Raw genomic sequence first — 57,671 nt, 5'->3', positions numbered from 1 at the left:
GTATTGTTTTCCTTCACATAACGCTCAAGCGCCTGAATGCAAAGGACTGTTGTTGGATGCGTACCTGTTCCAAATGCCATGCCAGGGTCCATTTCAATGATCAGTTCATCAGAATGAACAGGTGTATATTCTTCCCATGTTGGAACGATGGTGAATTTTTCAGAAATTTTCACAGGATGATAGTATTTCTTCCATGCAGTTGCCCATTCTTCTTCATTTACTTCACAAATAGACAGCGTATTTCGTCCAAGGTCAATATCATATAGAAGAAGATTGTTGATGGCTTCTTTGATCTCATCTACCGTTTCCATCAAAAAGCTGTTCATCGGAAGATAAGCTTTGACAATAACGCCTTCATCCGGATAATCATTCGGATCGAGCTGGTAGATCTCACCGTATACATTTTCACGTTCCTTGAATAAATCAAGCGGGTCCTCAATCACGACACCACTAGCACCTGCTTCATGCAAAATATTGGTGATCGGTTCCACCGCTTCATTTGTTGTGTGGACGCTAATCTCTGACCACTTCAATACTACCAACTCCTTATCCATCTTACTCCCCTTTAAATGCGCGTTTTACCTTATCAAAGAAGCTCATTTCTTGTTCGTCCGGTTTATTTCCGCTCACTTCAGCAAATGTTCTAATGATATCTTTTTGATTTTCAGTTAAATTCGTTGGTGTGACTACCCGTACCACGATATGCTGATCGCCTTGGCCATAGCCTCGTACATTTTTTATACCTTTTCCTTTTAGTCTAAACTTCGTACCAGTTTGAGTGCCTGCAGGAACTTTTAATTTTACTTTTCCGTGTAATGTAGGTACTTCAATTTCATCACCTAATGCGGCCTGCGCAAAGGTAAGAGGCATTTCACAGTAAATGTCATCTCCGTCACGTTCAAAGAATTCATGCGCACGCACATGGAAAACAACGAAAAGATCGCCTGAAGGTCCTCCATTGACACCTGGTTCACCTTGACCAGATACTCTGAGCTGCTGACCATCATCCACACCTGCTGGGATCGTCACGTTGATTTTCTTACGCTTACGCACTTTACCAGATCCACCACATGTTGAACATTTGTGATCAATTTGTTTTCCAGTTCCGCTACAGTAGTTACACACTCTGCGGTTGACTACTTTACCAAATGGTGTTGATTGCTCAACATTTAATTGGCCAGAACCGCCGCAATGTGAACATGTCTTTGCTTGCGTTCCAGGCTTTGCACCTGATCCATAACATGTTTCACAGGTTTCTTCACGAGGGATTTCAACGGTTGCTTCCTTCCCAAATGCCGCTTCTTCAAACGAAAGCGTCATTGTATACTGAAGATCCGCTCCTTGACGCGGTGCATTCGGATCTCTTCTTCTGGTTCCGCCACCAAAAATACTAGAGAAGATGTCATCAAAGCCGCCGAAGCCGCCAAAATCTCCTCCGTCGCCAAAGCCGCCGCCGCCGAAGCCTTGGTTTGGATCGGTATGACCGAACTGGTCGTAATGCGAGCGTTTTTGATCGTCAGAAAGGGTTTCATAGGCTGCTTTTACTTCTTTGAATTTTTCATCTGAGCCAGCTTCTTTATTAATATCAGGGTGATACTTTTTTGAAAGCTTGCGGTATGCCTTTTTGATTTCGTCTTTTGAGGCGCTCTTACCAACGCCAAGCACTTCATAGTAATCACGCTTACTCATCTCTTCACACTCCCGATTTTCTCACATAAATACGATTGTATCATTTTGATTCGACATTTTTCAATTCCTTTTCATCGTTGAAAAGGAAAAAGTCAAAGCCAAGAGATCCTGACTTTGACTTTCCGACGAGTACGTTTCAGCAGTCTTTTTCAAAAGTAAAGGAGGTAATTATTTTTTCTCTTGATCGTCGCTTACTTCTTCGTATTCTGCATCCACTACATTTTCATCTGCTTTTTGAGCACCTTCAGCGCCTTCTTGCTGAGCTTGTGCTTGTTTTGCAGCTTCTTCATAGAGCTTAGTCGTTAATTCTTGAACGATTGTTTGCAGCTCATCTTTTTTCGCTTTGATGTCTTCAAGCTCGCCTTTTTCAATCGCAGATTTTAATGCATCTTTTGCTTCATTTGCTTTTTTGACTTGCTCTTCATCGATTTTGCCTTCTAGATCTTTTAATGTTTTTTCTGTTGTAAACACTAATTGATCTGCTTCATTGCGTATTTCGATTTCTTCTTTTTTCTTTGCATCTGCTTCAGCATTTTCTTCTGCTTCTTTCACCATTTTTTCGATCTCATCTTCAGAAAGACCTGAAGAAGATTTGATTGTAATGTTTTGTTCTTTTCCAGTGCCCATATCTTTTGCACGTACGTTGACAATGCCGTTTTTATCGATATCAAAAGATACTTCGATTTGCGGTACGCCGCGTGGTGCTGGCGGGATATCAGTCAATTGGAAACGACCTAATGTTTTGTTATCTGCTGCCATTGGGCGTTCACCTTGCAGCACGTGGATATCTACAGCTGTTTGGTTGTCAGCAGCCGTTGAGAATACTTGAGACTTACTTGTTGGAATTGTTGTATTACGTTCAATCAGCTTTGTGAATACGCCGCCCATTGTTTCAATTCCTAAAGAAAGTGGTGTCACGTCAAGAAGTACAACGTCTTTCACATCTCCTGTGATCACTCCACCTTGGATTGCAGCACCAAGTGCAACCACTTCATCAGGGTTTACGCCTTTATGAGACTCTTTCCCTGTTTCTTTTTTGATGGCTTCTTGAACTGCAGGAATACGAGTTGATCCACCAACAAGGATGACTTTATCAATCTCGCTAGCAGATAAACCAGCATCTTTTAGTGCTTGACGTACAGGGGTCATTGTACGCTCAACAAGGCCAGCAGAAAGCTCTTCGAATTTAGCACGAGTTAACGTTAACTCAAGGTGAAGAGGACCTGCTTCTCCAGCTGTGATAAATGGCAGTGAAATTTGTGTAGATGATACACCTGAAAGATCTTTTTTCGCTTTTTCAGCAGCATCTTTTAAACGCTGAAGCGCCATTTTATCTTTAGAAAGATCAATCCCATTTTCTTTTTTGAATTCAGCCACTAGATGATCAATAATGACTTGGTCAAAATCGTCTCCACCTAGTCGGTTGTCCCCAGCAGTTGAACGCACTTCAAATACGCCGTCTCCAAGCTCAAGGATTGAAACGTCAAATGTACCGCCACCAAGGTCGTATACCAGAATCGTTTGATCTTCTTCTGTTTTATCTAAACCATAAGCAAGAGCAGCTGCTGTTGGTTCGTTGATGATACGTTCTACTTCAAGACCAGCAATTTTACCTGCATCTTTTGTTGCTTGGCGTTCTGCATCGTTGAAGTAAGCAGGAACTGTAATCACTGCTTTTGTTACTTCTTCGCCAAGATAACCTTCAGCATAAGATTTAAGATGTTGAAGAATGATTGCCGAGATTTCCTGCGGTGTGTAGTTCTTGCCTTCAACTTCTACTTTATAATCTGTACCCATATGTCTTTTGACAGACATGATTGTGTTCGGGTTTGTAATTGACTGACGTTTAGCCACTTCACCTACTTGACGCTCTCCGTTTTTAAAAGCGACAACAGATGGTGTTGTACGTGCTCCTTCAGCGTTTGCAATGACTTTTGGCTCGCCGCCTTCAAGTACTGCAACACATGAGTTTGTTGTTCCTAAGTCAATCCCAATGATTTTACTCATATTTGATGACCTCCCATTATGTAGTTATTGATTTACTTTTACCATTGATGGACGAATAACTCGGTCTTTGAGTTTATAGCCCTTTTGCAATTCTTCTACAACAATATTTGAATCGTAGTTTTCATCTTCAACTTTCATGACGGCTTGATGAAGGTTTGGATCGAACTCTTTTCCGGCAGCGTCAATTGGTTCAACGCCTTCATTTTTCAACGCATCTACAAGCTGCCGGTAAACCATTTGCATTCCTTCTAACAAACTTTTCGTCTGCTCATTGTCTGGATCGATTCCAAGCGCTCTTTCAAAGTTGTCAAGAGCTGGGAGAAGATCGCTGACAACATGTTGAGAACGATATTTTTGCACGGTCTCCACTTCAGTTCGAGCACGGCGTTTATAGTTTTCAAAATCTGCTTGAACACGCAGAATTTTGTTTTCTTTTTCATCTAGAAGCTGCTGCAATTCTTCAATCTTCTCTTGAAAGACAGTCTGTTCATCACGCTTTGCTTCCTCATTATCTGCTTGAACTGCTTCTTCTTGTGCTTCAACCTCTGCTTCTTGCTCAGGTGTCTGTTTTTCTTCTGACATTGTGTTCACCTCCCTCAAAAGATTCAAGAATACGAAAGGGCTGTGCCCTCATTGATGATCACCCTACTCATCATACAAATTGGAAAGTGCGTTTGACAAGTCTTTTGATACATGATGTAAGAGACTAACGACTCTCCCGTAATCCATGCGGGTTGGGCCGATGACGGCAATGGAGCCGAGAGATTTTTGATCAATCGAATAGGTCGCAGTGATGAAGCTACAGTTCTCCATTGCTTCCAAAATGTTTTCTGAGCCGATTTTAATGGTGATTCCTTGCTGATTTGGATGAAACAGCTGCATGACATCATTCTTTTTCTCAATGAGCATCATGAGTGATCGAATGCGGTCAATGTCATGAAACTCTGGCTGATTCAACATATTAATCTTCCCGCCAAAGAAAAGTTTTGATTCATTTTGTGTCGATGTAAATGTGTTGCCAAGCGCATCTAAAATATGATCATAATCTTTTAAGTGCGTACGAAGCAGCATGACGACTTCTTTATACATCCTGTCCTTCAACTGATCCATCGGAATCCCAACTAGGCGACTGTTTAGAATATTCATCAGCTTCTCAATATCGGAGACATCAAGATGCTCAGAGAAGGTTATGGTCTTGCTTTCAACATGTCCGCTGTCTGTAATCATGATCGCGACTGCTTTGTTTGGCTGGACGGGGACAAGCTGAATTTGCTTTAATCGATTTTCACATAGCTTTGGACCAAGTACAATCGATGTATAGTTTGTGAGATCTGATAAAATTTCCGCCGATTTTTGAACTGTTTTTTCCAGCTCAAAAATTTTCTCCTGAAAAGCTGATTGGATGAGCACAAGCTCTTTAAACGACAGTTTTCGCGGAGAGAGCAAATGATCTACATAATAACGATATCCTTTTTCGGATGGAATTCTTCCTGATGAAGAGTGGGTTTTTTCAATAAAACCAAGTTCCTCCAAATCAGCCATTTCGTTTCTAATCGTCGCAGAGCTGAATGTCATGTCTTCTTTTTTAGAAAGAGTTCTTGACCCAACTGGCTGCGCAGAACGAATAAAGTCATTAATGATGACTTGCAGAATCAAAAGCTGACGATTTGTTAACATCATCATCATCACCCCTGTTAGCACTCTCTTTCAACGAGTGCTAATTGTATAAACAAAATTACCAAACTCAAATAAAAATGTCAATTATAACTCACCAAGAAACGCTTGAAATACTTCATTTCCTAACAATTTTCCTTTTCTTGTTAAACGAATCCCGATGTCATCTTGTACAATGAGACCTTTTTCTTCTAATTCTTCAAGAACGGTGGAAAAGAGCATTTCTGGTGCAGCTCCATATTTTGCTTGGAAGTGGGTGGTTTTAATGCCTTCGATTTTTCGTAGACCTAAAAACATTTCTTCTTCTATCTGCTCCCGCTTTGTGACCTGATGTGTTTCCTTATAGGGGAAGCCTGTTTGTTCAATCAGCTCCAAATAGTGTTTCACTGGCCCAGCGTTCACATTTCGGATGCCATCTACATAGCCATGCGCCCCTGCACCAAAGCCGAAATAATCTTCATTGCTCCAATATGTGAGGTTATGCTGGCTTTCAAAACCACGTTTAGCGTAATTGCTAATTTCATATTGTTTGAGTCCATGACGCTCCATTTCATCCATGACAAGCTCGTACATTTCAGCCTCACCTTCTTGGGATGGTAAATGCAGCTTCCCTTTTTGCATCAAGTTGTAAAAAAACGTCTTAGGCTCCACAATGAGTGAATAGACAGAGTAATGCTCTGCACCTAAGGAAAAAGCGGTCTCAAGTGAATTCAGCACATGATGCTTTTCTTGATGAGGCAAACCAAACATGAGATCAAGACTAATGTTGTCAAACCCAACCGCTCTTGCTCGTTCAAAAGAGGTTAGGACATCTTTCTTTTGGTGAACCCGGCCGATTTTTTTGAGCAAGTCATCTTCAAATGTTTGTACGCCGAAGCTTAGCCGATTCACGCCAGCTGATTTGAGGACATGCAGTTTATCAAACGATAGTTCGTCTGGGTTGGCTTCTACTGCAAATTCGATCAGGTCTTTTGACGGCTTCAATACGCGATAAATGCTGTCCATGAGCTGATCTAGCTGACTGACTGTCAGGGATGTCGGGGTTCCCCCACCAATAAAAATCGTTTTTAGTTCTTCCTCTCCCTTTTTCTCGATCGTGTGCTGCATCTCTTTTTCAAGTGCGGCTAAGTATTCATCTACTGGCTGCGTTTTGATGAAAAATTTATTGAAATCACAATAGTGACATATGTGCTCACAAAATGGAATGTGAATGTATGCTGCTTTCATTTGATGACACCTTCTTTACAGGTAAAGAGCCGCAGTTTATTGCTGCGGCACCTTTGTTTGTTTGCGACTATAAACATCAAGGCGAACATTGTAAAGCAGGTTGCCTTGAGGACCTTATTTTTTCGGCGTGCTGTCATCCATTTTCAGCACAGCCATGAATGCTTCTTGCGGGACTTCAACTGAGCCCACTTGCTTCATGCGCTTTTTCCCTTCTTTTTGCTTCTCAAGAAGCTTTCTTTTCCGGGAAATGTCTCCACCATAACATTTGGCAAGTACGTTTTTACGCATCGCCTTAATGGTAGAACGAGCCACGATTTTTTGACCGATTGCCGCCTGAACTGGTACTTCAAAATGCTGGCGTGGAATAAGTTCTTTGAGTTTTTCTACAATGATCTTCCCTCGTTCATATGCATAATCGCGGTGAACAATAAAGGAAAGGGCATCGATTTTTTCGCCATTAAGCATAATATCCATTTTGACAAGAGTGGATGGACGATAGCCTATCAGCTCGTAATCAAAGGATGCATAGCCTTTTGTATTGGACTTTAGCTGATCAAAGAACTCGTAAACGATCTCTGCCAAAGGAATTTCATAAACAATACTGACGCGGTTGGCATCAAGATATTGCATATCAATGAAATTGCCGCGTTTTCCTTGGCAAAGCTCCATGACAGAGCCTACGTAATCATTTGGCACCATCATTGTAGCCTTGACGTATGGTTCTTCAATTCGCTCAATCTTTTGTGGATCAGGCAAATTGGACGGGTTATCTACGACGATTTTTTCTCCATCTGTCATATAGACATCGTAAATAACACTTGGTGCTGTCGTAATGAGGTCAATTTTAAATTCACGTTCAATTCGTTCTTGGATGATTTCCATATGAAGCATTCCAAGAAAGCCGCAACGGAAACCGAAGCCAAGTGCTTGGGATGTCTCTGCCTCATATTGAAGTGAAGAGTCATTTAATTCAAGCTTTTCTAACGCTTCACGTAAGTCGTTATATTTCGCTGTGTCAATTGGATAAAGTCCGCAGTACACCATCGGGTTCAGCTTTCTATATCCTGGCAGTGCTTCTTTGGCAGGGTTCTCCGCACTAGTGATCGTATCCCCTACACGTGTATCCCCAACATTTTTGATGGCAGCTGTTAAATATCCAACATCTCCAACGGCGAGTTCGTCTGTTGGCATTGCTTTCGGTGTGAAAACGCCGACTTCAAGCACTTCAAATTCTTTTCCTGTTGCCATCATTTTGATTTTCTGACCGGGTCTTACGGTTCCTTGGACAATCCGTATGTATGCAATGACGCCTCGATACGCATCGTACAGGGAATCAAAAATAAGGGCTTGAAGAGGTGCTTCTGGATCTCCAGCTGGTGCCGGCACTTTTTCTACGATTTGTTCTAAAATATCCTCGATCCCAATGCCCGCCTTCGCAGATGTCAAAACAGCTTCAGATGCATCCAAACCGATGACATCTTCAATTTCTTTTCTTACACGCTCAGGCTCTGCACTTGGCAAATCGATTTTATTGATTATCGGAAGAATTTCTAGGTTGTTATCAAGAGCTAAATAAACGTTTGCAAGTGTCTGTGCTTCAATTCCTTGCGCTGCATCTACAACGAGAATTGCGCCTTCACAGGCAGCCAGGCTTCGGGATACCTCATAGGTGAAGTCGACATGCCCTGGTGTATCAATCAGGTGCATAATATATTCTTCTCCATCCTTCGCCTGATATTTCAGTTGAACAGAGTTTAATTTAATTGTAATGCCGCGTTCACGCTCTAAGTCCATGGAATCAAGTAATTGTTCTTTCATTTCTCGTTGAGTAATCGCCGCTGTTTTTTCCAAAATACGGTCCGCCAATGTGGATTTTCCATGGTCAATATGGGCGATAATGGAGAAATTTCGAATTCTTGATTGCCGTTCTAATCGTTTTTCTTTATCAGTCACAATCTATCACTCCTACTATAAAACGCGGGTTGCGCTAGGATAGATTATATCAATAGGGTTGTAAAGATTCAATCGAAATCAAGAAAAGCCGCTCATCGATTAGCGGCTTTCATTAAAATGGGAATATTTCATTAAACATGGCATAATGAAATAATTGGATTGGTTTTGCCAAATTTAATGTTTATTTTCCATTCACCCAATCATAAAGAGAACGGGCTGCATGTGTCATGCCATCAGATAGAGCTTTTCCGGCCTTTGAGAAGGCATTAAAGCTCTCCATTTCTTCAAGCTGTTTTTGTTTTTCTGCTAAATCCTTTTCTGTGACGGATGTCCCTAAGATAGAAGCTTCTCTTTCTTGGTCGTCATTCACTTGAATGGAGAAGGCCCCTTTCAATTTTGGATCATGGTAGCCCTTCATTTGCAGCATCCCATTATTCGCTTGTTGCATTCCTAAAAAGACACCAAACAGCAAGACCAACCCTAATATAATGGTTTTTCCGATAAATGAGCCCATGCCCGTCACCACCTTAAGAACGTTTTTTCTCATCCTTTGTCTTGCCATTTACTTTTTCTGCGTCCCAGAAAATTTCACTGAACACATCAGCGGCCGCATTGGATGCATTTTTTAATTCTTCCATATTATTATCCACACCGCCAAATTCTAAAAGAAGAGCTTTGTCAGATAAATCTTGATTATAGATTCCATTATCGCCAATTTCTCCTTTAGCAAACACTCCGATGCTAAGTCCTTTATATTTTTTTTCCATCAAATGGTGAAATTCTGTCGCTATCTTTAAATTCTTCTCATAGCTTTGATTCTTTTTCCCGATCACAAATGCAATTCTCGCATATTTTTCCCCTTTGATCTCCACAGTGGTATCTTTCTTTCTTCTTGAATCACGGTGAATATCAATTAAATATTCAAGGTCATCATTTTTAGCGAGGGCTTCTTTTACAACCAATCTTGATTCATTATACGATTGTGGATACTTTAATCCTTTTTGCAGAAGCCTTTTTTCAATTTCTGTTTTGTCTACTATATTGCCGACTCCTTGTTGATCAAGCGCCTTCCCAAACATTTCCCCGACAAGGGTTACGTTTACTTTTGAGTGCCGTGCATTGTTTGGGTTGGTTTCCTCTTTTAAAAATGGCAAATATGATTCCGTATTATGTGTGTGATAAATGTACACGGCTTTTCGTTTTCCTGTAGAACGGTTTGGCTCTTTTACAGGCTTTTTCGGCTCATCCTCATCAAGCTTGTCCAGCTCAGCTAAATTTGCTTCTTTCTCATCTTTGATAACTTCACTTGGTGGTGGTGATTCCATTGGCATGTTGGTATAGTCTGTTCCTTCACCCGCTAAGATGATTTTTGTATCAAAATGTTCAAAGCCTGGCAGCTCTCTTCCCAGAAAACTGCGCGGATCTTCTAAATTGATACTTGTCGCAAGCTTGAGTGACAGTCCAGAGAAATTGAACCCTTTTTGATTTTTTGGAACTGCTGAGGCGAAATATTGGTTTTCCATCCCCATCAGTGTGGCAAAGAACGCTCCTGACAGCTCATCAGCCACCCCATACAACGATGCTTGAGGTCTAAGCTCAGGTTTTAAGGACGTCAAAGCTCCTGACATGACAAACACGACCACAAGAGAGGCAATAAACAAGAAAATACTTTTCACTACTTTGGTTCCATTAATCGTAACGACCAACTGTCGACGACGGCGGGGTCTTTTTTTCATGATTTACTCCCTCCAGCACGCTTTCTAGTAATTACACTATGAGCGAGCTAGAGAAAGTAGAACAGATTAATGATTATAAGATCCCATGTTATCTTGAGAGATTTTACCATGAAGTGCTGTGTTTAATCCATTGGCGATTACGTTCGCCATGTCGTCAATGAATGTATCCACTTCCTTAGGCGTTACCATTAAGTTTTGCCCTAGCGGCGCAAGCACTTCATGGATGAGCTGTCTTTTTTCTTCTTCAGGAAGCGTTCCTACTATTCCTAGAAATGATTGACGCGTTTCTTCATCTGGTAAGTCTTCTTCGTTTAACACTTTTTTCTTCCCAAATGTCAGACCAGCTGGCACAAGAGAGCGGGAGGGGCTATCATCTTTCAGTTCTCTACCAAAATGCTTTAAGACATAATCAATCGTGTCACTTGCGATCGTCACTGCATCAACAACTGTCGGAACACCAATTGCAATCACTGGAATACCCAATGTATCTCTGCTTAATTCCTTACGCTTATTCCCTACACCAGATCCTGGATGGATGCCTGTATCAGAAATTTGAATCGTTGTATTCACCCGTTCCACCGCACGAGCGGCAAGTGCATCGATGGCAATCACAAAATCAGGCTTGGATCGTTCTATCACGCCTTGTATAATGTCACTTGTTTCAATACCAGTCAGTCCCATCACACCAGGTGATAAAGAAGACACTGGGCGATAGCCTTCCTGTACATTTTCTGGCTGCAATTCAAATAGATGACGGGTCACAAGTAAGTTTTCAACTGTAAGTGGCCCTAGGGCATCTGGCGTGACATTCCAGTTTCCTAAACCCACAACAAGACAGCTGGCATCTGCCTGAATTCCTCGGTCTTTTAAAAACTGAGCAAAATGAAGGGCGAAGACTTCGACTACTTTTTCTTGCATCTCAGAATCCTTCTCACGAATCCCCTGCGCCTCTAGCGTCAAGTATGTACCTGCCTTTTTTCCGGTCATCTCTTCTCCTTCTTTCGCGATATCCACAGTGCGTATGCGGATGCCGTTCTCTTCCTTTTCCTTCTCGACAATCCCTTGAATGCCGTCTTTTTTAATGACATTAGGATCGTTTTCTTGTTCTAATATCTCTTTTGTTTCAACGGCCAAGTCTGTCCGAATTTGATAAGCGCTTAAATCAAGTTTCTGTTTCTTCATGAAAAGGCTCCTTTCACCAAGTAATTAACAGTAGTCTTTCCATCTCTGAAGAGAAACATTCGAGCGCTTCATCAATGAAAAATACTTTACATTTATATTGCATTCTAATGGTGTGTTTGATAGAATACAATTTGTTCTATTGTGAAGATTTAACCTTAAGACAATTGTGTTTAGGTTGTATCTTAGGAGGTGAAACATATGCCAAATATTAAATCAGCGATCAAACGTACAAAAACGAATAACGAACGCCGTGCACACAATGCAACAATCAAGTCTGCGATGCGTACTGCGATTAAACAAGTTGAAGTTTCTGTAGCTAACAACGATGCTGAGCAAGCAAAAGCTGCTCTTTCTTCTGCTGCAAAACGCATTGACAAAGCCGTTAAAACTGGTCTTGTACACAAAAACGCAGCCGCGCGTTACAAATCAAGACTTGCTAAACACGTAAACGGACTTTCTGCATAATGATTGCATCGCCTCAGTGATGAGGCATCTGTTTAACTGTACGTCCGTCCTGACCGGCTTAGCCATAAGGACAGACTGGCAATTATACATCTAAACAAAAACGACCCTCTTTTTAGAAGGTCGTTTTTTTATGCACCTAATAACCGAACCAAGAAAAGCTCTAACAATAGCTGCTTGTCCTTTTTACCCGTTTTCATTTCATAATCGATGGTGGAGAGCCCTTTCACGATCTGCTTTAGCTCTTGTTCTGAAAACAGTCTTGCCTGGTCCATGGCGAGCTTAACCCGGAATGGATGGACCTTCAAATTTGAAGCAATTTGTTTTTGGCCATATCCCTGCTGGGCGAAGTATTTTGTATGCAAAATCAATCGAAATTGATTTGAGATGAGTGCCAATATTTTAATGGGCTCCTCATTTTGTTTCAACAGGTCATAAAACATTTGCATCGCCTCAGAGCGGCGTCTGTTCACAATTTGGTTAATGAGTTCAAAAATATTCTGCTCTAAGCTTCGTGCCACGAGCTGATTGACATCAGAAAGTTCAATTTCTTCCCGCTTTCCAATATATGTACTAAGCTTCCGAACCTCTTGGAAAAGAGAGGACAGACTCCCGCCACATAACATCACAAGCTGCTCAGCCGCATCGGCTGTTATCGCTTTTCCTTCTGTCTTAGCCAGCGTGATCATAAAATCAGTTGTTTCTTTAGGATTTAACTCTTTCGCCTCGACTACAGCCGCTTTCTTTTTTAGCAATTTGGTGATTTTCTTACGTTCATCCAGTTTTTCATATGGCGCTAATAACACAAGAATCGTATAGGGCGCTGGCTTTTCTAAATAGGATTCTAACACGGAAAGTTGATGCTCTATCTTCTCTTTTTTCTTTTCGGCTGTGAGAAAATAAGGATTCTTGATCACAACGAGACGTCGTTCTCCCATAAACGGAAAGGTTTCTGCGTCTGTCACAGCCTGCTCAAGCGGCACCTCTTCCATATCGAAGACGGAGTAATTAAAATCTTTTGTCTCCTCGTCAACCACAGCTTGTCTCAGTTTAGCAACTGTCTCTTGCAGCAAATATGTTTCTTTTCCATATAAGCAATAAACGGGATGGACATCCCTTTTTTTAAAATTATTCCATATATCAAAGACCATATGTTGAATCCCTCTCTTTCACTTCCTCCTCTATCCTAAAGTGTGTTGGGACATTAGTAAAGAGGAAGCTGAAAGTGCCGCCTCCTCATTTATAGTAAACGTCTGGCGCAAGCTCCCGGGTCAGCTTGCTGTCAGGCGATATTCATAAAATGATTAAGAAAGTGGAAAACGGTTACTTTACCTTCTAGCAATTCCAATTGAGTTCAAGTATACTAAAATTAGCCAGGAGGGATGAAAATGAATGAATTTGAAAAAAATGTTCAAAGCAAGCGGAATGATGTGACCGACTCAGCTGTTGGTTTTGTCGTCACATTCGGATTTTTCGCCTCAATGTTTATTTTGGCAACAATCATACACCTCGTTGGATCTTAAACTTCATGACTGTAAATGACTGCCTTTTTGGCAGTTTTTTATTGATTTTGTAAGATATCATATGGAGAGTGCGAGTAAAACGTTCCATTCTGATCAATAAATTCATAGGTCACACTTCCATCTAGATCTGTACGGTACACCCTCAACTGATGATCATTCAATTTTTTCAATACTTCTTGATGGGGATGATGATAACGATTTCTTTCACCTGCCGAAATCATTGCATATGACGGCATTAGATGCTGAAGCCATTCTTCACTTGTTGATCCCTTGCTCCCGTGATGTCCAACCTTTAGTACATCCGTGTGCAAATAAGGATAAGCTTTTATGATGTCCCGTTCGCCTTCTTGTTCAAGGTCACCCGTCAATATAAAGTGCTTCCCGCCAAGAGTAAACGTTAGAACGAGTGAATCATTATTCTTCGTTGTCACTTTGCCTTGAGCTGGATGAAGAATCTCAAATTCTTGACCTCCAATTTTTAGCTTATCCCCTCTCTCTAATTCATCAACAGGGACTCCTTTACTAGCTGCTTCTTTTAATATTTGTGCATCTTCTGGACTTCGAGCAAAGCCTTTTGGCACAGCCAGCCGCTTTACTTTGTTTCTTTGTATTAAACGGACTGCTTCCCCCATGTGGTCTTGATCCGCATGTGTGAGGATAAGAAAATCGAGTTTCGCTATTCCTTTAGAATGCAGAAAAGGAATGAGCGTTTGATCACTGATCGTAGATACTTTTCGTCTTTTTTTCCACGGTTCTTCTTTAAAAGAAAGTCTACCTCCTGTATCCACTAATAGATTCCCCTTTCGATGAGGAAGCTGAATAAACAAACTATCCCCCTGCCCTACATCCAGCATCGTAACCTCACCTTTATGAAGAAAATTTGGAGTAAGATAGTGTGCGCTCAGCACTACAATGAGAAAAAGAATGGGCAAAATATAAGATTTCACGGAAGTTTTGGTCTCCAGCACAAATAGCAGAAAGATAATAGATCCAACTTCAAGAAGAATATGCCACCAAGTAGATTTCATAAAGATCAGATTGAACCCCTCATAATTAGCTATATATGCTGATAAATGATGGCTAAGCTGGATCACCCAATCAAGTAGCTGAAACATTTTTTGACCAAGCGGAAGGTACACAATAGACAAAAGAAAAAAGAATAAAGACAGCGGCATGACAACCGTTGTATAAAAAGGCACAAAGATCATATTTAAGGGAATGCTCAGCAAAGAAAATTGCTGAAAGTGATATAAAAGAATAGGGAGCGAAGCAAGCTGCGCAACAAAAGAAATGAGAAATAACTGCATCACCGCACTTTTCGCTTTTGATAAGATCCTGGCAGACAACAAAATAAAAAACGTCACCACGTATGAAAGCTGAAAACCAATATCAAATAAGTAAAGTGGATGAATGGCCAATAACAGCAAAAATGTCACACTTAACACCACCGTAGAAGACTGTTTCATTTCTTTTGGCAGGCTTATGATCATTAAATATATCCCTGCCATAAGACAAGCTCTTAAAACGGAGGGCGCAGCACCTGTTAAACATACATAAACCGGAAGAAAACAAAGTAAAACAATACGTGTTGTCTCTCTTGTCACCCCAAAACGAATCAGACACCAAAATAAACAAGCTAAAAGAGTCTGAACATGTAGTCCTGAAATTGCTAGTAAATGAATCAAGCCGAGCATTTGATAATCTCTTAACGTGTCAGGGTCAATCCACTCACGATCTCCAAATATGAGAGCCTGTACAATCCCAACAGAACGCTTTGGAACATGTTTTTCTAAAAATTTCAGCCCTTTTTGCCTCATGGTTTCAAGAAGATATGAATGTCTCTTTTTTTTCGAGCAGCTTTTCATAGACTGCGGGAGGAAAATAGCATTAATGCCTTTTGTTTTAAGAAATTGATCGTATTGAAATCCGTTAGGAATGGTTGCTCGTTTAGGTAATCGGACATCACCAGTCATATGGCAGCTCATACCTGGTTCCACACCTTTCAGCAATTCCTTTTCATACTCCGTTTGAATCGTATAAAAAGCCACTAATCGATCATTACCTGCTGAAACAGTTGCTGAAAAACGATTGCCATCTATATTCGGAATACTTTCAATCACAACTAAATCAGACAGGGATTTTTCTTCAATGACATGGCCTGATTCAAATGACTGATGAACCATAAAGATGAGTGTATAGACAGTTCCGCATAAACTAACCATTAGAAATAGCTGGGGTGTTTTTTTCAGTAGGCTGAGAAGAAAAAAAAAGAAAAGAAAGAGAAGGAAAAACATATGAAGATCAAATGCTGCCAGGGCAATTACGACAGCTGCCGAAATCGCCCCGAAAGGCAAATAGTTAAACATAGGAAGTGAATAATTGGTTCGCCTTTTCATGCATGTCTCGAATTTCTGTTTCGCTAAGTCCTGATTCACTTAGCTTACCGATTAAATCTGCAACAAAGGCTAATTTCTCTTGATTTTTTAGGTCAATGATCATTTCATCTAGTTCAACCTGTTCTATTTGAACTCCGGCCTGCTCAAATAAATCGATAGCGTATGGATGATTTTTATAATCCTTTGCATAATACACTGTTCGAATGCCTGCTTGAATAATGGCTTTACAGCACTGTAAACAAGGAAAATGCGTGACATATATTTCAGCATCAGCTGTTGGTGCGCCAAACTTGGCACATTGTAAAATGGCATTCATCTCCGCATGGATTGTGCGTACACAGTGATGATCAATGACATAGCATCCCACATCTGCACAATGGACATCACCAGCAATTGAACCATTGTATCCTCCTGCGATGATGCGCTTGTCTCTTACGATAGTTGCCCCAACAGCTAACCGCTCACAGGTACTTCGTAAAGCAAGCAAATGGCTTTGAGCCATAAAATATTGATTCCATGAAATTCTTTCCACGAGCTGATCCCTCCAGAATGATGTATGGTATTAAGTGTACATGCCTTTCTTCTATACCGTCAATTTTACTTGACGGTTAATTGACTTTTCAGCCGTTCAACTGTCTTATCCCCAAAACCCGGAATGTTCCGCAAGTCTTCAATTTGTTGAAATTCTCCATGTTCCTCTCTATAAGTAATGATGGCTTCCGCTTTGGCTGGCCCTATTCCGTTAATTGTCTGCAATTCCGTTGCATCGGCTTGATTGATATTGACACCTTGACTCTTTTCATTCCCTGATGAAGTGTCAGTTGCTGCTGTTTGCCTCTGCGTGTCCGCTTCTCCCTGCTTGCGAACATAAATCATCATACTATCCTCTAATTTTGCTGCTTGATTGATTTCAAACGTATCTGCTTTACTAGTAAAGCCTCCTGCTCTTTTAATCGCTTCCTCAACCCGTGCATCAGATTGAAACATATAAACACCTGGCTTCCTTACAGCTCCTTTGACCTCTACAACAATTGATGATGGTTCATTTCCTACGTTATCTTGTTTTTCTTCTAATGTGAGTTTCCTTTCTTTATTTTCCTTTAATACGCTTGGCTCGGTGCTGTTTTGCCCTTTTCCTACTAAAAAGAAGAGGATGATTGTCACCATGATCATTAGCCCTGCAATGATATAAAGACTGTATTTTTTCAATGGACTGAGTCGCTTCACTTGCTCACGCTTCTTTCATTCATAATTTCCCATAGCTCAACATACTGTTTAGAAGATAACAGATCCTATGCGTCTAAGGAGGGAGAACGTTTGAAGATAGGTTTAATCGGTACAGGAAACATGGGTACCATACTTACTGAGGCATTTATTGAATCGAAGGCAGTCAATCCCTCATCCATCACCATCACAAACAGGACCATTGAAAAAGCGTTCAATATAAAAAAGAACCATCCAGAGCTCGAAGTAACCAAACAGCTTTCAAGGGCTGTGACAGATAAGGATTTCATCTTTATTTGTGTCAAACCACTTGATATTTACCCGCTGCTAAAAGAGCTGAGTCCTCTTTTAACAGAGCAGCAAACCATTGTCATTATCACAAGTCCGATTCATCCTGAACAGCTTCAAGATATCGTTCCTTGTCAAACAGCTAGGCTGATCCCAAGCATCACAAACCGCGCTTTATCAGGCGCATCACTATTAACTTTCGGTTCATCCTGCAATGTCGCGACTAAAACAGCGTTAAGACAGTTAGCTTCCGGTATTTCAACACCAATTGAAATCCATCATTCGATTACAAGAGCTGCCTCAGATATCGTCAGCTGCGGACCCGCTTTTATAAGCTTTCTCGTTCAGAAAATGATTGAAGCCGCCGTCGAAGAAACTGATATTTCAAAAGAAGAAGCCACCACCTTATCAGAAGATATGCTTGTAGGACTTGGCCGTTTGATTGAAAAAAGAGTCTATACCCTTCCCACACTGCAAGACAAAGTGTGTGTGAAAGGTGGCGTCACTGGTGAGGGAATTAAAGCTCTTGAAGCAGGTGTTCAAGATATGTTTCACCGACTTTTTCAGAATACCCATGAAAAGTTCGATGAAGATCTTAAAGCGGTAGCGCAACAATACCCTACAAGTGTGTTTACTGATGATCGCAGAAATTAATCATCTTTGCAACAAGAGAAAAAAGGGTTTTAAAAAACCATCGTTCCATTAAACGATGGTTTTTGGTTTCTTGGCGGAGATAAAATATCTTTCGGAGAATTCCTGAGGTGCTTCATTTGTAAAATCAGCGGTCACTTCAATCTTTTCGAAGCCAACAGACTCTAGGAACAATGCATATTTCTCAAATGTGAATGTACGCTGTTCATGTGTCTCATCATAACGTTGATACACGTCTCCGTTCTTTACAAAAAAGCTTAAATCATGAATAACCGAATATAGGGCATCCCCCTGATCACTCTGCCAAATATAGCTGATCTCTTCATCTTGATCTGCATAAGTAGAGCCAGGAAATACCTTTTCCATTTTATAAGGGGTATGAACATCAAAAAGTAAAACTCCATCTTTCTCTAAAAGCTGAAACATGTTTTTAAAGGTTTTTTTGACGTCATTTTCGTTTTTTAAATAATTCAGGGAATCACAGCAAATGACCGATGCTTGAAACGCTTGATCAAAGCCGGTAAGCTCTCTCATATCTTGATGTAAAAATTGAATTGGCAGCTTGTGAGCTTGTGCTTTTTGCTGCGCGAAGGCCAGCATCTCTTCACTTAGATCAATTCCTGTCACCACGTGGCCATTTTGAGCTAATCGAAGAGAAATTTCTCCAGTTCCACAGCCTACATCGATAATTTTTGCCTTCGGTCCAATATACTGCTGTATCCACTGAACCCATTCATCATAAGGTGCATGTGTCATGAGCTCATCATACACACCTGCAAACCCTTGATAAATCATGAGTTAATGCCAAGCGAAAGTGTTTCTCTTGGCGCATCTCCCCATAGTTTTTCTAAGTTGTAGTATCCTCTTTCTTCTTTGTGGAACACATGAGCAATGACATCTCCTAAATCAATCAATACCCATCTTGCCTCGTCAAAGCCTTCCATCTTTTTCACTTCGACTCCACTTTTTTCTGCAAGATGTTTTACTTCTCTTGCAATAGCTTGTACTTGCTTGTCAGAGTTCCCATGACAAATGAGAAAGTAATCTGCTACAAGTGAGATTCCTTGCATATTAAGGGCAATAATCTCCTCAGCCCGCTTATCATCACACGCTCCTGCTGCGATGTTTAAAATCGATGATGCATCCATTCCATCATTCCTCCTTAGTTGTTCTTATGCACTAGCGAGTTGTAAGTCGCAATTGTATCTGGGAAGACTGGCTGATTCTTTTTCATTAAAAAGTTCACTGTATTTTTTAACGATTGAATCAATGAACTGTCCAAATCATTTTCTGCTAACTCCCGCACTTCTTCTACACCAGGAAAATGGCGCCCTGGCTCAATATAGTCTGCGACATAAATGACTTTCTCAAGCAATGTCATGCCTGGTCTGCCAGACGTATGAAACTCAATCGCTGTTAAAATATCTCGATCGTCTATTCCTACTTCTTTATTAACCAAATATGCACCGACCGGAGCATGCCAAAGCTCGGGTGAATAATCAAGCAATAAAGGGTTCATCTGTTCTTGTTGGATGATGCCCTTCATTTCTTCCTTCGGTCTAAATTTGGCATAATCATGAAAAATAGCGGCAATCTCTGCTTTTTTTACATCTGCGCCGAACCGTTCCGCTAAAGAAATGGCTGTATCCATGACCCCAAGTGTATGTGTATATCTATGCTCTGTTAACTGCTCTTTGACACAGTTCAATGCTTCCTCACGATTCATATAAATGATGCTCCTTTATATAACGCTCAACAGCTTTAGGAATCAAATAATCAACAGGTTGCCCCTGCTCTATTCGTTGCCTAATCAATGTCGATGATACATCAAAAGCTGGAACATCTGCAAATAAAAGAGGATACGTCGTGCTCCCTTCATCACCATGCCTTTTCATCCCAATAAAGGTGATCATCTGAAGCAAATCATGAATTCGGTGCCAATTAGGCAAATAATCCACCATATCCGCTCCAATCATAAAAAAGAACTCATCCTCAGGATGACGTTTCTTTAACAGCTCCACCGTATCTACTGTATAAGATGGACCCTCTCGCTCCATTTCAATGAGCTCCAGCCGAAAATGCATATTTGACTGAATCGCTCGTTCCACCATTTTCACCCGGTGATGACTATCTGCTCGTTTTCGGCCCGCTTTATGAGGGGGGTTGTGATTTGGGATAAACCAAATTTCATCAAGCCCCACCTGAAAGCGCACCTCATTTGCCATTAGCAGATGCCCATTATGCGGGGGGTCAAACGTACCGCCGAACAACCCTATTTTTTTCATATCTCATCCACCTTTACGGCAGCTTAATTTGTTTATTTTCCTTAGATTCTTTATAAAGGATAATCATATTTCCAATCGTTTGAACGAGTTCAGCTTTTGCACCCTTTACAAGTGCTTTAGCGACCTCCGTTTTATCCTCGTCGCAGTTTTGCAATACGCTGACTTTTATCAGTTCTCTTGCTTCAAGCGCCTCGGAAATTTGCTTGACCATATTGTCATTTACCCCGCCTTTTCCAACTTGAATAATGGGTGATAAATGATGTGCTTGTGCACGTAAGAAACGTTTTTGCTTACCTTTTAACATGGTGTTCCTCCTAATTTCTCTATGACAATTGACTTCATTTTTAGGGCGTCGGGTGTGATGCCTGTCCACAGTTCAAAGGCTCTTGCCGCTTGACCAACAAACATGCCAACACCATCTACTGTTTTCAAACCTAATCCAGTTGCTTCTCTTAGCAGTTTTGTTTCTATTGGATTATATACAATATCACAAACGACCGCTGTTTTTTTTGCGTTTGCTAAAGAAATTGGGGTTTCTTCAACATTCGGATACATGCCGATTGAGGTTGTATGGATAATGACATCATAATCCCCAAGCTGGTCTTCTGCTTTATTTAATGCGAGTGCACTGGAGTTGATGTTTCCATGAGTACTTTCAATTAATCCCTCTGCTTTTTTAATGGTACGATTGGTAATATCAAAGCTTTTCGGTGCATACTCAGCAATCGTCGTATAAATCGCTCTTGCCGCTCCGCCAGCACCGATCATGAGAAATGATAGCTCTGATAACGGCTGATCCAAGGCTTCAAGCAATGAATGAAGAAAGCCCTCTCCATCTGTATTGTACCCAACAAGTTGGCCTTTTTCGAGCCGCACAGTATTGACTGCACGTAGGCGTTCAGCTGTCACATCAATTTTGTCAAGGTACTGCATGATCTCCACTTTGTGCGGGACAGTGACGTTAAAGCCCCTGATTCCTAAGGCTTTCATGCCGCTAATGGCATCTGCAAGGTCACTTTCCTCTACTTGAAAGCCCTGATAATGCCCGCCAATCCCAGCATCCTTTAATGCTGCGTTATGAATATCCGGAGACATTGAATGGCCAACAGGGTTACCAATTAATCCATATAAAGGTTTCAAGGTCTCTCCCCCTTCGAACTTTTTAAATTAACGAACGTCTCATAAACACATAAACGCCTTTTGGCGCATATACTTTAATTTGCTTTCCTGCATCATTCGCTGTCACCCAGCCTAATCCTGAAAAGACGATGTCCGTTTTCGGCTGATCAATGCTAAAAGTATGCGGAACGAGCAGGGGGAAATTTTTCATTCCCTCTTTCGATGGCGGTGAAAGCAGCTCACCTGCATGCTTTTCATATAAGTCATCTGCGTTTTCTAGCTTTGTCCGGTGAATGTTGAGCTCATTTGGCATATAGTAGACAAATGATGTTCTGCCGCCTTTTACATAATCAAAACGAGCAAGCCCCCCAAAATAAAGCGTTTGGGCTTCATTTAACTGGAACGTTCTGGGTTTCAATTCTTTTTTCGGCGTTAAAATTTTCAGGTCATTTTTGCTCACATAGTGTGCCATTTGATGGCGATTGATGATGCCCGGCGTATCGAATAAAGCAGACCCGTCATCAAGTGGAATCTCAATTGCATCAAGAGTTGTTCCTGGATATTGGGATGTGGTGATCACGTTCTCTTCTCCAGACACCTCTTTGATGATTCGATTGATAAATGTTGATTTTCCAACGTTCGTACAGCCGACAATATAGACATTTCTACCTTCACGATAATAATCGATGGCTTCCATCACCTCAGGCACGCCTTGACCTCTGCTTGCACTAATTAAAAAAACATCGATTGGATTTAGTCCATTTTCTTTTGCTTCCCGCTTCATCCAATGAACAAGGCGATCTTTTTTCACTGATTTCGGTAAAATATCCACTTTGTTACCGACAAGTAAAATCGGGTTACCACCAACAATACGGCTCAGCCCGTTGATCCAGCTTCCGTTAAAGTCAAAAATATCAACGACCTTGACAATGAGAGAATCTGTTTCCCCAATGTTGTGTAAAATATTTAAAAAGTCGTCTTCTGTTAAAGAAACATCCTGAATGTCATTGTAGTTTTTTAACCTAAAACAGCGCTGGCAGATCACATCTTCTTTCAAAAGAGATGCTGCCGGCGCATATCCTAATTGATCTTTATCTTCCGTCTGAATGGCTACACCGCAGCCAATACAAACAACCTTTTCCATTATTACTCTTCCTCCCACTGAATGTGGCCCTTACGTTTTAAGGATCCTAAAATTCTGCGTTCAATCTGCCTGTTAAACTTTGTGAAAAATCCGTCGGAGGCAGCCACAGGAACGACCAAAATTGTATGGAAGCCATGCCTGTTCCCGCCCAAGACATCTGTCATGAGCTGATCCCCAATGACAACCACATCTTCTTTTTTCAATTGCATATCAGCGACAGCCTTATTAAAGGCTCTTCCCATAGGCTTTCTCGCTTTATAAATAAACGGAATGTGAACCGGCTCTGAAAAAAGCTTGACCCTTTTTTCATTATTATTCGAGACAATTGTCACTTGTATCCCGTGATCTTTCATGTCTTGAAACCATTCAATCAAACGCGGTGTCGCACTTGGACGGTCCCATTCTACTAGTGTGTTATCTAAGTCAGTAATAATTCCTTTTACATTTCGTTCTTTTAATTTTTTCGGCGAAATGTGGAAAATACTTTTCACAAATTCATCCGGTAGAAAATACTTCTTTAGCACAATTTGCACCCTTTCTTTCATTGGTTTTTCAGCGATTGTGTCGAAAAAAATCACAATTTGTCTGTCTATCGAATACAATGAAAAAGTTTTCGACATATGATGAGGCCCTTCAACAGGTGTGGATAATTTTACACACATTATCCACCTATATTTCATCACACTTTCATACAATTATAAACACTCTACCCACAAGTTATCCACTTAACCATGTGGATAACAGAACGATTGTTCTTGTTTCCCATTCATGGTAGATTAAAGGTACTTCAAAGACATTCGATCAACCTATGATGATATGTTCTTCCTCAAGTTTTATGCCAACTTTTTCAGGGGAGGTGTTTTTCCCATCATATGGGTTTCTAGTATGAAAAAGCTGTCAGATGATTTACTTATAGAATCATATTATAAAGCACATGAAATGAACTTAAATCGCGACTTCATTGAATTAATTGAGACAGAAATGAAAAGACGTTCGCTCGGGCATATGCTCTCTGTTTCCTCTTAATTCCATATCGCCAGGAACCATGCCTCCCGAGCACTCTCCTTTTTCAACTCAGGTGACTGATATTATATCACTTGCGCTATAGGCTTACTACTATTTTCCGTAAAAAACACCCCTTCTTATAAAAGAAGAGGTGTCTTATTTGCAAGGCTGTTCATTCCAAAACCATAACCCTCCGCCTACTACCAAAATAACCACAAGAAACACAACAAGAAAAGCGTAACCGATTCCTGCTCCTTGGGCTGGATACGCACACTCAGGGTAAGGATAAGGACATCCCCACATATCAGTTACCTCCTTATAGGAAGATATACTATAGACTATGCTAAATGGATGGTCTTGTTTAGGCAGATGGCCAATATTTAAAATGTTTGATGACATCACGCTCTTTATTTCGTTATAAATGATTCTCACCCCTTTAGGTGTCATATGATTGCCCAAAGGGTGGATTAGACCTGATTGAATGAGAGCATTGTCACTATTTTCACCCGCTTCTTGGATGAAAGCTTTCCACTTGTCGACAAGTGGCACTTGCTGATCCTTAGCCTCTCTCTTGTGATGTCAATGACGCTTTCTTGTACTGGTTTTGAGCATCCAGCTACGACACATATCAGGATGACCTCCAAAAGCCTCTTCATATAGTAAACGACAAGACTTTTTGGTTTCAATGAATGACTGTTTTTGACGAATTCCCCTTATTGTAGCTGAACAGGTAGATACGCTCTGTCATAATGCAGCAGTTCGCTTACTTTCACAAACTCATAGCCCCTATTCTTTAATTCAGGGATCACCTGTTTCAGTGCTTCTACTGTTTGCTTACGATTTCCTCCGCCATCATGTAAAAGGATAATATCGCCGCCCTGAATATGATCGATAATACGGCTTGCAATTTTGTGTGCACCAGGTCTTGACCAGTCTTTTGGATCTTGCGTAAAGGACCACATGACCACATCATACCCTTGCTTTGAAAGAATGTGAAATGACTTCATCGTCAGCCTGCCACCAGGAGGACGAAATAATAAGGGCCCGCCTGGCTGGAGGGATGCGATATGAGCCGCTGATTCTTTTAGTTCCTGCTTGATTTGCTTCGATGACAAACGATCAAAATACGTATGGTTCATGGTATGATTGCCGATCTCATTTCCTTCGCCCACAATCCGCTTCGCAACCTCTGGATATGCATGAACCCTGCTCCCTAAGACAAAAAAGCTGGCATTCACTCTGTTCTCTTTTAGTACATCCAATATTTGATTCGTGTACACCGGATGCGGTCCATCATCGAAGGTTAACGCAATCTTTTTTCGTTCCTCTCTCATGTCCCAAAAGACCCGTCCGGTTTTTTCCAGTTCGACTCTTTTTAATGTTCCTGCCTCTATATCATTAGGAACAAAACCGCATAATAACAATACACACACAAAGATGTGCAACCCTTTCATCAGACCGCCTCCACAGAACATCATTATGGATTAAAATGCCCGTTTTCAGATGTATTTATGCAGGGATTATGATCATGTCTGCTCCTCACTGCACTCTTTTTCACATCAAAAAAGCCGGCCATACAGGCCCGCTTTTTGCTTCACGTTTGGTTTCTCTCTTCAACTGTCGAACGTTGCTTAGAATTCATACAGACAATCTCCTTCTTTGATTTGATTTTGAGCCCATAATAGCTTCTGATAATACTGGTTGGCCTTCTGGTATTGTTGAGAGGCTTCTAAGGCTGTCGCAATTTCAAGTGAGATATCCTCTATATAAGAGTATAGGCTAAGTTTTTCCAAATAATCAATGGTTTTTTGCAACTGCTTTTCATTGATCTCCTGAACATATAAAGCATCCAGATACTCAAACATATGACAGAACAGCTGGTCTTCATGGTTCTTTGCGGCTAATTTCCCATCTTCTAATATGTGCAGCCCATGCGCCTGTTCATTTTGTCTAAAAAGTAGCTTCGCAAGCGTAAATAGCGTATGTGGGAGCGTGGGAAGGTCCTCTTTGCGAGCGAGGTCAGCCGATTCAGTTAAATATCGTTCTGCTTCCTCTCTATAGCCAAGCTCTCCATAACATTTCCCTAAATTATAGAGCGCCGAACTGTATATACGCGGATGATCAATTTCGGATGCGAGCTGTTTCGCTTTTTTCAAGTGAGGCACTGCTCGATCCTTTCGTTTTAAATCTTGATAATTGCCTGAGATGACAAAGAGGCACTGAATAATGCGAATAGAATATGCATCATGCTGATCGTATATTTCCAGCGCCTTTAAAATATGGTGCATGGAGACATGTGTTTGTTTCATAATATAGTAGGCTTCTGCTACTTTAAAATGAAACTCAGCTTGCTCAATATCATCAAATACCCTGGACATCTGTTTTTCTGCCACTCGATAATATTTGACGGCCTCTAAATATTCTTTTTGACTAAACTCATGCATGCCACGAAAAAATGCATGGTAATAATGCAGCATATCAGATAACTCATGATTGGAATTTTCGATTTTATCGACAAGGTTAGATACTGAGAAAGGTTGGTATTTTGAAGGGTGTATATAGTCAAGCATGATCTGGTGCCGAAAGCACATGAGCTGATAATAAATCAGTAAATGCTGGTCCTCTTCCATATGTTCAATTTCTGCTTCTACTTCCGCTTTCAAGATTTCCGCATCTGGAACACTGAACTGCCGTATCATCCGATACCATTCATTAATTTTCATACCTACATGTGAAGAAAGAACCTTCCCCATGTTCCGAAAAAACCCCTTCCTTTTCGGTCTAATATTACATATTTTAGCACGCTTCTTGACCGCCAAGCACCGCAAAGAAACCGCAAACATTCAAGAAAGACAACAAAAACATACGAACAGGAGCACGTTTTTTTGAAAAAGATGAATTTTTCATCGTACAGACACAGACAATCCCTCCTTCACATACATTTGAGGATATAGGCAGAGGCCTAAACATGGTGGAGGTGAAAATCGTGGCAGGAGTATTTACAGCGATGGGGTTGATGGTCAAAGAATTGGTGTTTTTAGTGTCCTATGTCAAAAACAATGCCTTTCCACAGCCCCTTTCTGGAGATGATGAAAAAAAATACTTAGCCCTCATGGCACAGGGCGATGAACATGCGAGAAATATGCTGATTGAACATAACCTTCGGCTCGTCGCCCATATTGTAAAGAAATTTGAAAATACCGGGGAAGACGCTGAAGACCTCATCTCCATAGGGACGATCGGACTCATTAAAGCCATCGAAAGCTATTCCTCTGGAAAAGGAACGAAGCTGGCAACGTATGCTGCGCGGTGTATTGAGAATGAAATCCTCATGCATTTACGCGCCCTCAAAAAAACAAAAAAGGATGTTTCCCTGCATGACCCCATCGGTCAGGATAAAGAAGGCAACGAAATTTCATTAATTGATGTCTTAAAATCAGAAAATGAAGACGTCATCGACACCATCCAGCTCAATATGGAGCTTGAAAAAGTAAAGGAGTATATCAACATTCTTGATGGCAGAGAAAAAGAAGTCGTCGTCGGCCGGTTCGGCCTTGATTTAAAGAAAGAGAAAACGCAGCGGGAAATAGCGAAAGAGCTTGGGATATCGCGGAGCTATGTGTCCCGGATTGAAAAGCGGGCGCTGATGAAGATGTTTCATGAGTTTTATCGGGCGGAGAAGCGAAAGAGGGAGAAGGGGAAATAATGACGCAGAAGCCGGTCTCATCATCCGGCTTCTATTTTATTTCGTTGAGCCTAAAATCCAAATCATAGATACCAAAATCCACCTTTTAGAACCCCTGCCCTGCCCATTGAAGCCCCATAGCACTGTAAAAGTTATAGTGCGAACCTCATATTACGAATGACAAAAGTAGTGGTCAACTACGTCTGACTCCCGTCGACAAAGTATTAAAACTTTATCCATTAATAAATAGTTGAAACAAATAGTTATTTTATCAGTGGATAAACAATCCTCTATTACTTTCCTTAAGGCGTTCTCTACACCTACAGAGTGTTTGCAAGTGCTTACCTGAATGATTTAGAACACATTCTAAAAGAAGTGCTGCAACTTTAGTTGGAATAGTAGAACTTTTCTTACTTAATCAATAAAAACAGTTCCAAGTCAACAATGTTTTTTGAACTAACTTCCTGCATGGAGTGGATACAAAAACTTCACCGTCGTAAGAAAAGTAGAAATTGGTTTTCAAATACAACTTATTTAAGAATTCAAATATTAATTTATAGGAAAGAATGTGTTTTCCTCAACAAAAAGGCTTAAACCCATTATATATGTAACCAACATTTATATTAATCCATATTATGTAATCTAACCCAACATAACATTATTATTGAAGGAGCGATTTCAATGGGAATCATAAGTGGTAAAGGGTTTATAGATCGTTTAAATAAACTTAAAAATGAAGTTTGGTTTGACGGTATAAAAGTCGAAGGCGACATTTCTGAACATCCTACATTTAAAGGTCTTCTAAAAACCAAGAGTTCCCTTTACGATTTACAAACAGACAGCAACTTAACAGATGAGATGACTTTTCTTCTCCCAGGAAAAAAAGAGCTGGTTGGATTATCTTATTTACAGCCCAAAACAAAAGAGGATTTAAAAAAAAGAAGAAGAATGATTGAACGTTGGGCAAGACACACACATGGAATGATGGGAAGAAGTCCTGATTACATGAACACTGCATTAATGAGCTTTGCATCTTCTGCATCCCTTTTAAATAATAAAGAAAACTGCTTCCCTGAAAATATTCGTTCACTTTACTATAAAGCTATGGAACAAGACCTTTCGTTTACCCATACATTTATTACTCCTCAGGTCAATCGTTCTCAAATGAATTTAGAGATGTCAGAAAATCCAATCTCCGCTAAAGTCGTTGATCGTAATGACGAAGGAATTATTATAAAAGGCGCCCGCCTCCTCGCTACTCAGGGTGGCTTAACAGATGAAGTCTTAGTGCTTTCAGCCCCGACACCCTTTTGGGATCAGGATGAAGCTTTCGCTTTTTCCATCCCCTCTAACACTCAAGGGGTTAAGTTTATTTGCAGGGAATCTTTCGTATCAGGAGAATCTGCATTTAATCATCCTCTTGCTTCAAGATATGAAGAAATGGACTCTATTGTAATCTTTGATAATGTTTTAGTTCCATGGGATAGGGTATTTTTTTATGATAATGCAGAAGCTTCCAACAGCTTTTTGGTGCAAAGCTCTTTTCAAGCGTTTACGTTTCATCAAGTAGTCATAAGACAAATAGTAAAGACTGAATTTCTATTAGGGATTTCTCAACTTCTCGTGGATACCATTAATATATCTGAGTACCAACATATACAAGGAAAATTGTCAGAAGTAATTATTGGTCTCGAAACCATAAAGGCACTTTTAGAAAAATCAGAAAATGATGCAAAGTTAGATGAGTGGGGATATATGCGACCTAGTCTGATTCCCCTTCAGGTAATCAGCACACTTTTTCCTAAAATCTATCCTCGTTTTACAGAAATTATACAGTTAATTGGTGCTAGTGGAATGGTTACATTGCCGACCGAAGACACCTTTAATTCAGAGATGAAAGAGGATCTTAACCATTATTTGCAAGCTACTGATACGAATGGGGAAGATAGAGTTAAAATTTTTCGCTTAGCTTGGGATCTCACTATGAGCTCTTTTGGCACAAGACAAACACACTATGAAAGATTTTTCTTCGGAGATCCAATTCGCTTAGCAGGCGGATTATATGAAAGCTATCCAAAAAAAGCACAAGTTACGGAGATTAAAGAATTTTTAAATCTAAAATGATCACAGAGTTATTTCTATTGGTGCGCAGGAATAGAGCTCATTCTTAAATAGCAGTACAAATGTGGCTTTTTCTCTTCTCAGAGAAAAAGCCTTTTAAATGATCACAGTTTTACTGTGTTTCTACTCAACCATAATTTACATGTAAAAGAGAAGTGTTTCAAGATGAAATTCAAAATATGAAAAATTAAAGCTAACTGCTAAAATATCGGCGGAAAAATCCCACAAAATACGGAGAATAAATTAGATATAGATTTTCATTTGTTAGATTTTTCAATATTTTAAAATCTTAGATGGTGTTAATTTATTTTTCATTACCTTTAACTTTCTATATCTTTTTCTACACATAAACTCCTCTAACTCTCTAGACATTCTTCATTTTATCTACATATCAACTACAGATTGATTCTATAAAGTATAGATAACAAGGAGGAGTTGAATGATGAATTTTATTAAACGTGCATTTCTTAGTATGAAACAACGAAAGGTAAAGTCTATAATACTTCTATGTATTTTCTTTATTGTAACTAATTTAGTATTAGCCGGCTTCGCCATTCAAAACGCATCCCAAAAGGCATCAGAATTAGCAAGAGAAAAATTAGGGGCTGATGTCACTCTACAACACGATATTGAAAAAAGCATGAATGGGGGTATGATGGAAGTCTCACCCTTTCCCGATAAAAAAACAATAGATAAATTAGCAAAGTCTCCATATGTAAAAGACCATAATGTTACAACACCTAGTATAGGAGAAGCTGATGGATTTACAGCTATTAAAGATGAAGATAGTGAAGATGAAGATAGCGAAGACAACAACTCTCAAATGATGGGAATACCTGGAGATCTATCCATTGACGGGGTAAGGAACTCTAATTTAACAGCGAGTTTTAAAGATGGAAAAAGCAAAATAATAGATGGGAAAGCCATTACACCGGATGTAAAAAACAAAAAGGTTACCCTAATTGAAAAAAGATTAGCTGAAAAAAACAACTTAAAAGTAGGAGATAAGATTAAATGGAAATCACGAGAGGGTAAGAAAATGGAATATGAGATTATTGGTATCTATGAAACGGACGAACAACCTCCAAATATGGAAGGAATGCCTGATCTCGCTATTATGAATCCTGCTAACAAACTGTATGTTCCTTATGATTCTCTAACAGATGCTGAAATTAGTAACGCGGTTTTCTATCTAAAGAACCCAAGATATATCGAAGAATTTAAAAAAGAAGCAAAGAAAACAGATATTGACTTTGATAAATTTAAATTAGATGCACATGATAAATTATACCAGCAGATGAGTGGTCCAATTGAAAACATCGCATCCATTTCTAAAATGGTTATTTATGTGGTTTCCATTGCAGGTGCAGTCATTTTAGGTTTAATTATTACCTTATCTGTTAAAGAACGCAGAAAAGAAATTGGAATCTTATTATCCATTGGCGAGAAAAAATGGAAAATGATTGGACAGCTAATGGTTGAAATACTATGTATTGCATTATTAGCATTCGGTCTTTCTTTCATTACCGGTGAGAAAGTATCACAAAAAATTGGAGATAACTTATTAGCGAATGAAATTGCGACAACTGAAGAAGAGACTACATCATCTCCTGAAATGATTATAGATCCAACTCAACAACAAACAGCGGATCCTATTGATCAAATTGATATTAGGATAACAGAAGGAGATTTGGGCAAAGTTGGGGGAATAGGGATTATTATTGCACTTCTTTCTACAATCATTCCAGCTTTATCAATTCTTCGTTTAAAACCTAAAAATATACTCTTGAAAGATGAATGAGGAGGATTAAAATGAGTACAATTTTACAGTTTAAAAATACCAACTATCACTATGAGAGTAACCATAAAAAAATAAAAATATTAGACAATGTTACTTTTTCCTTTCAACAAGGATGTTTTTATACAATCATAGGTCCATCCGGCTCTGGTAAAACAACCACATTGGGCTTAGGGTGTGGCTTAGACGTACCAAAGAGTGGATACGTACTCTACAAAGGAAAGAATATTCAAAAAATAGGATTAGATCAATATCGTAATCAACATGTAGCATGTATTTTTCAGTCGTATAATTTAATTACTTATATGACAGCTCTGCAGAATGTACTGACAGCAATGGAGATTACAGGGGTTGAGTTGAATAATAAAAAAGAAAGAGCATTAGAATTGTTAGAAAAGGTCGGATTAACAGAAGCTCAGGCGAAACGTAATGTATTACAACTTAGTGGTGGACAACAACAGCGTGTAGCAATTGCCCGTGCATTATCTTGCAATGTAGATTTATTAATAGCAGATGAACCAACAGGAAATCTAGATAAAGAAACAGCCCGGGAAATTATTGAACTATTTAAAGAGTTAGCCCATAAAGAAAATAAATGTATTATTGTAGTGACTCACTCATTAGACGTAGCAGATCAATCAGATAAAACTGTTTATCTAGAAAACAAAAAATTAGTTTTAAAGAATTATAATCGCAAGTAACATAAAGATAAAGGTGAATTGCCTACTGTCAAGAGACAGTGGAAATAACCGAAACACACTAAACAGCTTCAGCCCGTCGGAATACAGGGCAAAAGCTGTTTAGTTTTTTCTTGTAGACGATCGTGGTTGTAAAAATGAATATATGCGTCAATATCATGCGTTTTTCAATCATCCTTCTGTTGATAGATGTGCTTATGATTGAGGCGATTTTTAAAGCGGCGGTTCATGTTTAAGATGGTTCTTCTTATCATGCTGGTTTTCTGATCCTTTTTCGACAGAGGATGTACCCATTTCGTTCATATATGTTAGTACATCCTTTTTAAGTGAGTAGAGTAGCTTGTATAGCTTTTTATAAAGCCGCATTCCCCCTGATGTTCATGATGAACACCTATATAATTCCTCTTATCAATTCTTTCCCTTGATTATATCTCAATACACTTTGTATCTTTTCTTCTCACGTAAATTTGGCCAAAAAATACCCCGTAAAGGTTAATGATTGGTGTCTAATATTTACGGGGCAGTTCAGATGTCGGCTGTCTTTCTTTTTCTAAGTTTAATTAATACGAGGCATAAAATTCCACAGTTGATTTTTATTAAGATAAGCCGTATAGCTAATTATGTTGTTTCCATTCTCTAAACTTGAATCCTGTAGATCTAGTACTTGAGTAGGATCATACGCACTTCTGATTGAAAAAGCCCCATGCTGATTATTATATTCTACAATCCAAAACTTTCGCAATTCGTTCTCATCAGGAGGTGAGTCTATATTATCTACAGCAATATTAAGGTTTTTACCTTGATAATACAAACCTAAATTTTGAGCATAACCATTACGAATTTTGTAGGCTTTTTTATTAGAGTCATATTCAAGTTTCCAATCTTGAGCTGTAGCATTAATGTACTGCCATATGATAGCGTTATTGTTGTTTTTATCGATTACTTTTTTATAATCTAGCTTACTTGATATATTGTACGTACCATCTGGCAGGATTGGAACATCCACTCTTTGCAGCGACCATTTCTGTGCTATCTGTGTGACTGTTCCGTTGTCTTCATAGGCTTGTAATTGTGTACCATTAGTCGTATTTCTTCCAGGGAGATCTAAAACCATCTTAGGATTTTTGTAATTTCTAAGAATAAAGTAACCATCTGATGTTTTTTCGGGACGCCAATATTGATCACTATAATCTCCAGTTGCACCAATTATTTTTCCGGAATAATTACTATCCCAGGCAAATGCTAAGTCTGTGTTATTTACATTTACTACTCTATAAGCTTGTTTATCTTTATTAAAGGTAAATCTCCACTTTTGATTATTCTTAAAATGTTTATCATATATAACTACCTTACTGTCAGATGTTAAATCTGCTACTTTATTTTGGTTTATACTACTTGTTATTAAATATTCACCGTCTTCTATGGTTTGATTCACAACAGAAGTAATACCCCATTTTTGAGCTTTTGTTCCATTGTATTCATAGGCTTGTAATTGTGCACCATTAGTCGTATTTCCTCCAGGGAGATCTAAAACCATCTTAGGATTTTTGTAATTTCTAAGAATAAAGTAACCATCTGATGTTTTTTCGGGACGCCAATATTGATCACTATAATCTCCAGTTGCACCAATTATTTTTCCAGAACGATTACTATCCCAGGCAAATGAAATTACTGGATTACTAGGGCTTGTAATTTTATAAGCTTGTTTGGACGAATCAAAAGTGAAATTCCATTTTTGATTATCCAGACTGTAGTTTTGATAAATATGAATTTTAGCGCCATCTTCTACTTTGCTTAGATCGGCTATTTTATTCGAATCAATACTACTTTTGATTTGATATTGACCATCTTTTAATGGTTGATACTGTGTTCTATCTATTTTCCATTCCTGTGAAGGTGCTCCATTCTCAATCCATGCAAACAATGGGGTTCCATCAGACGTATTACCAGAATGTAAATCCAGTAACATATTAGTATTATACAAACTTCTGAACTTATAATAACCATCGCTCGTTATTTCTATTTTCCAATACTGATCATTATAGTCATTATCATCATATCCAATAATATTATTCCCGTTTTTACTATTCCAAGTCAACAATAAATTTTGATTTTGAGTGCTTTTTATTTTATAAGCATCCTTGCTACTATTATAAACGAAAATCCATTTTTGATTATTTAAACCATAATTTTGATATGCATGAACGAGTGATCCACTTTCATTTCTAGATAAATCTGCTAAGATGTTTTCGTCTTTTTTACTCTTTATTTGATATTCACCATCTGGAATTACTCCTGGGCCAGTGAAAGTAGAAAGATCATCTCCTGATGGAACAGTGCCGTTTTCTCCATACATATCGTTATCAGGGTTAAAGCTTGTATTTTTAATCTTTTTATCTGGAACATTAGCATCTTTATGGTTACCATCTGGATGATTTGGATACCAATTTACTAGTTCTGTTCTAGATGAAGCTGCTATCCCTTCTAACTCCCCAGGATCTGAAAAATATGGGTTAATCCAGACTCTTTGAATTCGCCCGTCTTGCAGTTCTCGAACCGATCGAATAAATTCAGGGCGAATTCCGCCCGGGAAAGCTACTTCTATTTGATTTGGCCAAGGAGATTGATCTCCAAAAGATTCATTCACATCGATTCCTCCTGGTGCAAAAATTTCATATTGATAGACAATTCCCCTAGCTGAGGATCGAGGAGTCCATGGTTGTTGTCTTTTCCCATCTTTATATCTTGTTTTTGTTGTTGAAACAAATATAGAAGGTGTATTTGAATCTACATACCTATATAAATCTGTTTCTTGCACGCTTGGAGCTTCTTGAATAACCTGTGGAATAAATCCATCTCGCAAAATCTGATTGGGGGGACGCCGATCCCACCTTAATAACCTTTGTCTTGTATCTAGCTTGTTCTTCCCATCCAGATCTTGTATTTCTGTAGGTCTCCAAAAAGGAGCTTTGTCAATTAAATCAAGAGCTAATCCTCGCGCGATATATAGCCCAGCGACCAATAAATCTAAGTTTCTTATCCAGTCAACAGTAGCTGCCTGAACACCATTCGTATTCTCTGGAGCTTGTGCATAAGTTGTTTCCTGTGTAGTAGGTATTACACTAATTCCTAGTAAAAGTGTGATCATAAAAATTAATACTGTTTTTTTAAGTATAGAAGACTTGTGCATAATCCCTATCACCTCAAATAAAGTTTTAACAAAAATCTAGGGAGAGACAGGCTACATTAAAGATTTAAAGAATCACTTTCACCTCCCTTTTTCTTGCAACAATATAGTTAAATATACCATGGATTTTTTTAGAATTCAAAATTTTCTGTCAATATTTTAGATTTCACCCAGCTTTATGATATTAATCTACGAGCAGATGATCCAGTTGTGTAAAAGCCAAGTCTTACTAAAGACATAAAGCTATCTAAAGAAAAGGCACCATTATTGCAGATTGAACTTGATGACATTCATTCTGCACAGGGTTAATCGGTGTGTATTCCCATCCTTATACCACCTGACCCATGTCTGCACCTAGTTCTTATTCTTGATATTTAATTCCTGTCATATTGTCCCCATAGAAAAAACACCTCCACATTTAGGATAACAACTATCCGTTTTCAAACTTGAAGAGGTGTTTTTTATTTGTATCATCTTATGGGATCAGTCCCATGGCAAAAAGATTTTTTATTCAATCTGTCTACCTTTAAGGGGAGCATATCAAGAATGGGGGTCTTTATCTATATTTTTTGTTATAGGAATCGTAACAGCAAATTGCACACCTTTTTTTATATTTCTCACATTATATGTGATTGCAAGAGCTTCAAATACTCGTTTCACAAGATAGAGGCCTAATCCACTTCCACCTGTATTACGATTTCTCGATTTTTCAATACGATAAAATGGCTTAAAAATTTGCTGAATGTCGTCATCTTTAATCTGTACACCTGTATTCATAACTTGAAATTGGATGTTAGTATGGTCCTTTGATAGATATAATTTCACATATACCTTTTCACCACGTGGCGAATACATAATGCCATTATGAATAATGTTTTTATAAGCTTTTTCTAAAAGATTACAATCTGTGTATACACAAATATTAGGGGCAATTTGTTTTATCATCTGAATATCCTTTTCAGACGCAAAGAAATCAAGTTTTTCTACAATAGCAAGAATCAAGTTCGAAAGATTTACTTCTTCACATTGAGGTTTAAAGGTATGTTGCTCCAACTTGGATATACTTAAAATTTCACGAATCAAATTTTCCATATCATTAACAATATAGAAGTTTTTATACAAATAGGTGTTACGATCTTTATAGGGACCAATATTATATATCATCCCTTCAAGTTGCCCTTTCAAAGTAGTCAGAGGTGTCTTTAATTCATGTGAAACAATGGCAAAGAACTCCCTTCGTTTCTTTTCTATTTCTCTTTCCTTTTCTATGTCACTCTTTAATTGTTGATTCGCCTGTTGTAAAGCGTGTATATTTTCTTGCAAGTTAATAGCCATATCATTAAGACTATTTGATAATTCTCCCAACTCATCATTAGAACGCACCTCAATTTTTTCTGAAAAATCGAGGTTTGCCATTTTTTGTGCTCCTTGACTAACATATAGGATTGGTTTCGTAATGAACCTTGAGTATAAATAAGCACTTCCAATTCCGATAAATATCACAATAATACTGATATACGGAATGAAAAGAGTCAAAACTTGTGATGCTTCATCTATAGGCTGTAATGTTGCCGCTACATTAATAATTAGCGTGCCATCCTTGAATTGTATAGATTGATTAATACTGTATGAATTTAAAGGCGTATTTGTTGAGACCCTACCAATTGAATTAATCTCTGTACTCTTACTCGGTATGGGTTCCTTTGAATCACCTATAATATGGATAGAAGGAGAATAGATAATTATTCCTTCAGTATTTTGAACGTAAAGAAGGGCGTTATTTTTGTTTCCGTATTCAGTTAGCAGTGGTTTCGCCTCTTGAAACGTAAGATCTTTGGCTTTCTCAATCATTTCTTCAAATCCTATTTGGAGCTGATTTATTTTATACTTTTCATAAAAAGTAGGGAGAAAAAAGTATAAGGAAACATAAATTAAAATAGCAAAAGAACACAAAATGAGTGATGTAATGAGAAACAGTTTATAGGTAATACGTTTCATTCGTATTATTTCTCGTATTTTATTCATCTATTTGATATCCTATACCTTTTATCGTTTTAATATAGGGGAGGTTTAGCTTCTTTCTTATATTCTTAATATGTGTATCAATGTTTCTTGTATCTCCTACATACTCATAACCCCAAACTTCTTCTACTATCGTCTCCCTCGTAAGTACATTTTTACCATTCCTTAATAATAAATACAAAATTTCAAATTCCTTTGTTGTAAGAGGTATTTCTACCTTATTTACGTATGCTTTATATGCATCACCGTCCACCTGTATTTCTTTAAAAATAAATTGATTTCCCTTCCTTTGATCATAACTTCTTTTTAGTACAGCTTCTACTCGCCGAATCAAAACATGAAAGGAAAAAGGCTTCGTAATATAATCATCGGCTCCATGTTCAAATCCTTTGATTTGATCTTGTTCTTCCTCCATTGCGGTTAGCATAATAATAGGTACCTTTGAATGAGTACGAATCATTTTTGCCACATCAAAGCCACTCAGATTCGGCAACATCACATCAAGAATTATAAGGTCAAATGGCTGTTTATTAAAATGCTTCATTCCCTCAAATCCATCAGATGCAGTCTCTACAATATATTTTTGCGTCATTAAAAATTGTTTAATGAGTTCTTGAATCGCCTGATCATCCTCTATCACAAGAATTCGATAATTTATCATTTATATCACCTCGCCTAATATTATAACTTTGTTATCTGAAGTTGGCATGTAGAAATATATAGGTGAAAGAATATTTGTTAGCAACACCGAAAATGATATGGGACATGTAAAAGAAAAGTATTTTAAAATGAGAGGAAGGGAGAAAAAAGCAAAGCGATAAAATGAATAACCGAATTCTTATCGACAGGGAATTGGATCTTCCGGAATTGGAAATGAAAGCTACTACACATAGCAAGACATCGATAATGCACTGAAACACAAAAAAGCTTGTCACAAAATACATACAAATAATGCATTTTGCGACAACCTTCTTAAGCTAAATCAATATTCATACTCTTTCAGCATCCTAACTATCTGATAGATGTCGTCCATTAGAAGCAATCACTTTTTGATACCAGTAAAAGCTATCCTTTTTGATTCGCTCCAATGATTTTACTTCTTGATCATCACGGTCAATATATACAAAACCATAACGCTTTCTAAAACCGCTGGACGTACTTAGTAAATCCATAAAGGACCATGCCATATATCCCCATATGTCCACCCCATCTTTAATTGCCAGTAGAAGCTGTTGAAGATGATCTCGCAAGAAGTCCACCCTCTCTTGATCATGAATCTTTTGATCATCCGTCACTTGATCTAATGTACCAATCCCATTTTCGGTAATCATTATTGGAACATGATAGCGATCATATAGTTCATTCAATAGATATCGAAAACCTACAGGATCAATCTCCCAATCCCATCTAGTTTTTTCTGTGTAAGGGTTGACTCCCCCTTCAAACATACCGGGAATGTTATCGAATTGTGTATAATCATCCTCACCATCATAATTCATCTTCAATTCTTTTTTATCAGTTTCCTCTGGGATATACTTCACAACACGTGATTGATAATAATTCAACCCTATAAAATCAGGTTTGGCAGACTTTATGTATGCCATATCATCTGATTCTATCGTGGGCTCCAGTCCATTATCCACCAGATAATTCCATACAAAAGAACGGTATTCACCTTTCATGTATAAGTCCATAAACAAATAGGTTCTTAAGTCATCTGCGTGTCTGGCAGCTAAAATATCTTCTGGTTTGGATGTTGCCGGATAGTTGGGTATGATTCCTAAAGCTGGTCCAATTTTTGCTTTTGGAAGCATATTACGACATAAATGCACCGCCTTTGCATGTGCTAATGTCATAATATGATTCATTTCATATTTCTGTTTCTCTAATGGCATATCAGGATCAAACTCCATCAAATATGGCAACTGAAACATATTGCTTTGTTCATTAATGGTGAGCCAATAGTTCACATCTGGAAAATGTGTAAAAAGCACCTCGCAATATTCTTCAAAATCCTGAATCACTTTTCTAGATGACCAGCCACCATATTCCTCTTGCAGACATTGTGGTAAATCAAAATGATAAATCGTCACAATAGGTTCAATTTGAAATTCCTTTAGTTTGTTAATGATACGACGATAAAAAGCAATGCCATCTTGATTTATTTCGCCGCGGCCATTAGGCAAAATTCTCGTCCAAGCAATGGAAAAGCGATAAGCTTTCAATCCTAACTCTTTCATTAATTCAATGTCTTTTTCCCAATACTGATAGTGTCCAGAGGCGACGCTAGAGTCCGCATATTTACGATTCATATTCTTTTCAACAACAGACAATGTTTTGCCATGAGACAAGTGTTCACCTTCTATTTGATAAGCTGAAGTTGCCGCTCCCCAAAGAAAGGAAACTGGAAATTGATTATTTGCATGCCGATACATCTCTATCACTTCCCATCTACTTATAGTTACTCTTTTAGTTTTTTTATTCTTTGTTCTAATGATTGAGAGATTCTTAATAAATTTCTCGCCATATTCCATTCACTCATAACCGTCATCAAATGATCTTGTGCATGGGTAAATAAGGTCGAGAAAACTATTTCTTCCCCCCTTGCCTCTTTTTGGATCGTTTCTGTCTGGAAAGAGTGAGCTTGAGACATATGCTTTTTTGCTTGTGTTAATGCTTCTTCTGCGTGTACAAACTCAAATGTTTCCACATGCCTCAGAGCCGTTTGAATATCGGCACGCGCATTGCCTGCCCCTAAAATGATTTGCATCGCAACTTCTTGCAGTGCCTCTGTATTATTTTGACTCAAATGAATCACCCCTAAAGTTGATAGATTAAACTTGTTGTTCTGTTTCTTCTGCTACTTTTTGTTTATCATATACCTTGACGAATGGATACCATATGATCAGCGATACAACAAGGTTAATAACCAAAAGAAATAAACTGCTAAAGTTTGTATTCACCAAAAAGGTGGAAATACCAATTGGTAAATACCATAATTGCATAACCTCTGCTGGCAGTGGAATGACTCCAAACGAAAGCACTAAATAAGTGATGGCTGGAATAATAATACCATTCAACCACATTGGAATCATCAAGATTGGATTAAAGGCAACCGGCGCCCCGAATACTACGGGTTCATTAATATTAAAAATCGAAGGTACAATGGTCACTCTACTAACCGCCTTCAAGTGATTCGACTCAGCAATCACTAACATAATAATCACCAATGGTAATGTGGTACCCATGCCACCAATCCAAATCCAAGCCATTAATGTTTCAAACGTATGGATATTGGAAGGGTTCAGACCTTGCGCTAATTGGCTTGCATTCTGTTCAATTCCTGCCATCCACATCGGAAATACAACTGGGTACAGTGCCCATGGGCTAATACCAAAAGAATATAAAAACACACAAATAAATGTAATAGCGACAAAGCCAGCAAAACTTTGTCCAATACTATTCAACGGCTCAAATAAACTAAGAATCGAGGCATAAAGATCAAAGGTTCCAACAATTGTAACGAGCCATCCAGCTAATAATAAAAGAGAAATCGGTACAATCGTATCAAACCAAACGATAATAAAATCAGGTAAAGAACTAGATTCTTTAAAAAAGGAGATCTTACTAAACAAATAAAAGACAAAACCAACCAATAAGCCAACGATAATGGCAACAAACATCCCATTTGCGCCAAACCTTTCAAAGGAAAATATAATTTGACCTTCCGCATCAAAGGTTGGAGAAAGCAATAACAAAAACATTGCTGCCCCCGTCAATCCAGCAATTAATTTTCGGTCATTCTTTTTTAGCTTTTCCAGTATAAAATATGGGACTAAAAAAGAGATAAACAAACTCATCAGACCAAACGAAAAATCACTGATAGGCTGTAAATTAGGCATATTGGGTATAAAATCGTTTAAAATCATAATCAAGGTGATTAATGATCCGACAAGAATTAAGGGCAACACACCCATGATAGACTCTTGAATAGCCGATACCCAGGCATTTCGAGTAATTTTATTCATTTTAGGTGCAAAAGACCGATTCATGTATTCAATTAATTTATTCATTCTTACCCCTCCTTCATCAGATTATTCTAAGCCTAATCCTTTTACAATGATTTCGAGTCCTTTCTCTCCATTTAAAGTGCCATATGTCATTTGATCGATTAATTGAAATGGAATATTTGTATTTGCAAGTTCGGCCGCAATATCGTCTTGAATATAACTCAAGTGGGGAGCAATCAACACCATATCAATGCTATCCTTATAATCATTTAATTCGGATTCTCCACGAGCCATCACTTCGACCTCTAATCCTTTTTTCTTGGCTGCCTTTCGAATATTCTGAGCTAAAAACCCACTAGAGGCTCCGCCACTGCAAATTAATAAGATCTTTTTTTTCATTGTTGTTTCCTCCTTATTTCACGCTTAACTATATTATGTCCAAATCATTGTAAAACTAACCAATGTAAATATTACCTACCTATTGGCAACATATTTATTTTCGTCATCAAGCTTATAGATAGTATAATGATAATAAAAAAAAGAGGTGGAATTATAAATGAAGGACAAGAATATCAAATCACTAATTCAGATACTGAAAGAACGAAAAGATTGGATGAAAACAAACGAAATTTTGGATTATTTAAATATCTCTTCTCGGACGTTACGGAATTATGTTCAATATATCAATCAACAATATCAGTCATCGCTTGCAATAGAATCATCTAATATGGGGTACCGTTTGAAAACGGCAGAAAACTTGAGGGGGCTGTCCCAGCAAAAGAAAGAAAGCTTAAGCAATAGAGTATACTACATTTTACAGCAAATAATTCTATCAGAAGATGGTATTGATATATTTGATTTGAGTGAGGATATGTTTGTAAGCGTTCCCACTGTTGAAAAGGATATTATCGAATGCCGGAAGTTTATTAGCAACTATGATTTGAATATTTATCGTGTGAAAGGTCATTTGTTCCTCCGAGGAAAAGAAATTGATAAACGGAAAGTAATGAGTATGATTTATTATAAACAATATAATACTACCTTTTATAATATTATAGATCTAGAAAAAATATTTGGATATGAATTGCACAATTTCAAAACAATGTTGTTGCAGATTATCCAGAACCATGGTTACGATATAAATGAATATACGCTAGGTAATATTATCTATCATATTATTATATCTATTGAACGCATGCAGGATAACCAGTACGTCAATCACCTTGTCTATCCGTATAGAGAAACTTTTATTTCGATGACCATCATACATGAAATCCAAGGCCTAATAGAATCGTATTTCCAGGTTCACATGGATCACAATGAATTATATTATTTACAAGCACTCTTTAGCAGTAAGGCTACCTATATGTCAGAGGAAAAGGAGAAGTTTGTCCAATCAAGATATGAGACTTTAATTGATGAAATCTTAGAAAAAGTGAACGAGAACTATCTTATTAGTTTGGAAGATGAAGAGTTCAAAACCAAGTTTGTCTTGCATGTCCAAAATATGGTGGTAAGGTGTTCCAACAATTTTCCATTTAAAAATCCCTTAACACAATCAATTAAAATGTCTTCTCCTCTTATCTATGATTTATCGGTTTATATTAGTAATCTTATTTCAGAAAAGCTAGATATACACCTGCATGAAGATGAGATTACATATATTGCCTTACATGTAGGAAGCTGTTTAGAATTAAAACAAAAAAAACATGACCTGCTTGAAGTCGTACTCGTCTGTCCTGCTTATAATCATTTACAGTTTCAATTAAAAGAGAAGATAGAACACTACTTCGCCAATCAATTACGAGTCATAAAGGTAGTAACAAGGATTGACAAGGAAATATCAGCACTTCAGGCTGATTTTATGATTTCTACGATGGAGATTCCATTAGATCAGACTATTGCCAAAGTTGTTATCAGTACGTTTCTGTCCTCAGATGATATACTAAACATACAAACACTTGTCTACCGAATCAAACAGGAAAAGGAGCAACAGCAACTTAAACAAAACCTGCTTTCCTTATTTGATAAACGGATATTTATGTTCAGTAATCAAACGTTCCAAGATGAATTTGATATTATATCATTTATCACCGGAAAGATGACCGATCTTCGCTTAGTTAAAAAGAATTTTGTGGGAAATGTTATTAAAAGGGAAAAGTTGTCCTCTACCGCCTTTAATAATATCGTAGCCGTTCCTCATTCCATCCATATGGATGCATTACAAACTTCTATCGCTGTACTAATCACGAATAAACCAATTAAGTGGGGAGACGCTACTAACATACGGATTGTGACGTTAATCGCCATGAACAAGAATGAACGAAATATCTACAGGGACATATATGACGAATATATTAAAATCCTTGCAAGTGCAACGAATGTGAGAAAGCTTGCAAATTCACCGTCATATGAAGCGTTTATTGATCAACTAATGGACCTGATTGACCAGCCGAGTGGATAAATACAACCATGTCCGTAATAAAGGACATGGTTGTATTTAACTGTTTAATAACTCTATTTGTGTAGCCTTTAACTTTTATTGGCTAAATGACTACCTAAGTTAATCATTGAATGCTCCCCGTTTAATTTTATAAAGTTTTATCCTCCACTTTAAAGAAGTACAAACTCTTTATTAATTGTAAATTTTTTTTACAAGAATTTCATTAGAAATAGCATCAGGACAGTCCCAGTGAATGGTATAGAATCAGCCGCTCGATTTGTTGCATGTGCATACGTTCTCTGCTCTTGCAAATTCCACTCACTTGATCCACCTTGTATATCCGGACTTCATAATAATTGAGGAAAGTATCATTCATGTAAAAACTCCGCCAATTATTCTTACACATGGTGGTTCTAAAGAAAGTTCAAGACAATCACATCCTCTTTCGTGCTCTTCCACGATCCAACATTTCCACCTGTTGTCTTATTTCTACCTATCAAGACTTTTTTAAAAAGACATATAAACATCGTATGTAAAGCTCAATCCGCCGATATGTTACAATAAAGGGATTTAATTCTGACGAAAATAGACGGAATTTCCCATTTATCCCCTCAAATTATTCATTTCCTCATTTAAAAAGAAAAATCTAACCTATGGATGTATATTTGTGTTGAAGGTGAACAAAAATCAGTGGAATATCACAGCCTTTTCTCATTTGGATTTAACAAAAAACAAGTGCTTTGATTAGCAATCCAATCAACGATATCTGTGTAAATCTTTCAGTCATAAATGCACCTTTTATAGGACATGCTATGAAAAAGGAGGGAAAACAAAGATGGATGAATTATATTTATTTCTCTTTCGTTTTGATGTCATGGCAGGGGCTTTAATTGTGTTTATTGTACCCTATATTTTTTCTGAAATAGGAGAGTCTTTAAAAAAAATCCACAAAGAGACGAAACGCCCCTACATAGAGAAAAAGTCAATGAAATCTTTAACAGGAGATCTGTCTAAAGATATCAGTCATATATCTGAGTGCGTCGGACGCAGCTCCGACCTGTCAGTCAGGAAATTTGTCATCGGATCTTCTGGAATGAAAGCTGCCCTCATTCATATAGACGGGCTTACAGATAATCAGATGATACATGATCATATCTTAACTCCTTTAATGACACTAAATGCTGGCAAAAACTTCTCATCTAATGATGTTGAGTCTTTTCTTTTGAACAAGCATATTCCTATGACAGATGTTAAGGAAGACAGATCTATTGATGATATCCTGCATGGGATTTTGACTGGATCGGCTGCATTAATCATCGATAGGCTTCACGACGCCATCATCATTGATGTAAAGGGATGGAAATCTCGGAACATTGAAGAAGCCCAATCGGAAACTCTTGTTAGAGGTCCCCGTTTAGGCTTTGTTGAAAATCTTAGGGATAATACGGCCCTTTTAAGAAGGCTTAGTCCAAGTCCCAACCTTAGAATGGTTGATTATCAAATCGGAAAACAGACTAAATTATGTTCAATCGTTTATATCAAAGGGATTGCAAAAGAAGATCTCGTAGAAGAAGTCTCGGAGCGAATCAAACAGATTGACATTGATAATGCACTTGAAACCGGATATATCGAACAGCTTATAGAAGACAATTATCTTTCAATCTTTCCTCAAATGCAAAATACCGAACGGCCCGACCGAGTAATGGGCGCACTTCTAGAAGGGAGAGTTGCCATACTGTTGGATGGATCTCCATTTGCTTTAATCGTTCCTGTTACACTCCCTATGTTCATTCAAACACCAGAAGACTATTATGAAAGATGGTTGCCGATGTCATTCTTTCGAATGCTGCGCTTTACGGCATCTTTTATTAGTGTATTCCTACCAAGTCTCTACATTGCGTTTGTCTCCTTTAATCAAGGAATGATACCAACTAAACTGGCTCTGTCCATAGCAAGCTCAAGGATTCACTCACCATTCCCTTCTTTAGTCGAAGCCATCCTAATGGAAGTTTCAGTTGAAATTTTACGTGAAGCTGGACTTCGCTTGCCAAGACCTGTTGGTTCTACAGTCGGTTTGGTCGGAGGAGTTGTTATTGGTGATGCGGCCGTTAAAGCCAATCTTGTGAGCCCAATCATGGTCATTGTGGTTGCCTTGACAGCGATCTCCTCCTTCGTAATTCCTCAATACAATATAGGGATTGGATTGAGAATACTGCGTTTTGGTGGGATGTTTTGCGCAGCTACTTTTGGGTTGTACGGTATTTTATTGTTTTTGCTGATAATATGCATTCATTTATCAAAAATTGAAAGTTTTGGAATCCCATATTTTACTGCAAATATATTTGATTTTAAAGATGTAAAAGACACCATATTTAGACTACCTTTATTTTCCATGATTCTCCGTCCGAAGGAATTTTCATCTGACAGAAACAAGTATCGAAGAAAAAAGAAAAGGCTGTGAACCATTTTGGTTAAAAGAAAAGAAAATTTGATTACCACAATGCAAACAATATACCTCCTATCATCTACCATTATAGGTTTCGGTATTATAACGATTCCCAGAAATCTTGCCGAAGCAGTGGGCACGCCTGATGTGTGGATCTCAATTATTCTTGGTTGGATTATTTCTTTGCTGATTGGCTTGTTTTGCACTAATATTGCATTGCGTTTTCAAGGAAAAACATTTTTTGACTTCAGCAAGCAGTTGGCTGGAAAGGGCATAGGCACCATACTGTGTATCATTTTGATTTTTTATGCTATTCTAATCAGCAGTTTTGAAATCCGCATGATGGGTGAAGTCACTAAATTCTATCTATTGGAAAACACCCCGATTGAAGCGATTTTGATTTCTATGCTATGGGTGGGGAGCTATGCCGTCATGGGAGGGATCAACTCGTTAGCCCGTTTAATTCAGCTATTGGCCCCGATCACATTTATTGTTTTTTTTCTTGTTATTATTATGGGGATCAAGCTGTTTCAGACTGAAAATATACTTCCAGTATTAGGACATGGTGTCATCCCTGTTGTGAAAGGGATTCCCCCTGGATTTTTTGTAAATTCAGGAGTAGAGTTTATTATGATTTGGATAGCCTTTATGAAACATCCGAAAAAAGCGAAAAAGGTCGTTTTTTTTGGGACCGCGATTCCAACTGCTTTAAATTTAACAGCAACTATTTTGATCATCGGTGCGCTGTCCATTAATGGGGTAAAAGCAGACACATATCCCCTCATCTCCTTTGTTAAGCAGTATGAATACGTAGGCATTTTTTTTGAAAGGTTTGAATCCTTTTTACTAATTGTTTGGCTCATCCAAATCTTTTTTACTTATTTGCTCACCCACTATACAGCATCATTGGGACTTTCCCAGCTGTTCGGAAAAAAGCTGAAGCCTTTTGTTTTACTATTTCTTCCTATCATATATTTAATCGCCCTTTTCCCAGGGAATCTACTCGACGTCTTTGCTTTACAAACTTATATCGGCAATTACAGCCTAATCATAAGTGTTATTATCCCAATTTTTCTTATTGGAATTATCATGATAAAATTGAAAAAGAAAAGGTGAACGCAGTGAAACGATTTAACCTATACGTCCTTTTGTTTGCTTGCTTTTTTTTGGGAGGATGCTGGGATAACAAAGATATTGAAAAATTGTCCATAGTGTTAGCAACAGGTTTTGACAAAGGAGAAGACACCGAGAAAGGTCCAATTAAAATAACTACACAGATGGCAATATATCAAAACACTCAAGAGACACAGCCCCCAATAAAGTCAACCTATCAAAATTTCACATTAGAGGGAGACTCCGTTCATGAAATCATAAGAAAAATGTCTTTAATGCTCCCTAAATCTGTTATCCCACAGCATCAAAAGTTGTTAATTATCGGACAGGACCTTGCTCGCGAAGTGAATTTTCAGGATCTATTAGATACCATTATCAGGGATAATCAATCTAGAATGAGCATGGAAGTTTGCATTTCCATGCCTTCTGCACAGAAGATGCTAGATGTACCGGGAAAGACAGAAATGCCGGCGGAGCGTATTATCGAGACGATGCAAAACCGCTACCGTACAACAGGTATACTGCCGATGATGAGCTTAGGAAACCTTACAACAAATCTGGTCAATAACTCCAGCTTTCTCCTACAAAACCTCGATATACAGTATGGACAGATTGTATTTAATGGAGCAGCCGTTGTGAACGGAAGGGAGAAAAAGCTGGTCGGGATATTATCGCAAGAAGAAATACAAGGAGCCGGGTGGATCACTGGAAAAATCAAAGGCGGGCTCGTCAAGGTCAAAAACAAGGACAATAAAGTAATGGTTTATGAAATTCAATCAGTTGACAGTCGTATACGGGTGAGCAAAAAAAACGGGCGGCCTTCTTATGACATTAATGTCACATCGACCGGTCAGATTTCAGAGGATTGGGCAAATTCGAGTGACCAAAATAAAAATCTGACCGAAGTTGAGCGTCTAACGGAGGAAAAAGTGGAAAATATGATTAAAGCTACGCTCGATAAATTACAAACTGAATATCGGACAGATGCTTTGAAGTTCTCAGAAAAGTTTAGAATACAATATCCGAGGGAGTGGGAAAAAATCAAACCAAAATGGGACGAGCATTTTGCTGAAGCTGATATCACATATGATGTTGATATCAGAGTCACCAATATGGGATCATCCATGAAAAAATAATAAACGCTCTGCTAAAGAAAAAACAATACTATATTCACAATTCCTTTTTCAGTTTTCTTTCTCTTTAAAAACATAATTTCTGCGTTTTCCATCAAAGCAGACGTTTCATAATGTACTGTTGCAAAGTGTTAAATGTGTTAGAAATCTACATCACATAAAGCCTTTTCATTAGTTCACACTTGGGCATGTTTAAGCAATCAATGATGCCAGGAACCTATATCAAATTAGGGACGCCCGTACGGAAAAAGAGGTGCGGGATGCACTTTTTCAACATATTCGATTAGCGACTAACAGGGGAAAAATGTTAGCCTTGAGAAAAGAGACTATTCCAAAAGGTCGTTTATCTCTAACCTTTTGGGCTAGTACCATCTTTTTTGGATAATGGTTCACTACAACGGTTAAACAATTTTACAGGATGGAATCAGATGTCACTCATTTCCCATCTGTCAGAATACACATCAATTAGAAGTTTTGGCATTCACATTTAAAAACCTGAGTCCATATCAGGACTCAGGCTCCTCCAATGTGACTTTTACTCTTGTCTACTTGACAGATGTGGTTTAACATTTATGGATTTTCAATTATTTATTTTCTAATATTTCAACAACTTCTTTTAATGTATCTTTTGTTCCAACATTTCCTGGGAAAAGGATGTAAGCTATGCCTGGGAATTTACTTTCCTCGCCTATTTTCCATACTGGAATTCCTGGCTTGATTTGACCAGCAACTTCCGCACGTTTCACGGAAAGTCCTACGGTACCGATACTTGATGATGTAATACCGCCTTTTGCAACAATGTATTTTGGACAAACTCCCAAGTCACGAACAATGCTTGTGACCGCATCAGAGATTTTAACAGAAAGCTTTAATTCTTCTTCTTTCTTATTCTCCCCTAAGTCAAACCTTTCTCTGCGTGTATAGTACATAACAGATTTACCCTGTCTGATTAAATTTTCACATGTTGTGCGGACACGTTTAATTTCTTCTTCAAACTTATCTGGTTCAAGAGCAAGATGTACATCAAACTCAACTGGTGTCATAAGATCACTCTCAATTAGTGCCTGCAATTGCTCTGTTGTTTTTTGAACATGTGAACCCACCACAACTAACCCACCGTGATTCGTTTCTTCTGTTATTAGGTCATCTCTTGTTAATAATGGCTTATCAGTTACACCACCAATGACTTTTGTCAGACTTGCCGCACTGCGAAACAAGAAATTTTTTCCTAATTTTAATGATTCTATCAAAACTGTAACAAAGACTTCAACGTCAACATAATCAACTGCATTGACAACAACCTTTTGGAAGTTGGATGCATTCATCAATTGTTCTTTAATCTTTGTTACATTTTCATTGCGTAGATCTGTTAAGTTAATGTAGATTGTACCTTTTTTGGTATACTCTCCATTTGTCTTCTCTTCAATCCATTCTCCTAAATGAGATGATACAAAGCCAAAAGTACGGTCTTTCGCAAACTCTGTTTCCCCTACTGGGACTAAGGCATCTCCGTTTTGAACATAGTGAAAGTTATTGATCGTAAAACGTCCACCTTCTTTAAAGAAAGGGATAATAATTTCTCCATCAAATTTTATATTTGAATGCTCTTCGATTGTTAATTTTAATGTTTCTGTTTCTAGCGGATAGTGTCCACGCAAAGTAGAATCGCTACGGCTAATTAGAATGTACGGGACATTTAGAGCAGTAGACACATCTTGAACGCGTCTAGCAATATCTTGATGAACCACTTCTGTCTCTTTTGATGTGAATCCACGAGAGTTTGTTAGGATGAAGAACATTTGATTTTCTTCACGGAACCCTTTTTCAATACTTTCTTGTGTCCAATCGGTGTATACAGAAACTCCATGTACTGTTTGTATACCTGTTGGATCATCGTCTAGTACAACAATTTTGTGTTGAAAGCCCATCCTTGTAGCAGCAAGTTTTGCTTTTACTTCTTCACGGCTCAACTTCCTCAGTTTCGCCAAGTCAGACGCATTTTGTATTTCCATTCTTACTTCTCCTCTCTTTTAACTTCAACATTTGCAAGCTTTTCATAATGTTGAACAATGCTTGAGTGGTCAAGCGCTTCTTTCCCATCCGCTTTCAATGCATGGAAAATTTCAAGTAAGTGGCTTGATAATGCTAGTGGAACATCTAGCTGATGTGCTGTATTCATGACATTTGTTAAATCCTTCAAATTAATGTCAACACGTCCACCTGCTTTGAAATTACGTTTCAAGATCATTGGTATTTTCTCATCCATTACAGTACTTCCAGCAAGCCCACCTCGGATTGCTTTATACATTTTCTCGACATCAATGCCCGCCTTTGTCGCCAAAACAAGAGCTTCAGACACAGCTGCGATGTTTAAGTTTACAATAATTTGGTTAGCAAGCTTCGCTGTTGTTCCACAGCCTGAGTCTCCTACACGTACGATGTCTCTTCCCATCGCAGAAAGAACGTCTTTGACTTCTTCAAATACAGCAGCGTTACCACCCACCATAATCGAAAGTGTTCCGTCTATCGCTTTTGGCTCACCACCACTTACAGGTGCATCCAAGAAATCAACACCTTTTTGCGTTGTTAATTCAGCCATTTCTTTTGAGTCAACTGGTGAAATAGAACTCATATCAATAACTACCATTCCAACACTAGCGCCTTCCATTACACCATGTTCACCAAAGACTGCTTGGCGAACATGTTCTCCTTTTGGAAGCATTGTTATCACAACATCACTGTTCTTTGCAACTTCCTTACTAGAAGAAGCACGGTTTGCTCCTGCATCCGCAAGTTTGTCAACAACTTGTTGATTAATATCAAATACAGTCACCTTGTATTTATGCTTTAACAGGTTTTTTGCCATCGGCATTCCCATAATTCCTAGTCCAATAAATCCTATACGTTTCTTCATGACACCACTCCTATTTAATCATCTGCTTTAATTACGTTAAAGGCTATAGTCCAGGCAAGAATCCTGAGAATGCACTGAGTATATATATAAAAACAAGTGCTGTTACACCAGAAATAAATCCACCAATACTCCAAACACGTAATGTTTCTGTGACTGTTAAACGCCCAAATTTACTGACCACCCAGAAGCCGGAGTCATTTGGCATTGATAAACCGATACCACCCGCACAAATTGCAAGACCCAATAACACAGGTGATACACCGAGGTCGACAGCCATTGGTCCCATAATTGAAGAAGTCGTAACAAGTGCAACCGTTGCAGAACCTAAAGATGCACGCAAAATTTGTGAGAATAAGAAAGCAAGTAGTAATGCTGGCATGTTCATTCCTTGCATGAGGTTAATTAGTAAATCACCAATTCCAGTTTCTTGAACAACTCGTCCAAATGCTCCACCTGCACCTGTAATTAAGAGAACCATTCCACTTTGGTTAAATGCATCACTAAAGACTGTTTTTGTATCTTCCTTGATATAAGGTTTAAGTGAGAACATCGCTACAATTACACTAATTAAAAGAGCAACATTTTTATCTCCAATGATAGTGAAGAACGTCGCAGCGCTGGTATCTGGGAAAATTAAGTTCATTACGGTATTCCCTAAGATTAATACGATCGGAAGTGCCAGTATTCCGAAAGACAACCCTGCTGAAATCTCTTTTCTACCTGATTGATTTTTTCCAGCTTCATAATCTATGACTTCTGACTCGTATAGACGCCCTTCATTTGTCAGTCTCTTCCCTACAAATTTACCGTAAATCACTCCACCAACAATAACACCTGGGATGGCAACTAATAAACCGTAAATAAAGAATATACCAATATCGGCTCCTGTTTGATCTGCTACGACAAGGGGCCCTGGTGTAGGAATGATTAAGCTGTGAGCTGTAATTAAACCAATTGCAAGAATTGCTACAAATGTTGAAAGTGAAATCTTAGTCTTAACTGAAAGGTTTTGAATTAATTTATGCAAAATGATAAATGCTGCATCAAAGAATACCGGAATAGCTACGGTAATTGATGTTGCCGCCATAGCATATGGAGACTTATTTATACCAAATGCTCGGAGCATTCCTGTTGCAATCTTACTAATTGCACCAGAAGCAGCTAAAAATTGCCCAAAGATAATCCCTAAACCAATTAGAACACCAACACCTGCAAGCGTATTACCGAATCCAGTTGCTATTACATTTGGAACATCAGTAACAGGAATGCTTGATAGTAATCCAAGACCTAGTGCAACAACCATTAATGCAATAAATGCGTCCCACTTAAATTTGATAATGAGTAAAAATAATACAACTAAGCAAACAACAAATCCAACGATTAAAGCATGACCTGTTAACATTTCTAACCTCCTGATGGTAACTAGTTGATATTCAGTATCATTCCCGTAATTTACCTTTTCATTCTTGTTACAGCTAATCTTGAAGCATTAACTGCTTCTTCTAAATATTCTCCACCAATTGCGACTGTTCTAGTATAAAGAGTGTCAATTAATGCCAGTTGGATGAGACGACTGACCATGGCATCTGATCTCCTTTCTGTCTCTTGTGCTTTCGTAAGCAGCAAGATATCTGCCATCTTTGAAAGCGTTGTCTTTTTATTAGAAGTAATAATAATGATTTTTGCCCCACTTTTCTTAGCTATATCGACAACTTCAATAATGTTAACCGTTTCACCGGAATGAGATATGGCAATCACAAGATCATCTGATATCATATGACTAGCATAAATAGCTTGATAATGTGGGTCTTTAACTGCTAATGCGGTTCCACCAATTCTCATAAATTTATGAGCACTATCTTCAGCAACTGTTCCAGATAAACCTTGTCCAAAGAAAAAGATCCTCTCAGCGTTTAAAATGAGTTCTACAGCTTCTTCCATGTCATCAACATTGAGTTTCTCTTTTGTCATCGCTAGTGCTGTAGTCAACTGGTTACTAATCTTTGTGAATACTTCATTAGACAAGTCGTTTTCTCTAATTTCTGTGTCAGTATTGATAGCAGTTGTAACTTTCCCAGCTAGTTCTTGGGCCAATGCTACCTTTAATTCTTGGTAACTTCCATAACCTAATTTTCGATAAAGTCTCACTACACTCGGCTCACTCACATTACTTAATGTAGCAAGCTCATTCATAGCTAACAAAAATGGTTTTTCATGCTTATTTAATTGATCAATGATTTTAAGTTCCGAGACAGTCAATAAACCTTCTTTTAATTGAATTCGTTCCTGAAAGCTAATCAATTTAAACCAATCACCTCACTTTTTTAGTAATATTACTACAATAAAAGCGTTTTCACAATAGTTCATTCATAAAATCCACATAAAAATATTGTTTTTCGATAAAATAACTGTTATATACACCTCACATTTGTAATTAAACTACAAAAATGAATAGAAATTGCTAAGATTACTACAACAAAATCATGAGGCTATCTTGTATATTTTGGATTTTACGAGAGGTGTTGTTATTGCATAACATACCGCATCTAAGAAAGAGACAGTAAACTTGCTCACATGTAGGAAAGTATAAAACGCAGATACCGATAACGTGTGTTTGTAGAATTTGTGTCATCCCTTTTATTTTTGCATATATAGTTGAAATAATTTCGTTTCTTCATCAATAGAGCTCGCTTGATCAAAAGCCGCTCTGACCGTCTTTGTATTGTTCATGAGCTCATACAACATGGTCAGAACAAAGATAAATGCCGCATTGCCATCAATGTAATCATCAGGCGCAATATAGGATAACGCACCTGTTTCTAGAAAGGCATCTGCAAGCTTTTTCTCACCTAGCGTGCAACCGGTAGATATGACGTGAGCCCCTTTTAACGAAGCATATCGCTTGATTTCATCCGCTCCAAAAGCAGCACCTCTAGGCTCCACATCTTCGTATACATCTTCCCCTAACTCAGGCATAACAAGCTTTCCTTCTTCCCCGTGAAAACATAAAAGAAAATAGTCAGTCTCTCCTCTATTTCTCCCAGATAACACATCAATTAGATCATTGGGTCTGCCTATCCAATGCATATCGACTTTTGCACCAAAGTTCTCAAGTGCTGCACGGAGGGCAAAAGATTCCAGCTCACTATTTGGTCCTGCTGCTAATGTGAAGCGCATGGCCTGTTGTTCCATTTGTATCTCCTCCAAACTATGATAAAACATAGCACCATTTTTTCCTCATCTGCATATGTATCATTATTTTTAGTGTTTTTTCTACTACACCATATGACGACCACATCAATGGATACTTCTACTTCTTTTATCAGCTCAATGGCTTCTTGTATATTTACTGCTAAGTTTTAGCAACAGGAATGAAGCAATCCTAGTACTTTATTGCATATGGTCACAAAAAAGATACTGTCTTTCGACCAATATCAATCGTAGGTATTTCTATGTATCATCCTTTAAGAAATTGCTGTTGAGATATTGTTTTCCCCATTTATACATCGCCTCTTAAATCGGCATTAACGACTTTAACTCACCGAAACGTTTTGTCCCTACTCTGCCAAGGTGCCATAAAATTAGCATTTTCCACTTACCACCGATAATATTCAGCGTCAGCTCTTTCTATTTTTTCCATACATGATGACAACAACATACATTCCTTTGATAACAAACCATTTACGGATTATCATATACTGCGGCAAAATGGATTGTCGAGCATACAGCCTTCATTATGAATTCTGCCTATTCACAAAATCCATGACAGCCTTTGTCAATTCTTGCGCTTCTTTTGGCGCCCGTTCTGATCCAAACCACTTATTTAGATCACTATGGCTTAATGTATGTATCCTAAAAACATACCGAGACCCTTTATCATGATTTAGCTTTTCAGCAAAGCGGTATACTTCAGGATTTTCCCATCTTGTAACTAAATAGACAGGCGGTAGACCGGCTCCATTCATATAAGTGACCGGCGATGCTTTTGTCCAGTTCTTCTCCTGTTTGCCAAACACTTTTTCATAGGATGGAATGGCTTGTATAAATTGATTGATGTTTAAAGGGCCATCTAAAATGACGATGGATTTTATCGTTTTTGGCGACAGCCCCACACGTTTTAAGTAGGTCGAATCCGGTAACTAAAGCCGTCAAATGACCGCCTGCCGAGTGACCCATGACATTGATTTTCGATGGATCGATTTGATACTCATCCGCATGATCCTTGACCCATTTAATGGCGTTCGCCGTATCATCCGCCATCTGCTCATATTCAGCATCTGGGTGAAGCCGATAATTTATAGAGACAAACACATACCCCTGATCGGTAAAATAATCAGCCTTTGAAGCAACTCTGTTCTTATCTCCGCCTGTCCATCCACCGCCATGGAGATAGATCATCACTGGATGCTTCTTCACTTTGTCTTTATTTTTGTCTTTCGGCATGTACATGTCGAGAGTTTGCTGTTTGTTTTGTGTATCTGCATAATAGATGTTCGTTGTCGGCTTAGGCTGGTTTAAACGGAACACAAAGAATGCGCATACCAATAATCCAGCGATAACGGCTGTTAATAAGAGCCATTTCATGATTCGTTTCAATGTCATTGCACCTTTCTCTGTTGAGAGATGATTTTATAGAATTATAAAAATAATCATTTTATAAGAATTTATAGATATGTATTATTTAATAATTAAGAAACTCAAATCATTTAATCTTTCTTCTATATGAAAATAGAATCCTGAGGATATTCTAACAATAAGCTTTCACCATAAATAATCATCTGATGTTGAACCGGATCCCCCAGTACTCCTCATTCCAAATCTGATTTAAAGAAAAAACGGTAATCTCCATCAGGATAAGGCGGAATAAGCTATTCTCCGAAATCATCTAATTCCATTGGCAAATGTGTGAAAAGAAATAGCCAGAGTGTTTCCATTCCAAAGCTATATACGTTCATTAAAATGAGTGCACTTTTTAAATAAAGTTAACATACTACACTCAAGCTTCTAGTTCATCTAAATTATACTTTGTGGAGGTTTTATTTTTACAAATTTACTACCAGGTCTCCATTTAATTTTTTTATGAAGGATATTCCATAACTCTTCATTTTTTTGTCGGTTAAGTTAAGACGATGTGCCTTATAAGCAATTTTTGCTCCTTTAAACACAGTGCCTCCAACTAAACCTATTGCTGTAGCTTTGGCTACCCCTTGCCTGATTTATAAGCTTTGTATTCATCATATATACCATTTTGTGTAAATACAAGCATTTGTCCACTATCACTGTATTTGTATGCTTTTGTGACGGCGTTGTCTTCATCTGTTTCGTATAAAACATTCAAGCTGCTCCGATAAGCAGCAGCCATTTTGTTGTGTGTGTTCCTCCGTAATCATTGTATCAAGCCCTTTATAGTAACTAAAAAAATGGATCAAATACTGACCTTACTTGGGGGAAATATGAGTATATACTTAATATGATGATAAAAAAATATATTATGTGCAAATTAATTTGCTTAAATCTAAAAAATATTTCCTTACAAAGTGGATTAAGGGGTTACTCACATAATTGGACGACTAAATAAAAATGAAAATGAATGATTGATCTTATGTGCGAAGTTTAGTGGCGGCTCTATAGATTGAATATGGATATACATAATTACTGGATCAGTAAACAACCAATGATTGTGTAGAGCACTTACAATTAATCCTTGTCTAACAATGGAGTACATAAATCTTGGAATTTCCTCTTGTAATATAGCTATTTCAGCTAAATTAAGCGCATTGCCACTTTGGTCTAATGACTCAAATAACACCTCCGCGGGCACAACAGCTTTACTTTCACGACCTTGAATTGACACTTTAAAGTCGCGGTGCAACGATACAGAACAACTATTTTGACTAATATTACTTTTTCCGTTTAGAATCACAGCAAATTGATTACAAATTGAATCAAAGCTCTGCAATTTTTCAACCCTCCTCCATATAATTAATTTTTTTATTTTAATTAGTAGAAGTAAAGCGAAGGAAAGATTAAGTTCATATGTTTGAATTTGGGCTATGATACTATATGAATATGATCTTCGTATGATTTTTATTCTTTTTATTTACAGAGGAAACCCCTTTAAAATATAAGCGCCCAACCAGCAGGTAGGGCGTTGGAGTGGAAACGGTCGTTTCATTTGGTTATATTATCTATTTTCAATACCTTTATACATAACCTTCTACCTAATTAATATTTTAAGGAATAATTAACTGCTCTACTTCTTTAATTAGCTCATTCCCTCCGATCGCCTGCAGAGCGGCGCCAACGGATTGTGTTAAGTCACCCGATATGGCTAAACATTGATATTTATTATTGGTGTCATTGTTTCTAACCTGCTTAGATACTGCAATGGCTTCTGTGAATTTTCTACTTTATAACCTTATTAATCAATATCCTAATTTTTTCATGAAAGTCTAAGCATTCACTTAATTCTCGATATTTTAGAATATCACTTTTATAATTCTTAAGATTTAAACTTCCAGTTATGAGTGAAATAA

At 38.1% G+C, this 57,671-nt stretch carries 51 protein-coding genes and 3 pseudogenes (1 of these 54 running past the window's edge); 12 read left to right on the top strand and 42 right to left on the bottom strand.

Features of this window, described 5'->3' with window-relative positions; genetic code table 11:
- From prmA to gpr, 10 genes are all read right to left on the bottom strand, one after another.
- Positions 1–533: the 5' portion of a 50S ribosomal protein L11 methyltransferase gene (gene prmA, locus LC033_RS03160; protein ID WP_226566868.1), read on the bottom strand. The gene continues 403 nt to the left of window position 1, outside the view; the window shows 533 of its 936 coding nt (coding positions 1–533); its start codon is at positions 531–533; its stop codon lies beyond the left edge, outside the window.
- Between the two features lie 22 nt (positions 534–555).
- The gene (gene dnaJ, locus LC033_RS03155; protein WP_226566817.1) at positions 556–1,689 is read right to left on the bottom strand and encodes a molecular chaperone DnaJ; all 1,134 of its coding nucleotides are present in this window, start codon (positions 1,687–1,689) and stop codon (positions 556–558) included.
- A gap of 168 nt (positions 1,690–1,857) precedes the next feature.
- Positions 1,858–3,696, bottom strand: coding sequence for a molecular chaperone DnaK (gene dnaK, locus LC033_RS03150; RefSeq protein ID WP_226566816.1), 1,839 nt, complete (start codon positions 3,694–3,696; stop codon positions 1,858–1,860).
- Between the two features lie 24 nt (positions 3,697–3,720).
- Complete coding sequence (grpE, locus tag LC033_RS03145; RefSeq protein WP_226566815.1) at positions 3,721–4,278, bottom strand: nucleotide exchange factor GrpE; 558 nt, start codon at positions 4,276–4,278, stop codon at positions 3,721–3,723.
- Between the two features lie 63 nt (positions 4,279–4,341).
- A complete protein-coding gene (hrcA, locus tag LC033_RS03140) occupies positions 4,342–5,373 on the bottom strand; it encodes a heat-inducible transcriptional repressor HrcA (protein ID WP_226566867.1) in 1,032 nt (343 codons plus the stop codon).
- 84 nt (positions 5,374–5,457) lie between these two features.
- Positions 5,458–6,597, bottom strand: coding sequence for a radical SAM family heme chaperone HemW (gene hemW / locus LC033_RS03135; protein WP_226566814.1), 1,140 nt, complete (start codon positions 6,595–6,597; stop codon positions 5,458–5,460).
- 114 nt (positions 6,598–6,711) lie between these two features.
- Positions 6,712–8,550, bottom strand: a complete 1,839-nt coding sequence (gene lepA / locus LC033_RS03130; protein WP_226566813.1) for a translation elongation factor 4 — start codon at positions 8,548–8,550, stop codon at positions 6,712–6,714.
- A 181-nt stretch (positions 8,551–8,731) separates the two neighbouring features.
- A complete protein-coding gene (locus tag LC033_RS03125) occupies positions 8,732–9,064 on the bottom strand; it encodes a YqxA family protein (protein ID WP_226566812.1) in 333 nt (110 codons plus the stop codon).
- Positions 9,065–9,077: 13 nt separating this feature from the next.
- The gene (locus LC033_RS03120; RefSeq protein WP_226566811.1) at positions 9,078–10,286 is read right to left on the bottom strand and encodes a stage II sporulation protein P; all 1,209 of its coding nucleotides are present in this window, start codon (positions 10,284–10,286) and stop codon (positions 9,078–9,080) included.
- A 66-nt stretch (positions 10,287–10,352) separates the two neighbouring features.
- Positions 10,353–11,468 carry a GPR endopeptidase gene (gene gpr, locus LC033_RS03115; protein ID WP_226566810.1) on the bottom strand — a complete coding sequence of 372 codons (1,116 nt, stop codon included), beginning with the start codon at positions 11,466–11,468 and terminating at the stop codon, positions 10,353–10,355.
- Between the two features lie 198 nt (positions 11,469–11,666).
- Between gpr and rpsT the strand changes: the two genes are divergently transcribed.
- On the top strand, positions 11,667–11,933 hold the full coding sequence (gene rpsT, locus LC033_RS03110; RefSeq protein WP_226566809.1) for a 30S ribosomal protein S20: 267 nt from the start codon (positions 11,667–11,669) through the stop codon (positions 11,931–11,933).
- A 128-nt stretch (positions 11,934–12,061) separates the two neighbouring features.
- On the opposite strand, the gene holA is transcribed toward rpsT, so the two are convergent.
- Positions 12,062–13,081 (bottom strand): DNA polymerase III subunit delta, encoded by a 1,020-nt coding sequence (gene holA / locus LC033_RS03105; RefSeq protein ID WP_226566808.1) that lies wholly within the window; start codon positions 13,079–13,081, stop codon positions 12,062–12,064.
- A 237-nt stretch (positions 13,082–13,318) separates the two neighbouring features.
- On the opposite strand from holA, the gene LC033_RS03100 reads away from it, so the two are divergent.
- On the top strand, positions 13,319–13,453 hold the full coding sequence (locus LC033_RS03100; protein WP_226566807.1) for a YqzM family protein: 135 nt from the start codon (positions 13,319–13,321) through the stop codon (positions 13,451–13,453).
- A gap of 38 nt (positions 13,454–13,491) precedes the next feature.
- Here the strand turns inward: LC033_RS03100 and LC033_RS03095 are convergent, their stop codons facing one another.
- From LC033_RS03095 to LC033_RS03085, 3 genes are all read right to left on the bottom strand, one after another.
- Positions 13,492–15,819, bottom strand: coding sequence for a DNA internalization-related competence protein ComEC/Rec2 (locus LC033_RS03095; RefSeq protein ID WP_312887854.1), 2,328 nt, complete (start codon positions 15,817–15,819; stop codon positions 13,492–13,494).
- Entirely contained in the window at positions 15,812–16,381 is a 570-nt protein-coding gene (locus LC033_RS03090) for a ComE operon protein 2 (RefSeq protein ID WP_120208234.1), read from the bottom strand. The genes LC033_RS03095 and LC033_RS03090 overlap by 8 nt, the downstream gene beginning before the upstream one ends.
- A 65-nt stretch (positions 16,382–16,446) precedes the next feature.
- A complete protein-coding gene (locus tag LC033_RS03085; protein WP_226566805.1) occupies positions 16,447–17,076 on the bottom strand; it encodes a helix-hairpin-helix domain-containing protein in 630 nt (209 codons plus the stop codon).
- Positions 17,077–17,166: 90 nt separating this feature from the next.
- Between LC033_RS03085 and comER the strand changes: the two genes are divergently transcribed.
- Positions 17,167–18,015 carry a late competence protein ComER gene (comER, locus tag LC033_RS03080; RefSeq protein ID WP_226566804.1) on the top strand — a complete coding sequence of 283 codons (849 nt, stop codon included), beginning with the start codon at positions 17,167–17,169 and terminating at the stop codon, positions 18,013–18,015.
- A gap of 48 nt (positions 18,016–18,063) precedes the next feature.
- Here the strand turns inward: comER and LC033_RS03075 are convergent, their stop codons facing one another.
- Genes LC033_RS03075 through LC033_RS03040 form a run of 8 tightly spaced genes read right to left on the bottom strand, consistent with a single transcriptional unit; the run spans position 18,064 to position 23,084 of the window.
- Positions 18,064–18,807, bottom strand: a complete 744-nt coding sequence (locus LC033_RS03075; protein WP_226566803.1) for a class I SAM-dependent DNA methyltransferase — start codon at positions 18,805–18,807, stop codon at positions 18,064–18,066.
- Positions 18,804–19,160 carry a ribosome silencing factor gene (gene rsfS / locus LC033_RS03070; RefSeq protein ID WP_226566802.1) on the bottom strand — a complete coding sequence of 119 codons (357 nt, stop codon included), beginning with the start codon at positions 19,158–19,160 and terminating at the stop codon, positions 18,804–18,806. Before rsfS ends, LC033_RS03075 begins: the two co-directional genes overlap by 4 nt.
- A gap of 14 nt (positions 19,161–19,174) precedes the next feature.
- Positions 19,175–19,738: a bis(5'-nucleosyl)-tetraphosphatase (symmetrical) YqeK gene (gene yqeK / locus LC033_RS03065; RefSeq protein ID WP_226566801.1), complete on the bottom strand. Its 564-nt coding sequence runs from the start codon at positions 19,736–19,738 to the stop codon at positions 19,175–19,177.
- Positions 19,728–20,297 (bottom strand): nicotinate-nucleotide adenylyltransferase, encoded by a 570-nt coding sequence (locus LC033_RS03060; protein ID WP_226566800.1) that lies wholly within the window; start codon positions 20,295–20,297, stop codon positions 19,728–19,730. Before LC033_RS03060 ends, yqeK begins: the two co-directional genes overlap by 11 nt.
- Before the next feature lie 13 nt (positions 20,298–20,310).
- Positions 20,311–20,601 carry a ribosome assembly RNA-binding protein YhbY gene (gene yhbY, locus LC033_RS03055; RefSeq protein WP_226566799.1) on the bottom strand — a complete coding sequence of 97 codons (291 nt, stop codon included), beginning with the start codon at positions 20,599–20,601 and terminating at the stop codon, positions 20,311–20,313.
- Positions 20,595–21,437: a shikimate dehydrogenase gene (aroE, locus tag LC033_RS03050; protein WP_226566798.1), complete on the bottom strand. Its 843-nt coding sequence runs from the start codon at positions 21,435–21,437 to the stop codon at positions 20,595–20,597. Before aroE ends, yhbY begins: the two co-directional genes overlap by 7 nt.
- A 22-nt stretch (positions 21,438–21,459) precedes the next feature.
- The gene (gene yqeH, locus LC033_RS03045; RefSeq protein ID WP_226566797.1) at positions 21,460–22,560 is read right to left on the bottom strand and encodes a ribosome biogenesis GTPase YqeH; all 1,101 of its coding nucleotides are present in this window, start codon (positions 22,558–22,560) and stop codon (positions 21,460–21,462) included.
- Positions 22,561–22,562: 2 nt separating this feature from the next.
- Complete coding sequence (locus tag LC033_RS03040) at positions 22,563–23,084, bottom strand: YqeG family HAD IIIA-type phosphatase (protein ID WP_226566866.1); 522 nt, start codon at positions 23,082–23,084, stop codon at positions 22,563–22,565.
- A gap of 361 nt (positions 23,085–23,445) precedes the next feature.
- Here LC033_RS03040 and LC033_RS03035 point away from each other — a divergent pair, with 361 nt between their 5' ends.
- Positions 23,446–23,586 carry a sporulation histidine kinase inhibitor Sda gene (locus LC033_RS03035; protein WP_099681243.1) on the top strand — a complete coding sequence of 47 codons (141 nt, stop codon included), beginning with the start codon at positions 23,446–23,448 and terminating at the stop codon, positions 23,584–23,586.
- 135 nt (positions 23,587–23,721) lie between these two features.
- Here the strand turns inward: LC033_RS03035 and LC033_RS17150 are convergent, their stop codons facing one another.
- The 3 genes from LC033_RS17150 to LC033_RS03020 all read right to left on the bottom strand — a co-directional run bounded on the left by LC033_RS17150 (position 23,722) and on the right by LC033_RS03020 (position 26,318).
- The gene (locus LC033_RS17150) at positions 23,722–24,114 is read right to left on the bottom strand and encodes an SGNH/GDSL hydrolase family protein (RefSeq protein WP_226566796.1); all 393 of its coding nucleotides are present in this window, start codon (positions 24,112–24,114) and stop codon (positions 23,722–23,724) included.
- Positions 24,115–24,278: 164 nt separating this feature from the next.
- Positions 24,279–25,019, bottom strand: a complete 741-nt coding sequence (locus LC033_RS03025) for a polysaccharide deacetylase family protein (protein ID WP_226566795.1) — start codon at positions 25,017–25,019, stop codon at positions 24,279–24,281.
- A gap of 177 nt (positions 25,020–25,196) precedes the next feature.
- Positions 25,197–26,318, bottom strand: coding sequence for a Rap family tetratricopeptide repeat protein (locus LC033_RS03020; protein WP_226566794.1), 1,122 nt, complete (start codon positions 26,316–26,318; stop codon positions 25,197–25,199).
- 215 nt (positions 26,319–26,533) lie between these two features.
- On the opposite strand from LC033_RS03020, the gene sigK reads away from it, so the two are divergent.
- The 4 genes from sigK to LC033_RS03000 all read left to right on the top strand — a co-directional run bounded on the left by sigK (position 26,534) and on the right by LC033_RS03000 (position 31,870).
- Positions 26,534–27,271: an RNA polymerase sporulation sigma factor SigK gene (gene sigK / locus LC033_RS03015; RefSeq protein ID WP_226566793.1), complete on the top strand. Its 738-nt coding sequence runs from the start codon at positions 26,534–26,536 to the stop codon at positions 27,269–27,271.
- 660 nt (positions 27,272–27,931) lie between these two features.
- Positions 27,932–29,374 (top strand): 4-hydroxyphenylacetate 3-monooxygenase, oxygenase component, encoded by a 1,443-nt coding sequence (gene hpaB / locus LC033_RS03010; protein ID WP_226566792.1) that lies wholly within the window; start codon positions 27,932–27,934, stop codon positions 29,372–29,374.
- A 439-nt stretch (positions 29,375–29,813) separates the two neighbouring features.
- Positions 29,814–31,172, top strand: a complete 1,359-nt coding sequence (locus LC033_RS03005) for an ABC transporter permease (RefSeq protein WP_226566865.1) — start codon at positions 29,814–29,816, stop codon at positions 31,170–31,172.
- A gap of 11 nt (positions 31,173–31,183) precedes the next feature.
- A complete protein-coding gene (locus tag LC033_RS03000) occupies positions 31,184–31,870 on the top strand; it encodes an ABC transporter ATP-binding protein (RefSeq protein WP_226566791.1) in 687 nt (228 codons plus the stop codon).
- Positions 31,871–32,080: 210 nt separating this feature from the next.
- On the opposite strand, the gene LC033_RS02995 is transcribed toward LC033_RS03000, so the two are convergent.
- From LC033_RS02995 to LC033_RS02960, 8 genes are all read right to left on the bottom strand, one after another.
- Positions 32,081–32,233: a hypothetical protein gene (locus LC033_RS02995; RefSeq protein ID WP_226566790.1), complete on the bottom strand. Its 153-nt coding sequence runs from the start codon at positions 32,231–32,233 to the stop codon at positions 32,081–32,083.
- A 190-nt stretch (positions 32,234–32,423) separates the two neighbouring features.
- The gene (locus LC033_RS02990) at positions 32,424–35,057 is read right to left on the bottom strand and encodes an RICIN domain-containing protein (RefSeq protein WP_226566789.1); all 2,634 of its coding nucleotides are present in this window, start codon (positions 35,055–35,057) and stop codon (positions 32,424–32,426) included.
- 537 nt (positions 35,058–35,594) lie between these two features.
- The gene (locus LC033_RS02985) at positions 35,595–37,079 is read right to left on the bottom strand and encodes a sensor histidine kinase (protein WP_226566788.1); all 1,485 of its coding nucleotides are present in this window, start codon (positions 37,077–37,079) and stop codon (positions 35,595–35,597) included.
- On the bottom strand, positions 37,072–37,737 hold the full coding sequence (locus tag LC033_RS02980) for a response regulator transcription factor (protein WP_226566787.1): 666 nt from the start codon (positions 37,735–37,737) through the stop codon (positions 37,072–37,074). Before LC033_RS02980 ends, LC033_RS02985 begins: the two co-directional genes overlap by 8 nt.
- Positions 37,738–38,083: 346 nt before the next feature.
- A complete protein-coding gene (locus tag LC033_RS02975; RefSeq protein ID WP_226566786.1) occupies positions 38,084–39,511 on the bottom strand; it encodes a glycoside hydrolase family 1 protein in 1,428 nt (475 codons plus the stop codon).
- 26 nt (positions 39,512–39,537) lie between these two features.
- Positions 39,538–39,885: a PTS lactose/cellobiose transporter subunit IIA gene (locus tag LC033_RS02970; RefSeq protein ID WP_226566785.1), complete on the bottom strand. Its 348-nt coding sequence runs from the start codon at positions 39,883–39,885 to the stop codon at positions 39,538–39,540.
- Positions 39,886–39,910: 25 nt separating this feature from the next.
- Complete coding sequence (locus tag LC033_RS02965) at positions 39,911–41,149, bottom strand: PTS sugar transporter subunit IIC (protein WP_226566784.1); 1,239 nt, start codon at positions 41,147–41,149, stop codon at positions 39,911–39,913.
- Between the two features lie 21 nt (positions 41,150–41,170).
- Complete coding sequence (locus tag LC033_RS02960; RefSeq protein ID WP_226566783.1) at positions 41,171–41,485, bottom strand: PTS sugar transporter subunit IIB; 315 nt, start codon at positions 41,483–41,485, stop codon at positions 41,171–41,173.
- Positions 41,486–41,642: 157 nt separating this feature from the next.
- On the opposite strand from LC033_RS02960, the gene LC033_RS02955 reads away from it, so the two are divergent.
- From LC033_RS02955 to LC033_RS02940, 4 genes are all read left to right on the top strand, one after another.
- On the top strand, positions 41,643–43,550 hold the full coding sequence (locus tag LC033_RS02955) for a BglG family transcription antiterminator (RefSeq protein ID WP_226566782.1): 1,908 nt from the start codon (positions 41,643–41,645) through the stop codon (positions 43,548–43,550).
- An 814-nt stretch (positions 43,551–44,364) separates the two neighbouring features.
- Positions 44,365–45,990, top strand: a complete 1,626-nt coding sequence (locus LC033_RS02950) for a spore germination protein (RefSeq protein ID WP_226566781.1) — start codon at positions 44,365–44,367, stop codon at positions 45,988–45,990.
- 6 nt (positions 45,991–45,996) lie between these two features.
- Positions 45,997–47,091: a GerAB/ArcD/ProY family transporter gene (locus LC033_RS02945; RefSeq protein WP_226566780.1), complete on the top strand. Its 1,095-nt coding sequence runs from the start codon at positions 45,997–45,999 to the stop codon at positions 47,089–47,091.
- A gap of 5 nt (positions 47,092–47,096) precedes the next feature.
- Positions 47,097–48,224 carry a Ger(x)C family spore germination protein gene (locus tag LC033_RS02940; protein ID WP_226566779.1) on the top strand — a complete coding sequence of 376 codons (1,128 nt, stop codon included), beginning with the start codon at positions 47,097–47,099 and terminating at the stop codon, positions 48,222–48,224.
- Positions 48,225–48,805: 581 nt separating this feature from the next.
- On the opposite strand, the gene LC033_RS02935 is transcribed toward LC033_RS02940, so the two are convergent.
- From LC033_RS02935 to LC033_RS02890, 9 genes and pseudogenes are all read right to left on the bottom strand, one after another.
- Positions 48,806–50,149 (bottom strand): four-carbon acid sugar kinase family protein, encoded by a 1,344-nt coding sequence (locus tag LC033_RS02935; protein WP_226566864.1) that lies wholly within the window; start codon positions 50,147–50,149, stop codon positions 48,806–48,808.
- Between the two features lie 86 nt (positions 50,150–50,235).
- A complete protein-coding gene (gene garR / locus LC033_RS02930; RefSeq protein WP_226566778.1) occupies positions 50,236–51,135 on the bottom strand; it encodes a 2-hydroxy-3-oxopropionate reductase in 900 nt (299 codons plus the stop codon).
- 43 nt (positions 51,136–51,178) lie between these two features.
- Positions 51,179–52,537 (bottom strand): GntP family permease, encoded by a 1,359-nt coding sequence (locus LC033_RS02925; protein ID WP_226566777.1) that lies wholly within the window; start codon positions 52,535–52,537, stop codon positions 51,179–51,181.
- Positions 52,538–52,587: 50 nt separating this feature from the next.
- Positions 52,588–53,436, bottom strand: a complete 849-nt coding sequence (locus LC033_RS02920; protein WP_226566776.1) for a MurR/RpiR family transcriptional regulator — start codon at positions 53,434–53,436, stop codon at positions 52,588–52,590.
- 336 nt (positions 53,437–53,772) lie between these two features.
- Positions 53,773–54,327: a delta-aminolevulinic acid dehydratase gene (locus tag LC033_RS02915; RefSeq protein WP_226566775.1), complete on the bottom strand. Its 555-nt coding sequence runs from the start codon at positions 54,325–54,327 to the stop codon at positions 53,773–53,775.
- 327 nt (positions 54,328–54,654) lie between these two features.
- A pseudogene (gene hxlR / locus LC033_RS02910) lies at positions 54,655–54,756 on the bottom strand (transcriptional activator HxlR); the annotation flags it as partial.
- Positions 54,757–54,869: 113 nt separating this feature from the next.
- A pseudogene (locus LC033_RS02900) lies at positions 54,870–55,737 on the bottom strand (alpha/beta hydrolase).
- A gap of 640 nt (positions 55,738–56,377) precedes the next feature.
- A pseudogene (locus LC033_RS17140) lies at positions 56,378–56,476 on the bottom strand (hypothetical protein); the annotation flags it as partial.
- A gap of 213 nt (positions 56,477–56,689) precedes the next feature.
- Positions 56,690–57,094, bottom strand: a complete 405-nt coding sequence (locus LC033_RS02890) for a DUF1259 domain-containing protein (protein WP_226566771.1) — start codon at positions 57,092–57,094, stop codon at positions 56,690–56,692.
- Between the last annotated feature and the right edge of the window lie 577 nt (positions 57,095–57,671).

The sequence above is a fragment of the Bacillus stratosphericus genome (assembly GCF_020524495.1).
GTDB classification, from domain to species: Bacteria; Bacillota; Bacilli; order Bacillales; family Bacillaceae; genus Bacillus; species Bacillus stratosphericus_B.
Note: the sequence above shows the minus strand (reverse complement) of the source record. Positions and strands in the feature narration are given on the sequence as shown.

What these genes read in the sequence shown, in the direction of transcription:
- dnaJ (WP_226566817.1), bottom strand. Translation starts at nt 1,689, where the DNA reads ATGAGTAAGCGTGATTACTATGAAGTGCTTGGCGTTGGTAAGAGCGCC.
- dnaK (WP_226566816.1), bottom strand. Translation starts at nt 3,696, where the DNA reads ATGAGTAAAATCATTGGGATTGACTTAGGAACAACAAACTCATGTGTT.
- grpE (WP_226566815.1), bottom strand. Translation starts at nt 4,278, where the DNA reads ATGTCAGAAGAAAAACAGACACCTGAGCAAGAAGCAGAGGTTGAAGCA.
- hrcA (WP_226566867.1), bottom strand. Translation starts at nt 5,373, where the DNA reads ATGTTAACAAATCGTCAGCTTTTGATTCTGCAAGTCATCATTAATGAC.
- hemW (WP_226566814.1), bottom strand. Translation starts at nt 6,597, where the DNA reads ATGAAAGCAGCATACATTCACATTCCATTTTGTGAGCACATATGTCAC.
- LC033_RS03125 (WP_226566812.1), bottom strand. Translation starts at nt 9,064, where the DNA reads ATGGGCTCATTTATCGGAAAAACCATTATATTAGGGTTGGTCTTGCTG.
- LC033_RS03120 (WP_226566811.1), bottom strand. Translation starts at nt 10,286, where the DNA reads ATGAAAAAAAGACCCCGCCGTCGTCGACAGTTGGTCGTTACGATTAAT.
- gpr (WP_226566810.1), bottom strand. Translation starts at nt 11,468, where the DNA reads ATGAAGAAACAGAAACTTGATTTAAGCGCTTATCAAATTCGGACAGAC.
- rpsT (WP_226566809.1), top strand. Translation starts at nt 11,667, where the DNA reads ATGCCAAATATTAAATCAGCGATCAAACGTACAAAAACGAATAACGAA.
- holA (WP_226566808.1), bottom strand. Translation starts at nt 13,081, where the DNA reads ATGGTCTTTGATATATGGAATAATTTTAAAAAAAGGGATGTCCATCCC.
- LC033_RS03100 (WP_226566807.1), top strand. Translation starts at nt 13,319, where the DNA reads ATGAATGAATTTGAAAAAAATGTTCAAAGCAAGCGGAATGATGTGACC.
- LC033_RS03095 (WP_312887854.1), bottom strand. Translation starts at nt 15,819, where the DNA reads ATGTTTAACTATTTGCCTTTCGGGGCGATTTCGGCAGCTGTCGTAATT.
- LC033_RS03075 (WP_226566803.1), bottom strand. Translation starts at nt 18,807, where the DNA reads ATGATTTATCAAGGGTTTGCAGGTGTGTATGATGAGCTCATGACACAT.
- rsfS (WP_226566802.1), bottom strand. Translation starts at nt 19,160, where the DNA reads ATGGATGCATCATCGATTTTAAACATCGCAGCAGGAGCGTGTGATGAT.
- yqeK (WP_226566801.1), bottom strand. Translation starts at nt 19,738, where the DNA reads ATGAATCGTGAGGAAGCATTGAACTGTGTCAAAGAGCAGTTAACAGAG.
- LC033_RS03060 (WP_226566800.1), bottom strand. Translation starts at nt 20,297, where the DNA reads ATGAAAAAAATAGGGTTGTTCGGCGGTACGTTTGACCCCCCGCATAAT.
- yhbY (WP_226566799.1), bottom strand. Translation starts at nt 20,601, where the DNA reads ATGTTAAAAGGTAAGCAAAAACGTTTCTTACGTGCACAAGCACATCAT.
- yqeH (WP_226566797.1), bottom strand. Translation starts at nt 22,560, where the DNA reads ATGGAAAAGGTTGTTTGTATTGGCTGCGGTGTAGCCATTCAGACGGAA.
- LC033_RS03035 (WP_099681243.1), top strand. Translation starts at nt 23,446, where the DNA reads ATGAAAAAGCTGTCAGATGATTTACTTATAGAATCATATTATAAAGCA.
- LC033_RS03025 (WP_226566795.1), bottom strand. Translation starts at nt 25,019, where the DNA reads ATGAAAGGGTTGCACATCTTTGTGTGTGTATTGTTATTATGCGGTTTT.
- LC033_RS03020 (WP_226566794.1), bottom strand. Translation starts at nt 26,318, where the DNA reads ATGGGGAAGGTTCTTTCTTCACATGTAGGTATGAAAATTAATGAATGG.
- sigK (WP_226566793.1), top strand. Translation starts at nt 26,534, where the DNA reads ATGGTGGAGGTGAAAATCGTGGCAGGAGTATTTACAGCGATGGGGTTG.
- hpaB (WP_226566792.1), top strand. Translation starts at nt 27,932, where the DNA reads ATGGGAATCATAAGTGGTAAAGGGTTTATAGATCGTTTAAATAAACTT.
- LC033_RS03005 (WP_226566865.1), top strand. Translation starts at nt 29,814, where the DNA reads ATGAATTTTATTAAACGTGCATTTCTTAGTATGAAACAACGAAAGGTA.
- LC033_RS03000 (WP_226566791.1), top strand. Translation starts at nt 31,184, where the DNA reads ATGAGTACAATTTTACAGTTTAAAAATACCAACTATCACTATGAGAGT.
- LC033_RS02995 (WP_226566790.1), bottom strand. Translation starts at nt 32,233, where the DNA reads ATGCGGCTTTATAAAAAGCTATACAAGCTACTCTACTCACTTAAAAAG.
- LC033_RS02990 (WP_226566789.1), bottom strand. Translation starts at nt 35,057, where the DNA reads ATGCACAAGTCTTCTATACTTAAAAAAACAGTATTAATTTTTATGATC.
- LC033_RS02985 (WP_226566788.1), bottom strand. Translation starts at nt 37,079, where the DNA reads ATGAATAAAATACGAGAAATAATACGAATGAAACGTATTACCTATAAA.
- LC033_RS02980 (WP_226566787.1), bottom strand. Translation starts at nt 37,737, where the DNA reads ATGATAAATTATCGAATTCTTGTGATAGAGGATGATCAGGCGATTCAA.
- LC033_RS02975 (WP_226566786.1), bottom strand. Translation starts at nt 39,511, where the DNA reads ATGTATCGGCATGCAAATAATCAATTTCCAGTTTCCTTTCTTTGGGGA.
- LC033_RS02965 (WP_226566784.1), bottom strand. Translation starts at nt 41,149, where the DNA reads ATGAATAAATTAATTGAATACATGAATCGGTCTTTTGCACCTAAAATG.
- LC033_RS02960 (WP_226566783.1), bottom strand. Translation starts at nt 41,485, where the DNA reads ATGAAAAAAAAGATCTTATTAATTTGCAGTGGCGGAGCCTCTAGTGGG.
- LC033_RS02955 (WP_226566782.1), top strand. Translation starts at nt 41,643, where the DNA reads ATGAAGGACAAGAATATCAAATCACTAATTCAGATACTGAAAGAACGA.
- LC033_RS02950 (WP_226566781.1), top strand. Translation starts at nt 44,365, where the DNA reads ATGGATGAATTATATTTATTTCTCTTTCGTTTTGATGTCATGGCAGGG.
- LC033_RS02935 (WP_226566864.1), bottom strand. Translation starts at nt 50,149, where the DNA reads ATGGGCTTTCAACACAAAATTGTTGTACTAGACGATGATCCAACAGGT.
- garR (WP_226566778.1), bottom strand. Translation starts at nt 51,135, where the DNA reads ATGAAGAAACGTATAGGATTTATTGGACTAGGAATTATGGGAATGCCG.
- LC033_RS02925 (WP_226566777.1), bottom strand. Translation starts at nt 52,537, where the DNA reads ATGTTAACAGGTCATGCTTTAATCGTTGGATTTGTTGTTTGCTTAGTT.
- LC033_RS02915 (WP_226566775.1), bottom strand. Translation starts at nt 54,327, where the DNA reads ATGGAACAACAGGCCATGCGCTTCACATTAGCAGCAGGACCAAATAGT.